Below are 55,847 nucleotides of genomic sequence, written 5' to 3'. Positions count from 1 at the left end.
CGTCGCACCACGAAGGATCATCTAACCGCACCACCGAGATCATTTATCAGACACGCCTTAGGCCATCGACCCACAGCCGGCCCTCATCATCGACAGCCACGGACCCTGCCGCAATCCAGCCGTAGCTGTCCTTGCACTCGGGGATGTCGGCGACCCGGGGCGGGCAGGGCCAGCCGGGCAGGTCGAAGGCACGGGCCTGCGGGGCGTCGTCGGCCATGGTCTCTCCCGGAGGGGTGCGTGTCTGGTCTCATTGTGGCGGGAGCGCCGCCGCGGCAGGCGGCTGATCGGCGGCGACCGTGAGCAGTGCAGCGGCCAGCGCCCGGGCCTGGGCGTCGGCGGCAGGCGGGTCGCCGAGCGGGATCGGACCGCCCTGGTGATAGAGCATCACGGCACCGCCGGGGTGCCGGGGACCGCATCAATCGCGGCCTGCTCGGGATCGCCTCCAGCGATCCGGGCTGTGGCGGCGCGGATAACCCGCTCCACCCGGGCCAGGTAGGTGGGCAGGTCCGCGATGCGGGCCTCGGCGTAGGCGCGGGCGTCGGCGGACAGCGCTGGTTCGGGTTCTGCGCCTGCGGTCTTGATGCCGCAGGCCCGCTTCTCCTCGCGCAGGCGCATGCGAGCGCGAACCAGCGCCGGATCGAGCTGTTCGATCTCAGTGCGTACCCGGCGCTGACGATATATTTGCCTGCCATCACCGATGATCGGAGAGAAAGATTTGTCGGGTCCGCATGCGAGACTCCGCACATGAACTTCCCCTTTACCGGCGGTCGGCGTGTCCTCGTTTGAGCGCTTCACCCTCGAGCCGACCCACGAGGAGTGGAGAAGCGCGAGCGTCGCTCGCGGAGAACTCCGCGACCAGCGGTTCCAGCTGCCTACTGGCGTGACCGACCTCATCTTTGACCGGGCCCGGCTGAAGAACGTGGACTTCACCGCAACCCGGTTCGACGGCTTCAACGCCTACGCCAGCGAGTTCGACGGCTGCAACTTCTCCGACACCTCCTTCGAACAGCTGCTGATGGGCAGCACCGGCACGGGCATCGACGGGCAGCAGTGGGACGACGCCAGGTGGCCACAGACCGTCTTTCGCGATTGCACCTTCCGCCGCACCCGGTTCCCCCAGCACACCTTCTTCGGCAACGTGCGGTTCGAGCGGTGCGTGTTCGATCGATCTCGGCTGAGACAGCAGACGGCCACCTTCGAGGCCGAGTTCGTCGATTGCGTCTTTCTCGGCCGCGTGCGGAGCACGAACTTCTGGGGCCGCCCGTCCGAACACGACCAGGCCACTCTGGGTAGAGAGCACAATGACTTCGCCGGCAACGACTTCACCGGAGCCCAGCTCGACGACGTCGCCTTCCGCCACATCGATCTGCGGGCCCAGCGATTTCCGGGCCTTCCCGGCTACGCCCTTCTCGACCGGATCACCGAACGGGTCAGGGCGGTGCTGCCGCTGGTCGATGACTGGCCGGAGAAGCGGCACCGCGAGGAGGCCCGCTTCGCGCTGGAGTTCCTCGCCGGCACGGCACGCGAAGACAACGACGACCACGCCCTGATAAGCCCGGCGGACATGGGCCGCAGGCTCCCGCCCGCCCAACGGGAGGAACTGTTCGCCGCCTTCACACGCACGACCAGCGATACATCCCGTGATTGAGCCGCACCGCCTCGCGCGCCAGGTCCCGAAGGGCAGCCATCCGCTCGACCTCGTAATCCTCGAGCAACGCGTCCTCGGCATATGCCCGAAACTGCGCATCGTCTACTTCGGCGAGCGCTGCAACGGCCTCCGGCGCCATCCGCTCCACCCCCGCCGCGTCCCCATCGTCCACGACAACCTCGCTGTCGCCGAACTCACTGAGATCACGCCCGCTGATCTCAGCCACCATCGTGGCGAGCTCGTCAATCCAGCCCTTGCAATCGACATACGGCAAGTTCACAGCTGCCGGCCCGGGTGACAGAGCCCGCCGGGCCGACAGCTCAGAGTCTGCGGTGAAGTAGTCGACCAAAACGCCCATGGCCGATCACCCTATCGATCAAGATCGAATCAGCACAGTGTCCCCAGGCCTGATCGAGGCTACGCGGCCCGGCAGCCGCCTGACAGTGTCCATATATGCTTCGACATCGTCTTCGGGCTGCTCACCCTCGCCGGGTTCGCCTACGCCTCGCAGCTCGCGGACTGCTGGCCTCCTGCACGAAACGCAGCCCCTTGTGGCCACTCCCCCACGCTGGCGTCCGGCCGATTTGTGCGCACAACTGGCCTCAGTATTTCTGATCACCGACCCGTAAGCGCTCACCCACCGTCGCACGGCTCGACGAAGCTCCCGACGCCCAGTCGCTCCCTCAGGCTGACCAAGCCAGCCGTCGAATCCTCCGCGATCTCCGCGCAGGCATCCCGGAGCGGATCGCCGCTGAGCCCCGCGACGTCCATGAACAGCGCCCCGCCTTCGGCGCTCACCGCCAGCACCGTCCCGCCGTCCCCGCTCACCATCGCTGATCCTGGCGATTCCTTGACGTCGTACATCGTGAGGTAGTCCAAGTCCAGTTCCCCCACTCCGGCGACTTCGGCGACCTTGACGGGCCGCGCCGGGTCCGTGATCCGCCACAGCGTCGCGCTCCCGGCGCCGTCTGTGGTCAGAGCGACTTGCCCGTCCGAGGAGAGCGAGACGCCATCCGCCTCCTTGGCCACGGGCTTCGCCAGCTTGGGCCGGGCCGGGTCCGATAGGTTCCAGAGTTGGCCACCGATCATGGCCGTCCGGCCGTCCGCACTGAGGTCGAGCCCCTCCCCGTCGGCTCCTGCCCGCGGGATGGCGCCGACCCGGACCGGACTCCTCCGATCGGCCAGATTCCAGATATATCCGCTGCCTCGGCTGATCGTGACCGCGATCCGTCCGTCGTCGCTCAAGGCCACCCCGCTGATCCACGAGCTGTGCCCCGTGAGCGTGGCCAGTTGTTTCCCGCTGGACAGATCCCACAAGAGCACGCTGCCACGCTCGTAGCCTGCCAGGACTGTCCTGCCGTCCGCAGCGAGCGCCACGCTCGCGACCATGAAGGAGTTCTGGCCCGGCACCTTGGCCACCCGCACCGGCCTGGAGGAGTCATCCAATTGCCACAGGCCGAGCGACCCGTCAAGAGCCCCGATGACCGCCTGTCGTCCGTCGGACGACACCTCCAGTGCGGCGGCTCCGGCCTCGCCCTCCAAGGGGATGCTCGCCACGAACGGGGCCTCCCGTTTCCGGCCCTCCTCTTCACTGGAGGCCTCCAGTGCCTCCTCATCAAGGCCAAGCTTCAGGGGGACCTCCTTCTGGATGGGAGAATCCAGGCTCCGCCAGGTGACCCCCTGGTCGACGATCGACATCAGGGCTGTCCGACCGTCGTCGTTCAACGCCATCGCTCGTATGGCTCCAGCCGGCGCGGCGACGCCACGGCGCCCGGACAGTAGGGTCTCCTCCAAGGCCGATCGGTTGAGCTTGTCCGGGTGGGCCGCCACCGCCGCCGCGCCCAGCACCACCGCAGAGGTCCGATCATCGCCCCTGACTGCCACACCGCGCAGCGCGAGCTCACGGGCCGAGGAAATGCCCCGCACGTTCCACCACTTGCTCACCCCGACCACCGCCACCGCCCCCACGGCGAGACAGGCCACTGCCACGCCTATGGCAACCAGGCGCGCACCTCGGCCAGGCCACCGCGATCGCACTTCGGGAGAATCGGTTTCCGACATCAGGACTCCAGCTCAGGGATGAAAGGTCCTATACATAGCGGATCGTCCTCTCCCCTGCCTACCGGATTCCCCGTGGCCCCTGGACCTATCGCCTGCCGACACGCCTATTGACGCGTGCCCCCACGACTGGGGTGCTTGGACCATCCGGCTGGAGCTGGCCGCCAAGAGGCTCTACCGCAGTAAGCGCGTAGACCTGATCTTGCCTTGTGCACGTTCCCGCAGGTGGGCATATCCACCACCGCAGCAAATCCGGGGATTACCGCGGCAAGGTCATTGAGAGCGCGGCAGCCGCCCTGACCGCCCTCGCGGCCGTGACCGTGGTAGCTCCCGCACCCGCGTCCGCCGCAGCCGTGACAATCAAGGTCGAGCGCGCCTACGCCGAGACGGTGCGGGAGTGGATCGACCCGTTCACCTGTCCGACGAACACGGTGCTCACCGGCCGCTCACACTACGGCGACGAGGACGCCCCTACCACCTACTACTGCAGCTTCGTCCACGCCGTAGTCCATGCAGCGCCAGAGACAGCCCTATGACCGCCAAGGCCGCATCGACTGGCGGCCAGATCGTTGGGATCAGCCACACCAGCACCCCGACGGCAACGCCCAAGAGAAGGCAGGCCGCTGCGATGATCACATACTGCGGCACGAAGATGCCGGGGCCGCGCTCCGCAGGCCGGCGGGGGCGAGGCTTGCGGAGCGCCGTCCTGTCCTCCACGGCGGTGCGGTAGACGGCGAAGAGGGCCATGGCGCCCAGGGCGAGGTAGGGCATCATCGGTGGGCATATTCCTTCCCGTGGTTGGGACGCCTCGCGGGCACTCCTGCGCCGTGCCCGGTGACAGAGGGCGGCGCGGGTGGGCCTCGCTGGCGTGGTCCTCGCAGTCGGGGACGTGTTCCCAGCATGGAGACGTAGCTAGGGGCGTTTCCGATTTCGGCCAAGGTCTTCCACCGCGAGCGCGCATCGTTCCATCTGGCTACGTTCGCTGACCGAAGTTGACGCTTCACACCAGGTGCGGGGCCACTTCCGCAAAGCGGGTTTTACGTTTTCTTCCACTCTGGGATGCTCGACGCATCATGAGCTCACCCGCCGTACCCGCAACCGTCCCCCCGGGCGCTGACGACGCTGCTGTCGCGGCCTTGGCTGCGTTGCGCGATCAGCTGGGCCATGCGCACCTGCACAGCGGCGCGCCGAGCTTTCGCGAGATCGAACGCCGTACCAGTAAGGCTTTGAGCCACACCACCGCCAGGGCGGTGCTGCGATGCGAGAAGCTCCCCCGTTGGGGGCAAGTCGAGCTCGTGGCAGAAGCGCTGGAAGCCGACCCGGAGGACTTCAAGCCGCTGTGGGTGACGGCCCGCGCCGCCGCACTTGCTCGCAGTTCTCCTCCGCGCCCTGATGGTGACTCTGCCAGGACACATCGCCAGCCACCGGCATCTGCCCAGCAGGTCGGTGCCCCCCTCACCGGCCACCAGGGATTCGTCTACGCGGTTGCCTTCCACCCCGACGGCCGTCTACTGGCCACCGGCGGCTACGACGGCACCGCACGGCTGTGGGATCGTCGCACCGGCCGGCAGGTCGGCGATGCCCTCACCGGCCACGCGGCAGGCGTCGGCGTGGTTGCCTTCCACCCCGACGGCCACCTGCTGGCCACCGCCGGTGATGACGGCACCGTCCGGCTGTGGGATCCCGACACCGGCCAGCCGGTCGGCGCCCCCCTCACCGGCCACCACGGATTCGTTACGGTCGCCTTCCACCCCGACGGCCACCTGCTGGCCAGCGCCGGTGATGACGGCACCGTCCGGCTGTGGGATCCCGACACCGGCCAGCCGGTCGGCTCCCCTCTCGCCGGCCACCAGGGACGCGTTGGCGCAATCGCCTTGCACCCCGATGGCCACCTGCTCGCCGCCGGTGGCGATGATGGCGCCGTCCGGCTGTGGGATTCTGGCACCGGCCAGCCGGTCGGCGCCCCCCTCACCGGCCACCACGGATTCGTTACGGTGGCCTTCCACCCCGATGGCCGCCTGCTGGCCACCGCCGGCTCCGATGGCACCGTCCGGCTGTGGGACCCCTCCACCGGCCGCCAGGTCGGCGAGCCCCTCACCGGCCACCAGGGACGGGTCTGTGCGGTGGCCTTCCACCCTGCCGGCCATCTGCTGGCCACCGCCGGTGAAGACGGCGCCGCTCGGCTGTGGGATCCCGGCACCGGCCAGCCGGTCGGCGACCTCCTCGCCGGTCACGCGGCAGGCGTCGGCGCGCTCGCCTTCCACCCCGACGGCAACCTGCTGGCCACCGCCGGTGACGACGGCACCGTCCGGCTGTGGGCGTTGGCGGCCGAAATGTGGCCCAGCCGGGGGTTCTTGTATGAGCGCATCCGCCGCTTGCAGGACCACCTGGCGAAATTTCGCGTGCGGGACCAACCGGCGGCAAACCCGCAGAGCATCCAGCGGGCACCTGCTCTCTTGCAGCACCTGCCAGCCGTACGCGCGCTCGCCTTCCATCCCGGCGGCCACCTGATCGCCACCGCCGGCGAAGACGGCACCACCCGGCTGTGGGACCCTTCCACCTGTCGGCCGATCGGCGACCCCCTCACCGGCCACCAGGGACACGTCCGCGCGGTCGCCTTCCACCCCGACGGCCACCTGATCGCCACCACCAGCGACGACAGCACTGTCCGGCTGTGGGACCCCTCCACCGGCCGACAGGTCGGCGAGCCCCTCACCGGCCACACCGGGCGCGTCTACGCGGTGGCCTTCCACCCCGACGGCCACCTGATCGCCACCACCGGGGCCGACAGCACCGTGCGACTGTGGAACCCTGCCACCGGCCAGCAGGCGTTGCGGCCCTTCACCGGCCATACCGGACGCGTCCGCGGGGTCGCCTTCCACCCCGATGGCCATCTGCTGGCCACCATCGGCTCCGATGGCACCGTGCGACTGTGGGATGTCGGCAGCGGCCAGCAAATCGGCGACCCCCTCACCAGCCACTGGCTAGCCGTCTACGCGATCGCCTTCCACCCCGACGGCCACCTGATCGCCACGGCTGGCGCCGACAGCACCGTGCGACTGTGGAGCCCCGATAGCGGCGAGCAGACCGGCGAGTCCATTACCGCGTACCATCCTGTCAACGGGGTCGCCTTCCACCCCGACGGCCACCTGATCGCCACCACCAGCGACGACAGCACTGTGCGACTGTGGAACGCCGTCACCGGACAGCCGATCGGCGAGCCCCTCACCGGCCATCGGGGACGTGTCCTCGCTGTGGCCTTCCACCCCGACGGACGCCTGCTCGCCACCGCTGGTGACGATGGCACGGCGCGACTGTGGCCGTCCGAGATGTAGTTGCTTACCCTTCCTGCTGCAATGGGACGACGAAGGGATGGAACGGCAGCCCGCCCTGGACCTGTTCGACGCCTTCGGCACCAGGGAGAAGACGCTGCACGACAATCTGGGCGGGCACGCCGGTACCCCGTGGTTCGAGGTGGACGACGCGGCCCGGTTCTTCGCCCGGCACCTGAAGTGGGGCCGGGCCCTCAGGCAGGCCGAACGCGACGCCGCGCGCGAGCAGGCCGACGCCCAGTGCGAACGCGCCGCGGCCGCCGATCAGCGTGCGCACGCCGCCGAAGCCGGCCAGCAAAGCAGCGCGCGAGGTGTCCTCGGCGTTCTACTGTGAGAAAGAAGAAGGGAAGGGGCGAACTCTGTTGGCCGACACTTCTTCGCGACGCAGGTTCCCGACCGGGCGTCTCTCCTTAAGGGACGAGGTCGACGGCGCTCCAGTGTGGAGCTATGGCACAGACGCGAGCGTGCCCTGGTTTCCAGACGCGCAGATACCGCGCATGCCGCACAAACCGACCAGCGGACATAGGCGACTTCAGCTCACGAGACGCACCAAAACGCCCTCTGAGGTGGCATCTGGGCTGGGATGGCCCATCTTGAATGATGGGCCACCGGTATGCCGTCCCAGTGATCATGGGCAAAGTTGATGCTCCGCCGAATGATCAGGCGGGTGCGCTCAAACGTCTCGGACGCGGGCGTGTAGGTGCATGTCGTGTCGGCCGTCGTCATGGACGGCGGCGCTGCGTTTGGTGCCTTCCAGGAGGTAGCCGGACTTTATGGCGACCCGGCAGGAGGCTGTGTTGCGCGTCGAGTGGTCCAATTCCAGGCGGTGAAAGCCGATCTCGTCCAGGGCCCAGGCGGTGAGTGCCGTGAGGGCGCGAGTGGCGACGCCGGCGACGCGGGCGGCCGGGAGCACCCAATAAGCGGCTCCGGCGACGCCGTCGTCGAAGTCGAGGCCGCGTAGGGCGATCCGGCCGAGCACCTCCCTTCCGTCGCGGGTGATCGCCCAGTGACCGCCCCTCTCTCGTTTCCAGTCCTGGTGGTAGGTGTCGAACCACTCCAGGACTTGGGCCTCGGTCACGGGCCGGCGTGTGTGCCATCGCCTGAGTTCTTCATCTTGGTAGGCGGCGAGGAAGATCGGTGCGTCGACCCGTTTCCAGGGGCGTAGCAGCAGGCCGCCGGCGGCGGGGAGAAGGGGTTGGGGTGAGTCAACGAGAGAGCCGGGGGCCACGGTGGGCGGTGTCGACAGGGCGCGAGTCACGCGCCATGATCGCTCGACGGTTGCAACGCATGTCAAGGCCGCAGATGCGGCGCATGGGCAACGGTGCCGCGCAAAACTCCTGACGAGGCGTCCTGATCAGCGCCGTTCGGACAGCCGTTACCGATGTCTGAATTGCCCCGAGGCTTGTAACGCCTACCCGTCGTGATCGCGGTTCCGCGCGGCTCAGGCACGCGGAGAACCGTTCGAGTGGTGAACGACTGCGCCGCTTCCGGATCGGTGCTGTTACCTGGTCAGATGGGTTCAAACACAGGCACTTAGCTTGATGTTTAACCCTTCCGTCGCCGGTGCTCGGTGAGGGTTTCGGCGCGTTTGGTGGTCTTGCCCACCTCGTGGTGCCGGGCCGGGGCCTGGTTCTTGGATCCCTTGGGGCGTCCAGGGCCGGGCCGGGTGGGTTTCGGTGCACTGGCGGGCAGGGGTAGTCGTGGGCGGAGGTTCCGAAACCCTCGGCGGACGCGGGCGGGGGTGAGCCGCTCGGGAGGGGCGGGACGCTCCCAGGGGCGGCGCAGGTCGGGCGCGAGAGGGCGGGCGAGCCGGAGTTGGGCGTAGCCGATAATGATCAGCCAGGTCCAGCGGTCGGCGGCGTGGGGGTCGCGGAGCTTGGGGATGGTCCAGCCCAGGGTCTGCTTCCACATCCGGAAGGTATGCTCAAGATCGAATCTGCGGAGGAACGCCTGCCAGAGCCGGTCCAGGTGATCCGGGATGATCCCGGTCGCCGAAGTCCACAGCCACACCGGCTTGGGGTCACGCTCTCCGGGCAGGTGCTCGACGGTCAGCCGGATCAGGGTGCCGTCGATGACGGGCAGGTCGCCGGGGTGGTCGAGCCAGGCGGCGCGGCGGGTCAGTCGGTGGTGCAGCCGGTCCCAGCACATCGCGGTGGCGATGCCGTACCGGCTGGTGGCGGTGGCCGTGACATGGGCCGCCTCGCCCCAGGTGGTCTCGTCCTTCATCCGGAATGCGGTGCCGTGCTGGGGCGGGCGGCCGCCACTGGGATGCGCCAGCGCGTGCTCGCGCCGGGAGGGGGCCGGGCGGCGTAGTACCCGATCCGAGCGCAGCCGGCCCAGCACCTGCACCGGCAGACCGTTCAGCAGGAAGGCCAGGCGGGCGGTGTCGTAGCCGGCATCGACCACGAGCAGGATGTCCGGGTCACCCGGATGGTGCTGCCCGGCCTGGATCAGGCGGCCGACCAGGTCACGGATCTGAGTCGCAGTGACGGCGGCCTCGTCATCGCCGGGACCGAGCCGTAGGGCGCAGTACCACGGTCCAGGACGTGCGACCGGTCTCCAGAGCGGCGATCACCGAGTACGGCCAGCCCGGGATCATCTGATGGTCGTCCTTGCGCCTGCCGTAGGTGTGGCAGAACAGCCGCTCGGGGCTGGTCGCGGCATCGGGACGCAGCCACGGGGTGATGTCTGCCGCCAGCACGATCCGCCCGCCCGCCGCCCGTGGGAGCGGCACCGTGGCCAGCGCCCGCCGCAGCCGGGCGATCTCGATCCGGCCGTGGTTGATCGCGTCGTACAGGGCGCCGTGCCCGCGCCGGTGCTCCGGCGCCAGCGCCAGCCCGACCAGGGTGCGCACCGGCCCATCGGCGCATAACACCGCCTCGGCCAGCTCGAACAGCTCATCACGCCGGGCCGTCAGACAGGCGAAGACCTCGTGTCGGAAGTCCGACAAGTCGGCCAGCGCCTCGATACGCGAGCCTTCCTGCAGCGGTGCTGGCATCCCCGCGGTCGCCCGCGCCAGGATGGACCTCACGGTCATCGCCTCCTCGTCGTAGTCTTCTCAACTCGAAGATGAGGCGATGGCCGCCCTGCACATAGAGGCCTGGGCATGCCCCGAGCGCCACAATCCGCTATGACCGATACGTCACCGATAGCGGCATATATGCAGCTCGGAGGTTAAACAACAAGCTTAGGGGTGGGGGTGCCGGGTGAGGTAGTCCTGGAGCTCGCGGTGGCGAAACTGGTAGGCGATGCCGGCGATGCGGATCAGTCCGGTGTCGGTATAGCACCAGTGCAGAAAACGAGCCAGCTTCCACGGCAGCCGCCGCGTCATGCAGAGCACCAGGAGCAGGTACCGCAATCCGGCGTTACCTGGACCGCCAATGGCCACCAGGTAGAGCCCGAAAATCAGCGCGGTGGGACCAGCTGTCGCGGCGGCTTCGATCCCGTCGAGGCCGCCCGGGCGTAGCTCACTGACGATGCCCGCCACCAGCCCTACAGACAGTCCAAGCAGGAGCAGGAACGCCGATCCGCTGGCGAGGTCGCCGCGGACGATGTCACGGGGGGTGGGGACGGGTTTGTGGCCGGGGATCATCAGCGAGCCCGCCAGGCTCAGGAGTAACCCGATCAGGAGTCCTGCCGTTAGGCCTGTGACAAGGCCGGCCACTCCGTTCCCGTTGGTGGCTCCGCCCCAGAGCCCGAACATGGGGCAGACCACGTATCCGGCGACGATTGCGGTGGGGGACTTCATCTGGGCCAGGTCGATGTGAGTGAGGCGCGGCCACACCTCCATCCAAGCGATGAGGCTGCCGCCACCCCCTAGGCCTATCGCCGCTACGGCGCCGATCGTGATGCCGTCGTGGCCGATCGCCAGCCCGAGCGTCAGCACCATGACCGCCGTGATGAGCGCGATGACACCAAGGCCGAGGACGCGCGAGCGGTTCCTGGCCAGTGGCCACAGTTCGTGCAGGACGAGGTCGGTGCTGGACAGGGTGCGGCCGTCCAACGGGGGCCGGGTCATGTTGGTGTCCAGATAGCGGGCCAGGATCGCCAGCCAGTTGTGGACGTGGCCAGGCCGGTAGCGGCTCTGCGCGCCTGGCGAGGTGGTGGCCACGATGGTGGCGGGAATGAACAGACTGAGCAGGTGATCGCGTATCTGATCAGGGCCTGTGGTGGTGCCGGCCTGGCCGGCGAGGCGCGCCAGTTCGGCGGGGTCGCGCAGGTAGGCCCCGGTGTCGGATCGTTGCTGGTAGACGGTGACGGCCAGGGTGAGTCGCCAGGGTGTGGCCAGTGCCTCGGCCAGCGGATGGCCGGGCTGGGTGAGAGCATCCAGCACCGGCTGCCAGCGCGTGCGTTGGTGCGCCCCGGCGACTGCCTCGATGAAGGTCCACGTCTGGTCCGCGGTGACTCCCGACAGGGTGACGCGGGCCGCGTCGTGCGCCCAGGTGTCGTCGGCGATGAGCGCGTCGTAGACGGTTGAACGGCAGGTCAGCACCAGCCGGGCCTTCCCGCGCCCGCGCTGGTAGGCGTTCAGCGCCCGCAGCGCCTCGCCCGCGCGTGAGCCGTAGCCGGGCTCGGGTTCGGTGTCCATCTCATCCAGGCCGTCGATGACCGGGAGCACCCGATCGGCCCGCAGCAGGGCCCGCGCGGTGGCCTTGGACAGGTTGAAGTTGCGTACCAGGTGCGCCGCCAGCCAGTCCTCCACGCTCGTCTGAGCATCCCAGGCCGCTGCGGACAAGCGGACCGGGATCGGATCGTCGGGTCTGCGATCGGCGTCGGTCAGCAGGCCCAGTATCAGCTCGATCGCGAGCACCGTCTTGCCGGACCCGGCGTCTCCGGTGATCACCAGCCGCTGCGGTCTCAGCTTCCGGAAGTACCCCGCCACGTTCGCCATCGTTGCCTCAGACGCGGCTTCGTCGGCATTGTGGCCGGGCACGGGGGTGAGGACGAAAGCAACATCGATCGTGCGGTCCTGCCGGCCCAGCAGTTGCCCCCGCTGTGCGGTCTCGGCGGTCACGACCGCTGCTTCGAGCTTCCGCGCCCACAGGTCCACATCGGTATCGGTAATCTGCTTGGCCCGGACCGTCTGCCATCCTGACCAGATTGACGCCATCAGCGACAGCGTCGACACCATGAGACTGGCAGGGTCGACATCACCCCACCCCGCATCCTTCAAACCCATCCAGGCGAATACGCCGGCCACCATGAACAGCAGCCCGCACGCCCACATCCGGCCAGCCCTGCGATCCTCACCCATAATCGACCATCATCGGCATGCGTGCGCCCCTGGCGCATCAAAGTCCGGCCAATCACCATCTGCCTTGCACCAGGGGCGGTCATCGGCTCTCCTGGTTGGCCCGGTGGTAAGAATCGCGTCACACGGCCCAAACGAGCCGCGTCGCCCCAGGTCACGGTGCGCGACTGTGCCATACGCCGAGGGCCGGTTTCGGTCCGGGCGTTCAGGGATGAGTCAGGCGCTCTGCGGCACGATAACGCCGGATCGGGCGTTTCCGCAGGTCACGTTGCTCGCTAAGGTCCGAGGGCTCCGCTTACATACCGTCGCTTTGAGCCGTGTGACGCGATTCTTACCGACACCCCTAGATGTGAGGCAGTCCCAGCAATCTGAGGTATCTGCCCATTCGTCTCACAGACCTGAGGCAGGATCGCTGAAGTGCAGCACCGACCCCATCGTGATCACCGAGGCCGACGGGCCCACACGCGCTGCCGCCTGGATGCCCTTGTCCTGCCTGGACGATGGGAAACTGTCCCCAGCAGCGATCGACGGCCTCCAGATGATCAATGCGTGAGCGACGAGCGGGCCGCCTATTCGACACGTTCGGCGTTGGCGTCGTAGCCGCCTCCGTCCGGGTAGACCCACGCTCCGGTGAGGCTACGGCCGTCCGGACTGAAGATGCCCTGGTAGTAGGCGGGGGAGCCCCGCTCGCCCGCCCAGATGGTGAGGGTGTCGTCCTCTATTTCATAGGTGTAGTCGAGGGTGCTGCCATCGTCGCCGTAATACTGCCCCGCCCCGCCAGCGCGGCCGACGTCGCCAAGGTGCTCGCGGTGATCTGCTCGCGGCGGCCGCGCAAGGACCTGCCGCTGGACCGGCTGCGCGACCGGGTGCTGTTCGAAACGGCCTACGCGTGCGGCGCCCGCGCCTCAGAAGTGTGCGGGCTGTACGTCGAAGACCTGGACCTGCGTCTGGACGACGAACACGTCCGCGTCCACGGCAAGGGCGGCAGCGTACGCACTGTCCTGCTGGACGACCGCGGCTACGTCACCCTGCTCAAGCTCTACCTGGCCCGCGCGGGCTACAGCGCCGGGCCGCTGTTTCGCGCCTCCATCAACGGCCGCGGCGGTCCGCTGTCCTACGACGCCGCCCACCACCGCTGGCAGATTTACTGCGCGCAGGCTGGCGTCGAGATCGACATTCACCAGCTGCGCCACGCGCACGCCACAGAGCTGATCAATGCCGGAGTGTCCATCGAGGCCGTCCGCCGCCGTCTCGGCCACGCCTCCACCGAAACCACCCAGCTCTACGCGTTGCTCGACGACAAGGTCGCCGACGCCGAGATCCGCGCCGCCCGCCGCCGCCGAGATCGGGCAGCCAGCCGTACCTGACCTCTACCGCTCGGGCAGTGGTCCTGGATCGGTGAGCTGCAAGATCAACGCCGTTTGGGGCTCATGACACGTTTCTTACTGGCACGTCCGCCGTGAGTTCAGCCAGACTGAAGGACATTCATCGGGAACACACGCGAGTTTGCTGGGTGAGATCTGAAAACGCGGGGAGTTCGTCGTTGACGCCGGCGTCATGACCCAAGGCATCACGGTTGGGGTGTCTGATCGAGCTCGTCGGCGAGTAGATGCTCGGCGACGGCGGAGTATCTGGCGGCGGTGCTGTGCGAGATCCCGAAGACCAGCGACAGGTGAAGCGGGTCCGCTCCTCCGGCGAGAGCTTCGTGGAGGATGCGGTCCTTGCGTATCCGGTCGACACTGCATCCGGTGCGGGTCATCCGCAACGTCACGAATTGTTGGCTGATCGGACCAGTGCCGTGGGCGGTCTTGTCGCTGATCAGGACGTGGGGGTTGGTGGTGTGCGGCCAGGTTGCGCGTCGGTGGCGGAGCCAGCGGCGGAGTACTCGATGACTGAGGTCACCGAGTCGCTGGCGGCGGCCGGCGAGGGTGATTCGCCGATTGGCCAGATCGACGTCGTCGAGTGTCAGGTGGCGGATGGCTCCGGTGCGAGCCGCGTTCTCGGCGGCCAGTGCGATGATGACTCGTCCGGCGAGGTCATCGGCCTGTTGCTCGATGGCCCGAATCTCCTCATCGGCCATCGGAAGCAGGGCGAAGTCCGCTGGTCGGCCCTTCAACCCGGTCGTCGGGTTGGAGAAGATCAGGCCGCGCTTCCTGGCGAATCCGAACAGCGATCGCATCGCGCTGGTCGCGGTGGCGCGTCGTGAACCGCTGAGCGGTCCAAGCGCTGTTCTGATGTCGGAGCGGGTGACCTCTCGCAAGTGGTCGTAGCCCGCCGCCCAGTCGTCGAGGAATGGCCGGATGCATCCGAAGTAGACATAGATGCTGGATGCGGACCGGGGTCGTGACCTGGTGTCGCCGTTGAGGAGGACCAGCAGCCACTGCCGGACGGGATTGATGAAGCCGGGTGCGAGATGGCTTGTGACGCGGTCGATCCAGGATCTGATCGCTGGAGCGGAGTCGTCGTGGAGCAGGTCCAGATCGGTGAGTACTTCGATGAGGCGAGGCCGCGACACCCAGCGCTGCGGCCGGGCTCGGACCTCGCTAAGCGGGACGCGCTCACCTGCCGGGAGGCTAGTCAGCACCGTGACGAGCCCATCCAGCACGCATCTGGTGGTCGAGGGGTTCCAGCCACCGACTTGGCCGAGTTCCTGAGCGTGACGTGCCGCTGCCCGCAGCACCGGATCGTCTGCCGTCAGCGCCGGGTGCCGCCAGCGAGGCGGGACGGGTTGGCCGTCCTTGCGCCGACGCTCTGATGCTCGCGCCGAGCACGCGTTGCTGCAGTAGACCTGGTCGCGGCGCCGCTTCTCGGGCAACGGGGTGCCGCAGTGTGCGCAGTTCATCGAGGCGGTAGCGACCGCCCGCCCCCGGTGCGCGGGGCGACCGGCCGATCTTGGCCGACCGCCGTGCTCTGGTCATCGTTGTGGTGCCGCGGCTGGGCGACAGCCTCGGGTTCGGGGATCAGCAGTTCGTCGACGCCGCAGCCCAGCACGGCGCAGATGACGTCGAGCTCGTCGAGCTTGACCACGTTGGGGCTTCCCGACCACAGTCCCGACATCTTGCCGGCACTGATGACCAGGCCACGTTCTGCGAGCATCCGCTGGAACTCGCTGGCCTTCCAGATGCCGCGGTTCGCGGCCGCCAGGCGCAGGTTCCATTTCATCGGGTGAGTCCTTTCCATCGGTCGGCGACGCGGCGCTGTCCGGTGACCCAAGCGTCTTCGACATGGGTGGCATGGACGTGGACGTATCTGGCCGTGGTGCCGGTCCAGGCGTGGCCGAGCAGCTCCTGGATCGCGAACAGGTTCATCCCGGCCAGGTAGAGCTGGGAGGCGCAAAAGTGCCGCAGCACATGCGGCGTTAGCCGCCCCGACCAGGTCGGCAGATACCGGTCGACAGCGTCGATCAAGGCGCGGCGAAACACGTCCGCCGTGGCGCGGGTGCACGTGCCCTCAGCGTTCTTCCGCTCGGAGGGGAACAAGGGCGTGCGGTGACTGGACAGGTCGAGCTCAAAGAGCCCGAGGACGTCTTCGATGAACCAGCGCAGGCTGCGATCGGCGCCGTTGATTAGGGGCACCAGCCGTGGCTTGGGCCCTTTGCGGCGAGATCCCTTCCCGTGGCGGACGTTCAGCTTGCCGAACCGGCCCAGCTCCCAGCGCACGTCATCTAGGTCGAGCATCCGGGCCTCGTTGATCCGTAACCCGACGTCGGCGACCAGCCGGGCCACGGCGTAGTTGCGGGCCGCCGGGGCGAACTTGCGGCAGCTCAGCAGCTCTTTGCGCCACCCGGCGAACAGCTGCTCGATCTCCTCGACGGTCGGTGGGACCCGCAGCTGCGGATCCACGGACAACCGCGGCCGGTTGACCTCATCGAGAGGGCACTCGACGACGCGGCCAGTGAGGTTGTGCAGCTCAACCCTGTGCCGAAGCTCCAAAAACCGGAAGAACACCGTCAGAGCAGCCGCTCGCCCGGTGCGAGTGGAGGGCTTGGCGTCTCGCAGCACCTTGCCGAAGTAGGCGTCGCCGTCTTCGGGTTGCATCTCCCACAGCGGCCGGCCGAACCAGTCCCGGATCAGCTCCAGATGATTGGCGTCGTTGCGGATGGTGCTGTCGGTCAGCCCTGCTGACGCGCGAGCCAGCACGAACCCCGCCAGGACGTCGGTCTCGAAGGCGGCAAGATCTTCTTCGCTGCCAGGGGCTCGATACTCGCGTAGATCTCGTACGACTCCCAGCGCCAACCCGCGCCTCCCGACTTCACCAGCGCCGCCATCTCATCACTCCTGTGACAGAAGCTTCACGGAGAGTGAAGCTACTTCAGGGCGTGCTGATCGATCTGGCAAACGGGAGAAGACGCAGTTCGCAGGCAGTGAGCGTGCAGGGTGAGGAGGGTTCGGCGCCCTTAACTCAAGAACTGTTGCTTACCCTAGGACTGAAGGGGTAAGGGGTGCCTCCTCGGTGTTCCCGGTAAGTGTTCATGGACGCGAACGTCGCAGCAGGCCGCGCAGGGGCGCCTCTGGCCGCACCTCATCGGTTGTACGGCCAAGCCCTCAACCGAGTCGACGCGGCGGTTACTGGATGTAGCTGATGAGGAAGGGAAGCTGCTGGTTTCCGTCCTCCATGGTGCCGATCGATCCGTTGGGGTGGAGCACGACGTTGCCCTCGCCGTAGCTGTCACCCCTCCAGGAGTAGATCCACGCCGGGCCGTCGAGGTATTTGGCAGCACTGGTGCGCCATGTGTCGGAGGGGATGTCGGCCAGCTGGTGCCCCTCTCCTCTGGAGGCGGCGAAGGCGTGGGCCTCGTTGCGCGTCTTCTTGTAGCTCTTTCCGTACCAGTACAGCCGGTAGGTGCCCTGGGCGGTCTCCTCGGCGCCGGTGGCGAGAATGGGAATCTGTGTCAGCTGTTCGGTCATCGCTGTTCCACCTCTCATTTGGGGGATGTGTGTGTGGAACACCATCCCCCCACTGCTACCCAGAGCTATATATCCGTTACTTAAAGTAATGAAACGGTGGAAGAGGTAGGCGATCTTCCTTCGGCAGGATCTCGGCCCGGTCCAAGGAGATGCTGGCCGCCTTGATGCCGCCTCGCCCGAGGTCAGCCGCTTGTAGGCGTGCCCGAGACGTCACAGGGGCTGGCGGGTGTGACGGCTTGGCGTAGCGGCTGCGCGGCCGAGGAGAGGCGTCGGCGGGCCCGCCAGGCCCCAGCTGAAGGTCACCTTGCGCGGGGTCCGCCCGCCCGTTGGCGGCGGCAGCGGGCCAAGGAGAAGGCAGCGGCCGCCGCGGCGGCGAAGGCCTCGCCTGCTCCGCCAGAACCCGAGGCCGGCGCTCCCGCAGACGGCCGGGCGGCGAACGAACCCCCGGCGTCGACGGCATCGCGTTGCGGGGTGTTGGGTAAGACTGCTGTCACCTGGTACATGGGATTGCGTTAGTGCACGTCAACGAGCGTCTTCCCTGGACTGACAGCGAATCTTTCGCCGATCCTCGACCCGCACGAACTTTCTCGAACATGGCCCCGTGCGGCGAGATCCAGCTGCGAACCGATCGCCGCCTGGAACTGACCAGTCTGCCGGGCGAAGCGGGACTTGATCAGCAACCGAACGGCCAGCGGCTTTAGCGAGCCGCGGGGTTCGGGTCCTCGCCACTGGCCGTTCCGGCGCAGGTAGGCCCTCTCGGGATGCGGATGCGGGTGTTCGCCCGCAAGGTGTCGGAGAGTGTGCCGGGGCCTCCGGGAGATCGGCAAGAAGGAACGCCCGGTTGTCCACATGCACTTCGGACAGTCAGTGGCTTGGGCTATCCGCACCGTCGTGTCCTCTGGGCTGGCGATTGTGGCCCGGTCACCGTTGTGCCAGCCAGTCGGCGACGTCGGTGACCACGGCCGCGTCGACGTGCTGGGGCTTGTCGTAGTCCGCGGGCGTGGACGGGCCTGAGCCGGGGAAGAACAGGTGGTCGTCGGCGTCGTAGACGCGGATGGTGACGTCCGTACGGTGGGCGAGGCCTGCCTGCCAGCCAGCGAGGTCGTCGGCGACGGTCACCTGGTAGTCGCGGCCGCCCTGGAGGATGAGCATCGGCTTGTCCAGCGCAGCCGCGGTCGCGACCGGGTCGTAGCCGCGCAAGTCCAGCCAGTACGCTCCCGGAAAGCCGAACGGCAGGTCCGCGGCGGGTGTCTCGGCCGACAGCTGAGGGCTGTCGACGAGTGCGGCCTGCCGCGTGATCGCCTCGACCGCGGCCTGCGCACCGGGATCGAGCGAGGCGAGATGGCGGACGACGCGAACGGCGGCCCGGTGCATGGGCTGGGTGTCACCGGCCAAGAGCACCAGCCCGGCCACAGACGGTTCGGCGGCGGCGACCCTTGGGGCCACCTTGCCGCCCATGCTGTGGCCTGCGACAAACACCCGCGCGGCGTCGACGGCAGGGTGGCGCTGGAGCAGGCGGATGGCCGCGACGGCGTGCGGGACGTACTCATCGCTCATCGTGAAGTCCGAGATTGCCGCCACCTGGGCGGCGTGGGTGTGGGTCACCTTGTCAAAGCGCAGCGCTGCCACGCCGCGGCCGGCCAGCCCCCAGGCCAGATCCTTGAGGGGCTTGTTGGGGCCGCTGGTGGCGTCCCGGTCGAACGGCCCGCCGCCGCTGAGCAGCACCACCGCGGGCCACGGTCCGCGCCCGCGCGGCAAGCTCAACGTGCCGGGTACGGCCAGCGCGCCGGAGCCCACGGTGACCTCATGCTCATGGAACCGTTTGCGGCGGACGTACGACGGCGGCGTCCACGGCTCGGTGAGCGGAGGCGTGAGCCGCAGATCCTGCAGCAGACCGGTCTCGTCGACCACTATGACCACCGTCAGCCCGCCATGTTCGTACGTCACCGGGACGCTCACCTTGACCAGCTCGGCCTTCCCCGATGCGGTCACCCAGCTCCCGGGGGCCGGCTCGCTGATCGGCGCCCCAACCGCGGAGATCGCCCCGATCCTGGAAAGCTGACTCTCCCAGGCGACCTGCAGCGTCTCAGCGGAGACCACCGCCCGCAGCGGTGGGGCGAACAATGTCTCAATGTCCGCAAAGCGTCCACTCCGCGCCATCTCGACGACCGCCGCGGCGATCGCCGCCGGATCCGTTCCCATAGTCATTCCGACACCATCCTTTCTACTATTTTGCGAACGGTAGCACATCATGAGAATATTGCATCGTGGACACTCTGGAGCTACTGGCGCATCCGGTGCGGCTGCGGATCGTGCATGCGATGCGCGGAGAGCGGGAACTCACCACCGGCCAGCTATGCGCACGGATCCCCGACACATCAAAGGCAATGGTCTATCGGCACGTCGACCTGCTCGCGGCCAGCGGAATCCTGGAAGTGGCGGGCGAGAGGCGGGTGCGGGGCGCGGTGGAGCGCCGCTACCGGCTACGCCACGACCGAGCCGTCCTCGACGCCGATGCACTCGCCGCCATGACGCCCGACGGCCACCGGCGCGCGTTCGCCACCGCGATGGCCGTCTTGGTAGCTGAATTCAACGCCTACCTCGACCGCGAGGATGCCGACCCGGTGGCGGACCTCATCGGCTACCGGCAGCACGCCGTCTGGCTCACCCGCGGCGAGCTGGAAGAAATGATCAGCGAGTTCCGTCGCGTGATCCTGCCCCTGTTGACCAACCAGCCAACGCCGGACCGCACACAGCACCTGCTCAGCCCGATCTTCTTCCCGGTCGAACAGCCACCCACCGACTCCGAATCGGGCCCAGATCGTCCTGACCCATGTACGTGATAACAGCGTATTATCGCGTACATGAGTGATCATGGTGGCACGACGACCAGGAGAACTCCTCCCCGGGACGGTGCGCGACTCCGGGACGTTATCCGGTACATCGCGATGGACGTTGCGCGGCGGCCGGCATGAGCGCCGCGCCGAAGATCACCGCCCTGCGCGGTGGCGGCGTCAGCCTCGTCGCGGCCGCCGACGCCTTCCTGGCCACCCCGCGCACCGCCAACCCCAACACCCACCGCGCCTACGCCTCGGCCATCGACCGCACCATCGAGCGACTCGGCCGCGACCGGCCGCTGGCCGAGGCCACTGACGCGGAGGTCGGCCATGCGCTTGCCGAGCTGTGGGGGGCGAGCGCGCCGGCGACCTGGAACCGCAACCGCGCCGCCGTCACCTCCTGGCTGACCTGGTGCCAGACCAAGAAGCACTGGGCCGCCCCGTCGGTCCCGGCCGAGGCCGAACGCCGCAAGGAGAACGCCGACGAGACCCGCGCGGTGGCCAAGACGACGATCCATCGGCTGCTGTCACGCCGCGACATCCCCCTTCGCGAGCGGGCGCTCTGGAGAATGCTCCTCGGCCATCGCCTCCGGGGTGGGTGGCGTCGTTCGCCGCGCCAGCCACCTCGTCGGGCTGTGATTCGGCGGGTGTGATCGCTTCCCGGACGCCGTCCAGGACGTCTCCGAACACGCCCAGCAGCCGCTCGGACTCCGCCCGATGAATCTCCCGCAGCGCCTCCAGCTGGTCGCGGCCCTTTTATGGATCGTTGCGATCCGCTTGCAGAACATCGTCACCACGTCGTCACGGACCCCGGTCCGCACCGTGTGGAGCAGGCTGACGATCAACGTGAGGGCGATGGCTTCGGCGCCGGGTTTGACGTAGCGCATGGCGGTGCGGGGGTTCTTGTGCCGGGTCTTGCCCATGATGAGCTGTAGGGGGACTTCGGCTTCGCCGAGGTGGGTGGCGGCGCTGTGGCGCAGCTGGTGCAGGTCGAGGCCGGCGTACTTGTCCAGTAGGACGCGGGCGCGGTCGTAGCCGAGGCGGGCGCGGCCGGTGTGTGGGCAGATGTCGCTGGCGGCGGGTCGGCGGGCGGGGACCGGGCGGCGTTCGGACAGGAACAGCGGGCCGTGCGTGCGCATGCTGCCGTCCGGTAGCCGCAGTAGCCGGGGCAGCAGGTGGGCGGTGCCGCTGTCCCAATACACCCACTCGGAGGCGCCAAGTTCGGGCGGAAGGTGCGCGGCGCGGGATCAGGCCGCCACGAGCCGGATGATCTCGCGGGGGCGTGACTCTCGCTCGTCGTAGGCCAGGTCCAGCCCTGCCGCCTGCACGGCCGTCAACGACGCGGCGAACGCCTCCTCGGACTCCCACCGCACAATCGAGATCACGGCGTCTTCGGACAGCCAGCATTCGGCCGAAAGGCATCCCGGTGTCCGCCGGAATTCCTCGGCGACCTGGTGGACGCGCGAGACGAACTCCTCGCGGTACGAGGCGTGCGGGTAGTGGCTGGCGACCATTCCTACCTTCATGGTGCTCTCCTTGCGTTTCTCTGTGCCTGGATCGCGGATCGCCGGCGGGCGCCTGAGCCGTACCAGCCGGCGACGGCGCCCTCCGTTGAAGCCCCGGAACTGCGGCGCTGTGGAGCAATGTAACCTACATACATGTCTGTAGGTAAAGTGGGGCGACGATGACGGCGAAACCGCACAACACCCGCCAGAAACAGGCAGACCGGCGCGCCAGGACCAGAAACGCTCTGCTGGAAGCGGCAGCGCGCGGGCTGTCCACCTACGGATACGGCAACCTGGTACTGGAACGCGTCGCCGCCGAAGCCGGCTACACCCGGGGCGCCCTGTACCACCTGTTCGCCAACAAGGAGGACCTCGCCCTCGCAGTCGTCCAATGGGTCGAGGAGACCTGGGACGCCGAGGTCGGCCGGCCCGCGGCCCTCGAAAGCGACCCCGTCGTCGCGCTGCTGGCCATGGCCCGCGGCCACGCCGTCTACTGCCGCCGCGACGTGGCCCGCGTCATGCGAACCCTGCGTGTCGAATTCACCGGGCAGGACCATCCGGTCGGCCGCGCGCTCACCCGCGTCTTCGACCGGCTCCTCACCGACTGCGCCGACCGGATCGCCGCCGGACGCCACAACGGCACGATCCCGCCCGGCCCCCCACCCCACCAGACGGCACTCGCCTACCTCGGCACCATGGAAGGACTCGTCAGCAATCTCGCAGGCCATGCCCCCTACGACGTCGAACTCGCCGACAGGGCCGTGCGAGGCGTGCTCGGGCTACCACCCGCCCCCACCCCGAGCGGCCCCACGACCCGCCCGGGCTGAAGATCGGCGCGCTGTTCGGGGGAGGTTCCGGGCGGGCTTGCTCGTATTGCCAACTGCCTAGCGTTATCCCGAAGCGGCACTGGGCGAGCCGCGCGGCTGTGACGCACGGTCCGGCGCTGGGCGGCTTCCTGCGTCCTGCAGGATGATCACATGACAGTGGAGAACGGCAAGCGGTGGAACCACAACATCCACTACCACCCCCGCATCCTGGGCGCGGTCCCCGATGGCGCCCGGCATGCCCTCGATGTCGGCTGTGGCGAGGGCATGCTCACCCGCGAACTTCGGCAGGCCGTACCGCACGTCACCGGCATAGACCTCGACGCGCTCAGCATCGACCAAGCTCGCGAATATCCGGACGAGGTCGAATACGTCCTCGGCGATTTCCTCACCCACCCCTTCGAACCCGCCTCGTTCGACCTCGTCGCGTCGGTGGCCACCCTGCACCACATGGACGCCGCCGCCGGCTTGGCCCGCATGCGTGATCTGCTGCGTCCCGGCGGCGTCCTGGCCATCGTCGGCTTGGCCCGTAGCGCGATGCCCAACGACCTCCCGCACGACCTGGCCGGCGTCGTCGTCGGTACCGTCCATCGCGCCGTGAAGGGCCACTGGGAGCATCCGTCCCCCACGGTGTGGCCGCCGCCAGTGACGTACCCGCAGATGCGGGGGTTGGCCGCCGAGATCCTGCCCGGCTCCGAGTACCGTCGTCACCTCCTGTTCCGTTACAGCATCACCTGGCGCAAACCGCAGGACTGAGCAGGCCGGCCGGCCCCGTCCAGGAAACGGCCGGGGCGCCTCAGACGGCTTTACCTGTGCCGCAGGCCTACTGAGGCCGGACGTTGTGGTTGCGGGCGAACAGATTGCCGGGGTCGTACCGACGCTTGACCGCCGCGAGCCGCTCATACGTCTCGGTTGGATAGATCGCGGCGACATCCTCCTCGGTGGCAGAAGCGAGGAAGTTCGCGTAGGCGCCGTTGACGTGAGGTGCGAGCCTCCCCCACAGTGCTTCCAGAGCAGGACGGGCGGCCTCGACGACCGGCTTCGGACCCGCGGTGGTGGTCACGAACATCAACTCCGCCTGGCGATGCGCGTAGGCGGTGGCGTCGTCGGGGATCAGGGATACCGCACCGCCGACGCTGCGAACGGCGATGAACGGCGACCCCTCCGACGCCCCGGCCTCAGCCAGGATCCGAAGGACTTCGGGCACCGATTCCTTGTCGACGAACGCGCTTCGGGTCAGCAACTGGATGCCAGGCGGCGGAGTCGCGCCATCCACGAGCGTGTCCGCATACGGCTTCAGCGCGACATCGTCGTCGATCACCGTGCCGAGCCGGCGGATCGGGTCGATTGCCCGGGCCGCGAACTCCGGGTCATCGCCGTCAAAGGTGACGTAGATCTCGACCGGCGCTTCGGGCCCGCCGGCGAACGGATTGGCGAAGGACGCGATGGATGTGAGCTCGTCGGGGGCGGCGCGGAGGTAGTCCGCCCACCCCTGGAGAACGGTGGCCGCCTCCGACGCCGGGAAGGCGATCTTGCCGTAGAAGACGTCAGTCGTCGGGTGTGCCACGAACTCGAATGCGGTCACGATCCCGAAATTGCCGCCGCCACCGCGAATCGCCCAGAACAGCTCCGGGTTCTCCTCCGCGCTCGCCCGCACGACCTCTCCGTCGGCGGTGACCACCTCTGCGGCCACCACGTTGTCCAGGGCAAGGCCGTACTTCCTGACCTTCCAGCCGATGCCACCGGTCAAGGTCAGCCCACCGACACCGACGCTCTTGGTGTCGCCCGAGGAGATCGCCAGGCCATGCGGGGCCAGGGCGGCCGCGACCTGACCCCAGGTGGCGCCGCCGCCGATCCGCACGAGGTGACGTTCCTTGTCGATGACCTCCACGTTCGCGAGCTTGCAGAGGTCGATCACGACGCCGTCGTCGTTGGTGCCGAAGCCAGGAAAGCCATGGCCGCCGCCTCGCACGGACAGCACCAGCCCTGCGCCGGCGGCGAATCCGACACCCGCTCGCACGTCCCCGACGCTGATGGGCCGCAGAACGCAGGCCGGACTGCCCGAAGCCAACAGCGAGCGACTGGCTGATTCGTACTCCGCTCCGCCGGGTTCGATGATGTCGCCGCCGAAGTCACGGCGAAGGGTTTCAAGCGCTGAACTCATGATGTTCCTTCCATACAGGAGAATTGGCGTCATCCGAACTGGCCGGGCTGGTAGTCGCCGCCGGGCAGCCGGGTGATGACGCCCAGGCGATTGTTGGCGTTGATCAGGGCGATGAGCAGCACCAGCGCGGCCAGTTGCTCCTCGTCGTAGTAGTTGGCGGCATTCGCCCATGCCTCGTCCGTGACGCCACCGGCCGCATCAGCGATCCGCGTGCCCTGCTCCGTCAGCTCCAGAGCGGCGCGCTCGGCGTCGGTGAACACGGTGGACTCCCGCCATGCCGCGACCAGGTTGACGCGCACGGAGGGCTCCCCGGCGTGCGCGAGGTCCTTGCTGTGGGCGTCGGTGCAGAAGCCGCAGCCGTTGATCTGACTGGCGCGGAGCAGCACCAGGTCCTGGGTCGCGGCCGGCAGCGTCGACTCCTTGATGATCACCCTGCTCGCCGAGGCGATGTACTTCATGGACTTGGCTGCGAGCGGGCTGCCCGAGAGGTTCAAACGGGGCTCCACGATGCATCCCCCTCGTGTTGTTGCGTGTGCTGAACGAACACAAGATGCCGGCGACCCGATCCTTGTGACAGCACGGTTGTGTGACGTGTGCCACACCGTCGGCTCCGCCGGTGATATCCGACGCACCGCTGCTGACGACGCTCCCTCGGCGTCACGGGACGACAAGGTTCGGCCACCGTCTCGGTGTCACAAAACGGCGGGGCCCGGTGTCTGATGGGTGACACAGTCGAGAGTGAACAGGAGCCACCCATGGCCGGCACGTCGCAGACCCCACCCGAAGAGCTCGGCGGGGGCCTGAACAGGGACGACCGCGCGGACTCCGCGACCGAGACGTTCGTCGCCCACCGCAACCTGCTGTTCACCGTCGCCTACGAGCTGCTCGGCTCGGCCGCCGACGCCGAGGACGTCCTGCAGGAGACCTGGTTGCGGTGGGTGGGCGTCGATCTCGACAGCGTGCGGGATCAGCGTGCGTACCTGGTCCGGATCACCACGCGGCAGGCGCTGGGCCGGCTGCGGACGCTGGGCCGGCGCAAGGAGTCCTACGTCGGCCCCTGGTTGCCCGAGCCGCTGCTGACCGCGCCGGACGTGGCCGAGGACGTCGAGCTGGCCGACAGTGTCTCGATGGCGATGCTGGTGGTGCTGGAGACGCTCACACCGACCGAGCGGGCGGTGTTCGTGCTGCGCGAGGTGTTCGATCTGGACTACGACGAGATCGCGGAAGCCGTCGACAAGAGCCCGGCCGCGGTACGCCAGATCGCCCACCGGGCGCGGGCACACGTCGCCGCGCGCCGACCGCGCGGGGTCGTCTCCCCCGCCGAGACCCGCGGCGCGCTGGAGGCGTTCCAACGGGCGGTCGAGACAGGCGATCTGCAACGGCTGCTCGACATGCTCGCGCCCGACGTCGTCCTCCTGGGGGACGGTGGCGGAATCAAGCAGGCCGCGCTGGCACCCGTCGTGGGGGCCGACAGGGTGGTCGAGGTACTGGGCAGGATCGCCGCCACGGCGTCGCTGGAGCCGGCACAGGTCAATGGCCATCCGGCGCTGATCGTCCGGTTCGACGGCGAGATCGACGGCGTCATGGCGGTGCGCATCGACGACGGCCTCATCACCGGGCTCTACGCCGTACGCAATCCAGAGAAGCTGTCGCGCATGGAGCAGGAGACCGCCCTGCGCCGCTGAGTCCGGGCCCCTCGGAAACCGAGGTCCGAGGCCGAGCCCTCTTCAGGTTCCGAGTGCTCCTGCACCCGGTCGGCGCAGCATGGAGACGTCGATCGGGTGCTCCAGCCACCGCCCGTCCTCGGCCCGTCACAGCGGAGCGGTCCACCATTCCGACGCGATGGAAAGCCCGGCCAGGCGGAGCGCCTCGCGTTTCGCCTTGTCGGCGTGGCCGCACACCACCACGACCTGGGCCGCGCCGTGTCTGCGTGCCTCATCCGCGACCTCGCGCAGCAGATCGATGCCGATCGTGGCCCAATCCTGGTCATCGACGACCGCGAAGTCGTCGAGCGTGCACGTCGGTCCGCCTGGGTCGTACACCGGAGGCGAGGGCACGAGCGAGCCGATCGCGAATCCGGCGAAGCCGTCGTCTCGTTCGGCCACCTGGCAGATCACCTTCGGGTCGCCCACCATCGTGGCGAGGAAGGTGGCGTGGCGGGTTCGGGCATCCGCCGCGCGGCGCCAGAAGACCGGCTGGTGCTGTTCGTACCGTTCGCGGCGCCGGGCCATCAGCGCGGCGATCGCCGTCACGTCGCCGGACGAGGCACGCCTGATATCGACCATGATCCCTATCCTAGGGAGGGCAGATCCGCCATCCACGACGCGCCGAACAAAGCATGGCCGGCGTCCAGCCGATCTACCGCCGCCGCGCGCCACCTCGGCGTTGTTCGTGAATACCGGTGGCGATTCCGCCACCGGTATTCATCGCAGGGTGAGCGGGGTCTCGGATGCGATGCGGGTCAGCTTCTGCGGGTTGCGGACGTAGTAGAGGCCGGTGATGCGGGCGTCCTCGACCCGGATCGTCATGACGCCGTCGATCTCGCCGTCCACGTGGAGGAGGAGTGCCGGGTTGCCGTTGACCACGGTGGGCTCGCCGGTGAGCGCGACCTGGGCCTTGACGATGCCGCCGAGGATGAAGCGGGCCACCTTGCCGGCGCCGGTGATGGGCCGCGGCGCGGCCTGCTTGACGCCGCCGCCGTCGCTGATGAGGACGATCTCAGGGGCGAGCACGTCGAGCAGGCCCTGCAGGTCCCCAGCGTCGAGGGCGCGCTGGAACGACTCCAGGGCCGCCCGGGTCTGGCCGGAGGAGACCGTCTCGCGAGGGCGGCGGGCTTCGACGTGCCGGCGGGCGCGGTGGGCGATCTGGCGCACGGTCGCCGGGGTCTTGCCGACGGCGGCCGCGATCTCGTCGTAGCCGACGTCGAAGACCTCGCGCAGCACGAAGACGGCGCGCTCGGTCGGCGACAGCGTCTCCAGCACGAGCATCAGCGCCATCGACACGCTCTCGGCGAGTTCGACGTCCTCGGCCACGTCCGGCGTGGTGAGCAGCGGCTCGGGCAGCCAGGGGCCGACGTAGGCCTCCTTGCGGCGTTTCATGGTGCGCAGCCGGTCGAGCGAGCGCCGAGTGGTGATCCGGACCAGGTAGGCGCGCTGGTCGCGCACCTGCTCCACGTCGACCTTGACCCAGCGCAGCCAGGTCTCTTGCAGGACGTCCTCGGCGTCGGCCGCCGAGCCGAGCATCTCGTAGGCGACGGTGAACAGCAGGGTGCGGTGGGCGAGGAAAGTCTCGGTCGCCTCGTCGGTGGCATGGTCGCTCATATCTCGCCCCTTCTCCTTCGTGGCCGGCACCTGGCTGCCGAAGGCATTCAAGCGTGCATCCACAGCAAGGTTCGTTTTCGTTCGCAGCCGTTCGATCTGACCCACCCGGGACACCGCCCGGCGCACGGCCGTTGTTCAAAGGGCCGCGGATGAACGCGTGTCGTACTTCGGCGCCCCGAATCCCAGCCATGCGGCAGAGCGTCATGCAAAGTGGCCCTGACCGCTGCCGGCTTCGCCGATCTTCCCCTCATCGGTGAACCGCCCGCCCCGCGACGGCGGGTTGACGGCGGGGCGGTCACCAGGCAACAGGGCCAAGGCGATCGACGAAGATCCCGGTCGGCCCGTCGGCGTCGATCATCGCGAGCCTGAGGATCGAGTCGGTGCCCTCGGTGACCGTCAGCTCGCCGGTGTGATGGTTCATGTCAGTGGCGGCGAACTTGCGGTTGGCGACTTCCCCGGGAGTGGCGATGTTGAACTTGATCTCCGGGAGCGCCTGGGCGTACCGGACGGTGATCATGTTCAGCGCCGCTTTCGACGAGCTGTAGGCGAGCTCGTGGAATTTCGAGGAGGGCTGCTCTGGATCGGTCACGACCGTGAAGGAACCGACCGCGCTGGACACCATCACGACCCGCGGATGGTCTGCCGCCTGCAGCAAGGGAAGGAACGCGTGCGTGACCCTGATCGGTCCGTACACGTTGGTGTCGTAGACGGAATGGATCTCGTCGACCGTCGCGTCTGCGGGCGCAACACCCCTTCCCGGCGCGCCGGCGTTGTTGATCAGCACGTCCAGCCGGTCGGTGTGTTCCCGGACGAGCCGTACGGCCTCGGTCACCGACTCGTCCGAGGTCACGTCCAGCGGGACCATGACCACGTTCGCGCCACCGTCGGCCAGCTTGTCGGCAGCCGCCCGTCCTCGACCTTCGTCACGCGAGCCGAGGAAGATCGTCCAACCCTCTTCGCCGAGCCGCCGGGCCGCCTCAAGGCCGAGTCCTTTGTTGCCTCCGGTGATCAACACCGAGGTCTGTTCCGAGTTCTTCATGGGGTTCTCCTTCGCGGCGGGTTTCCAGTGCAGCCCTCGCAGCGTAGCGCACAAACGTGCATTTACTGCACTGGCGTGCAATTACTGCACCAAGGTATACTCATGCCGCGAGCGGCCGTCAAGACGCTCGCCGGCCAACCCGACCGACCAGCGCAAGGGCGCGATGACCAGTGACGATCCAGTCCGTCGCGGCGGACGCGAAGCGCAGCGCCGCCGCACCCGAAAAGCGATCGTCGACGCCGCGGTCCGACTGAGCGCCCGCCCTCATCCAGACCCTGCTGGCATGCTCACCGCAATCGCTTCCCCCGGGTCGCCGACTGATCCGTCTGACCGTCGGTCCGCCGGTCGGCGACACTCCGGAGCCGGCCGCCCGCGCCGTGGCCACCGCCGGATGGAATGGCTGGAACAGGCCTGCGAACGCTTCGCACCACACTGAGCGAGGAGTCTTTTCAGACTCGTCTCTTCAGCGCCTGATCTCGGCCCTCGACCGGATCGGCCGCAACCTGCGCGAGGTCCTCAACCTCGTGCACGAGTTGTCCGAGCGGGGCGTCGGCGTCCGGTCGCTGGCCGACCCGCTGCCCATCAACACCGCCGACGAGGGTATGGGCCGCATCGCCTTCCTCCTCCTGGCCCTGTTCGCCGAGATGGAAAGCACCTTCACCGCCGAACGCGCCGCCCACGCCCGCACCGTCGCCGAAGCCGCCGGACGACAGATCGGCCGCCCGATCGGCCACCCCGAAGACAAGATCGAGTACGCGCGGTTGCTGAAGGCCCAAGGGGACTCCCTCGGCCAGATCGCCGCCAAGACCGGCATCCCCAAGACCTCGCTGCACCGCTACCTTGCCGCTGGGCGGACCGCGTGACCCCGGCGCCGCCGGCCACCGACCCCGACCTGCGCAGAAGGCTCGCGGCGAGCCCACCCGGGTCACGTTCGGCTGGAGCGGCGTTTCCACCTCGACGCGTCCCTGGCACCCTCTCTGACGCAGGTGGGTGCGAGGGCACCGGCGGGAAGACTCCTACCGGTGACCCTCATACATGGAGAGGTCCTCGGTGGTGCCAACCAGCCGGAACACTTGTCCTCCTGGAGCTTGAAAGTACAGGTGCGGATCAGGCACCTCGAGTACCTTGACGCCGAAGTCGACGATTTCCTGCCGCATCTCCTCGACGTCTTCCGCCTTCAACTCCAGGAAGATCGCCTTCAAGAAGTCGTCATCGCTCAGGGCGTGCTCCGCAGCGTAGGTCACACCTTTGTCCGCCTCCTGCCCGTCACCGCTTCCGTAGAGAAACGAAATATGGAAGCCGCCTCCCATTCGAAAGTCGTCCTTGTCGTCCAACTCCCTGGCGAGTTCGCAGCCCAGGACGTCGCGGTAAAACTGCCGGATTCTGTCCCGTTCTGTCCGGCACACTCGAAGCGCCGAATGGTTCCCAAAGATGACCTTTGGCACCATCATGCACGCTCCTGCAGGCGGCGGGCGTTGTCCGCGCTGCCGCCGAACGGCATCCCGCGGCCGGCCTCGACGTACTGACGCAAGCTCTCGAGGAAGTGATCCCAGCCGCGCGTGCACAGCTCGATGCACTCCAGCTCCTGGGTCAGGCCCTGGTGGCGGAACCGGAGTTCGGACGCGCCGCCGCCGACCGGGGTGATGGTGAAGGTCGGACGCGTGCCAACCCAGTCGGGGAGAAAGTCGCAGGAGGTGACGGTCCATTGCACCGAAAACGGCCGCGTCACCTGATCGACATGCATCACGCACGGTTCGGGAGGATCGAAGGAGAACCGGAGTTCGCCGCCAGTGTCGCCAGATCCCATGACGTCTGTCCACCAGGCGGCCAGGCCGGAGGGGGTCGTGAGGGCGTCGAACAGCTTGTCAGGGTGTGCCCGCACATGGATCGTCTTCTGATAGTCCCCGTTGGCCTTGGCGTGCGTTCCGGGGGATGGTTCGGTGTTCGTCATTGGATCGGCTCCTTTCATTCCGCCCCGTTTCACTCGTGGTGATCGGGCTACTCGGTTTTCGGTCGCAGTGCCTGGATCGACTCGGCGATCGTCTTGATGCGACGCAGGCGTGCGTCCCATGCCGCGCCGACCGAGGCCAGTTGCTCGACGGCGCGGGCGAACTGCGCTTCGTTGACGACGTAATGCACCTCGCGGCCGTCCTTGCGGGGCACGACCAGCTCGACGCGCTCCAGGACACCAAGGTGCTTTGCGACCGCTTGGCGCGTCACCGGCAGGAGGCCACTAAGACTCGTCGCCGTGCCGGAGCCGTCGACGAGCAGCAGGTCCAGCAGGCGACGCCGGGTCGGGTCGCCGATGGCCGCCCACAGCCCGTCGTCGATCGTCGGGGTCACGCCCGCACCAAGCCCGCCGCGTACGCCGCCAGGTTCGGCAGGTGCTGGTCCCAGCCGGCACAGTGGCTGCGGTAATGCGCCTCGAGTTGTGCGGCCTCCCAGCCGATCTCCCGGAAGCCGGCCTCGGTCAAGCGCAACAGCGTCCCACGGTCGGCAGGCGCCAGCTCGAACGTCACGAGCAACGAGTTCTGCGAGGTCGCCGGCCGGTCCTGTGGATGAACCCAGCGGAAGACGAACCGTCGCGGCGCGTCCGCCTCGACGACGTGGATCGGCACGACGAGCGTGCCGATCCCGTCCCGCCGCTGCTTGGTCATCCGCCCGGCACCGCCCGACACTGCCGGGAACGACGCGTCAAAGCCCCACCATTGCGCGATGTGCTCAGGCTTCGTGATGACCTCGTAGACCACCTCGGGGGCGGCGTCGATGTGGATCTCACGCGCGATGGTGCCGTACTCCATGAGCCCCTCCTCCGATCAGCAACCATTAGTTGCACTTTAGGCTCGGCGCCCCTGACGTGCAACCATCGGTTGCAGGATTGGGGATTTCATGTCGGCAGACACGGCTGCCTAGCCGGAACCGGACTCATCCGCGCCCCACCATGACGGCATCACGCCTTCAAGGTCAGTCATCGGGCCGAAGCGACCCGTGCCGTGCCTTCCGCGTGGAGGCCAGTGCTCCGGCCAGGCCGCTCATGGCACAGACCAGCACCAGCCCTGCGTACTGTGGCACGGAGTAGGCGAACCACGGCTGGCCGGTTGCGGCCTTGCCGAGCGCGGTGAGCGACGCGGCGGCTATGCCTGTTCCGAGCAGCGTCCCGGCGCACGTCACGGTCAACGTCTCCCAGCACACCATCCTGGTGAGCTGCTGCGGCTTGGTCCCCAAGGTGCGCAGCAGCCGGATCTCCTCGGTCCGCTCGGCCATCGTCATGGCCGTCGCGTTGAGCACCGAGATCACGGTGTAGGCCACCGCCGATCCCACCAGCATCGGGGCCGCCCACGCCGACGGCCCTGTGCGGGTGACGCCCGTCGCCGCGTCGGTAGTCGCCACGGCGAACAAGAAGGTGCAGGCGAGCGCGACGGTCAGCATCACCGGGGACGCGGCCGCCATCGCCCGGCGCGGCTGGGTGACCAGCGAGGACCTGGCCAGCATCCCGGCGCCTGGGTCGAGCCGGGCCACTGCGGCTCCGAGCAGCCAGCCCATCCCTCGCAGCGCGACGGGGCCCAGCGCGGATGCGCCCACGCAGAGCGCCATCGTCGCCCCCAGCCCGGTCGGCACCGCGGCCGTCGCGTTCACCTGCGGCACCAGGAACAACAGCACGAACCCCCCGGCCAGCGCCACCCCTCCGGAGACTGCCCTGGGCCAGGGCAGCAGCCGCCGCTGCGCCGCGCTCTCCCGCAGCACCTCCAGTGGCCCGACGCCTACCGCCTTGCGTGCCGCGGCCCGGGCCGCCAGCAGCGTCACCGCCAACCCGACCACCAGCGCCAGGATGAACGGCCCCATCGTGACCTTCACCGGGACGCCCGTCGGCGCCAACCCGGTCATCCGCATGAACGCCGCCATCGCCGTGGCGTACGGGACGGCCAGCACGCAGCCCGCCGCGCTCGCCAGCACGGCCACCACCAGCGCCTCCGCCGTGATGAGCCGGCTCACCTGCCGCGGCGTCATGCCGATCGACCGCAGCAGCGCCCAGGTCCTGCGCTGGCGCAGCACGTGCAGGCTCAGCATGCCCGCGACCACGAAGACCGACACGAACCCCGACACCGCGGCCGACAGCACCAGCAACCCCATGACGCCGTTCAGCTCGTCGCGCGCTCCGGCGCCGGCGACCACCATGCCGCTGCCGCCCACCAGCATCACAGCCAGGAGCACCGCCGCGAACGAGGCGGCAAAGCCCATCCGATTGGTCCGGACGTTGTTCCAGGCGAGTACGACTGTCACCGGCGGCCGCCCAGCCGCGTACCGATCTGGTCGGCCGAGGGCTTGTCCAGGACGTCGATGATCCGCCCGTCGGTCAGGAACAGCACGCTGTCGGCCCGCGCCGCCGCCTCCGGATCGTGCGTGACCATCACCACCGTCTGGCCGAATTCATCGACCGCCTCCCGCAGCAATGCCAGCACCTCCTGCCCGGTGCGGCGGTCCAGCGCCCCCGTCGGCTCGTCGGCGAACAGCACCTCCGGCCTGCCCAGCAGGGCGCGGGCGATCGCCACCCGCTGCTGCTGGCCACCGGACAGCTGCGCAGGGCGATGCCCGTCCCGCCCGGCCAGCCCGACCCGGTGCAGCAACTCCCGCACGCGTGACGGGTCGGGCCGCCGTCTGGCCAGCCTGCTGGGAAGGATCACGTTCTGCCAGGCGGTCAGCGACGGCACCAGGTTGAAGGCCTGGAAGATGACGCCGATCCGGTCGCGGCGCAGCACCGCCAGTTCCTTCTCCCCCAGGCGGGTGATGTCCTGCCCGGCGATGCGAACCGCGCCCGAATCCGGCCTGTCCAGCCCCGACGCGCACTGCAGCAGTGTGCTCTTCCCCGATCCCGACGGGCCCATCACGGCCGTGAAGCTGCCGCGCGGGAACCCGACACTGACCTGGCCGAGCGCCGCCACCTCGGTAGCACCTTTCCCATATGTCCTGGTCACTCCCTCAAGGACGACCGCATGATCACTCATGATCAGCAGCGTGCCGGAAGAGGTCCGTCATCGCCCATCAGGCATCACCCCGATTGGTCCCTGAGGCACTGCGCGTCGTTGACGCCTCAACCCTGACCCCGACACCCGATCACAAGACCGGCGTACTGCCGAAGATCTGTCGCCCGCACACCATCACCCTGCACCCCGCCGACCTCGGGCACCTCGACAAGTTCCGCCAGGACGTGACCTATCTCAGCCCCGCCTGGGCGGGGGTGCTCAAAGCTGCTCGTGCCATGACAGAGGGGTTGAACGGCCGTCTCAAGGGCCACGACCTCGACCTGAGCGACCCGAAGATACGCGGTACGGCGATAGCGGGTAGCGGGCACGGAAGGCCTCGGCGTCCGGGGCCGCGGCGGGCCGGGGCGCTGCTCGAGGTGGCAGACTCCGACGACCCGTCGCTGCGGGTGTTCTTCGGCACCGAAGGGCTGCGGATGACCCAGCAGACCTACGCCGAGCGGCTCAGGACCTGGGCCGACTGGGAGGAGCTGTCAGCGGCGGCTCACTGACTGCTTGGCCTGCTGACTGTTCGGCCCGGACGTCCCTCGGCGTCCGGGCCGCGGTCAGCCACAGGCCGGTGAATACGGCGCAGGCCATCGTCACGGCACCCGCCGCGAGGAAGGCGCTGTTGAGGCCGGACTCGAAGGAGGCGCCGCCGGACTCCCGCGTGTGGACGATCGCCCCGAGCACCGCCACGCCGAGCACCGCGCCGATCTGCCGGGTGGTGCTGCTGACGCCCGAGGCGAGGCCGCCCTCCTGCGGGCTGACCGCCTGGATGGCGGCCCCGGTCAGCGGCGACATGGTGAGGGCGAACCCGATGCCGACGACCGTCAGCCGCCACCACACGTTGCCGTAGCCGGTATCGGCGTGGACGAAGCCCAGCGCCAGCAGCCCCAGCCCGGCCAGCGCCAGGCCGATGCTGACGACGACGCGGAAGCCGTACCTGGCCGCGAACCGGCCCGCGTACGGGCTGACGATCACCATGGCCAGCGAGACGGGCAGGGTCCGCAGCCCGGCGACCAGGATCGAAGTGCCCTGGACGTAGACGAAGAACTGGGAGAAGAAGAACGACGACCCCATCAGCGCGAACCCGACCACGACCATCGCCGTGTTGGACACCGTGAACAGCCGCTGACGGAACAGCCGGAGCGGCAGCATCGGCGTCGACACACGACCCTCGACCACGACGAACGCGGCCAGGAGCACCAGCCCGGCGGCGAAGCTGCCCAGGATCACCGGCGAGGTCCAGCCTCGGGAACCGCCCTCGATCAGGCCGTAGGTCACAGCGCCCACGCCCGCGACGGACAGGACTGTGCCGGGGACGTCGATCGGCGGCGCGCTCGGGTTGCGGGACTCCCCCAGCACGCGCAGCCCGGCCAGCAGCAGGACCGCCCCGATGGGCACGTTGACCAGGAAGATGGCGGGCCAGCCGAAGGCCTCCACCAGGATCCCGCCCGCCAGCGGTCCGGCGGCCAGGCCGATGCCGCTGAACCCGGCCCACAACCCGATCGCTCTGACGCGCTCCCTCGGGGCGGGATACGCGGCGGCGAGCAGCGCTAGCGAGGCGGGGCTCAGCGCCGCGGCCCCGACGCCCTGCAGCACCCGCCCGGCGATCAGCCAGCCGATCGAGGGCGCGAGCGAGCACACCACCGACGCGGCCGTGAACACCACCACCCCGGCCAGGAACACCCGCCTGCGGCCGAACCGGTCGGCGAAGACGCCGCCCGACAGCAGCAGCATGGCCACCAGCAGCACGTAGGCGTCGACGATCCACTGCAGGCCGGTCAGCCCGGTGTGGAGTCGCTGCTGCATGTCGGGCAGGGCGGCGCCGACGATCGTGTTGTCGAGCAGCACCATGAACTGACCTGCGCAGGCCAGAGCGAGCAACGCTTTCACGCAAATCCCTCCTAAAAGCAGTTAATGACTGCATTAAGGGAGACTCTAACGCAAGTCTCGACTGCGTTAAGGTGGGGGTATGGATGAGCAGGGGCGGGCCAGGCGGCCCGGCGGGCGCAGCGCCCGGGTCCGCGCGGCGGTGCACCAGGCCGTTACCGACCTGGTCAGCGAGCGCGGCTACGGGAACTTCACCGTCGGCGAGGTCGCGGCCCGCGCGGGCGTGGCCGACACCAGCCTCTACCGCCGGTGGGGCAACCTCGAAGCCCTGCTCAGCGATGTGCTGCTGACCCGGCTCAACGCGCAGGCGCCGATGCCTGACACCGGGAGCCTGGTCGGCGACCTGCGCACCTACGCCGCCAACGTGGCCCGCGAGGTCACCGGACCCGACGGCCTGGCGGTGGTGCGGCTGAGCATCGCGCTGTCAGGCGAGGGTCAGCAGGGTCTTCAGGCGCGCGACGAGTTCCTGGCCGACCGCGCCAGGCAGTTGCAGGCCATGCTCGACCGCGCCCGCGACCGCGGCGAGGACCCGCCCGACGCGCTGGGGGTGCTGGACCATCTCCTGGCGCCGATCTACATGCGCGTCCTGTTCGGCGCGGGCCCGCTCACCCCTGACTACCTCGACGGGTTGGTCGACCGGTTGCTCGCCTGATCCAGTCCGGCGCGGGCGCGTGACTGCTCTGCGCGGTTGCCCACCTTGAGGACCGCCTGGTCAAACAGCGCGATGACCTCGTCCAGTTGGTCCACCGCCGACTGGGCGACCACCGCCAGCAGGATCGGGAACCGGCGCTCGCCGCGCCGCTGAAGCGCCTGCACCGTTGAACGGCAGCCCACCGTGGCCAGGAACCGGCGCCGCTCACGCGGCAGCATCGACGAGTCCAGCAGATGTGCGTCCATGGCGCGCAAGAACAGCAGGTTCTCGATCGCCAGCTTCACCGCGGACGCGGTCACCTTTGCGGGCCGTTGTGTCCAGCTGGGGCTGGAGTCCCTGCTCCCCCAACTGGCCATGAGTGAGAACGGGGCCGGGTGAGGGGTTACCAGCTCTCGCGGGCGAGCGTCTCCCGCGCGCGTGCCATCAGCTCCGTCCTCTCGACACCGGCCAGGGCGAGCGCGCGAGGTACGGCGGTGCCGATCTCGGTGTCCAGGACGCCGAGCAGCAGATGCGCGGGACGCAGGTCCTTCTTGCCGGTGGAGGCGGCGAAGCCGCGTTCGAGCGCGAGCCGGGCCGAGGTGCCGATCTTCGGCGGGTCGGGGGCGGGGCTCGGCCTCGGGAGGTCGAAGGCGGCGAGGTTCACTCCGACCGCGGGCGGCGGGCCTGCTCTCGTCGGGACACGTCGCCCGGCCCGTTTCCCCGCTGGTGGGCAACCATCTGTCATCGCCACCGTAGGGCGTCCCCCTCCGCTGTTCTGCGGACAAATGCACATACTGGCGAAGCGGTGAGCAGACCCTCGGGCGACGTGCTGCGAAAGAACGACTATCTCCAGCGTCAACCACGTCCGGAAGACCGCAATGACAGTTTCACTGACCTGGGAGAACCCACGCAGGGAATCGGGTTCCAGCGTGGCCGCACGCCGCGAGAAAGCCCTGCAGCGGATCAGTTAGGGCCGGTCAACGGGCCGGGCAAGGCTGTCCTGCCGGTGCCTGAACGCGCTCAGCCCTGTCGGCGTCCGCATCGACCTGGACCCGCGGGACGTGCTGGAGCGGATGCGCCTGGTCATCTACGCCTACGGCACCGGTGCCGGCATCCGGTCGGTGGCCGCCGCCCGCTCCGCCGACACCGCCCCGGCCGGCGCCGTCGCGCGGCCATCCCTGTCGCCGCTGATCGGCAGGAGACAAATTCGCTTGTGGCGCCGGCTGATGAACCAATAATGTGCGGCAGCACTATCGGATTCGTCGTGGGGACTGTCGCGTGACGCCGCCTGCTCTCGCTGCCTGACATCTTCTTCTGCGCTTGCTCACCGACCTCGTGGTCGGTCTCGCCGGGCTGCTCCGAATCACTGAGTCGCCCTGGCTGCTCAGCGTTTTGTGTCAGGTCTTAGAGAGATCATGTCTTCACAATCCCATAGAGATCATTTCGTGCTGCCCTGGACCGTGCGCAGGACTCGGCTGCCGCTGCTCGCCATGCGTTGCCTGGACTGCCAGGCGAAGGCGGCCACCGTCGGCGAGGGCAGGTTCCGGATCAACGCCAACGGCAAGCTGCTTGATGTGTGGCTGCTCGTCCGTTGTGTCCGCTGTGATCGGACCTCGAAGATCACAGTCCATGAGCGGGTGCCGGTCCGATCGCTGGATCCGGCCAGGCTCTGCGCCTTCGAGAACAACGATCAGACGCTCGTCGCTCACGCGCTCCTGGACCCCGCGGTCGCACGGCGCAACCGGTTCACCCTCGAGTGGCGTGGCGCGTGGCAGCTGGAGTCATCGGCCGTCGAGGCGGCTTGGCCGTACCGGGTAGACGTCAGTTTCCTCGATCCCGTGCCCGTCCGCCCGGAGCTGCTGATCGCGCAGGGGCTCGGGATCAGCAGGGCCGAGGTCGAGCGCCGGATCAAGTGCGAGCTCCCCCTCAACCGCACAACAAGCACGGGTTTCTCGTTCGTCGTCATGCCCGCTGTATACGGGCATGACGAACATCCGACCGAGAAGTCCCGGTTGCGGGGTGGCCTCGACGAGGCCACGTGATCCATGTGTGATCAATCCACGCTGGGCCTCCCGCCATGCCGGCGGGAGGCCTTCCCGTGTCGGCAGGAGAGAGAGTGGAGGCTCGTCCCGCGACGAGGCGGGTCCGTGACGCCGAGGAACGGACTCTCGTCGGCGAGCAGGCGGGACGTCTGCCATCACGCAGCCCTCCGCCAGGCACAGCCTGGCCTGGGAGATCAACCCTTTCTTCGAGTGCGGTAGGCGCTTTGTCGGCATGCCCGTGAGCAGTATTGGCGGGGCCGTCCGGTGGCGGTTTCGGGGATGGCCTTGCCGCACACAGTGCAGCCGGGGGCCCGTGTGAGATCGTCCAGACTTTCGTCACGGTCGGCCGCCGTGACGTGGGTTTCGTCACAAGAGGCGTTGGGCCGGTCGGGCTGCGCTTCCTGGGGGCGGTCGCGCAAGATGACCTCTGCCGCAGGCTCGGCCGTTGACGGGAGGGCCGCGGCGATGCAGTCGAGGACGCGCTGGAGCCCGTACCTGAACTGGTCGTCGCGGCTCAGGTGCGGCTGGCGCGCCTCCATCACGATCTTGGTGAAGATCGGGTACTCCCCGCTCTTCACCAGCCGGTCGACGTACGGGTAGCTCCGCGCCATCCACTCCGACTCGCTGAGCCCGCTGCGACGGAATTCCTTGGCCGAGCTGATCTCCTCGCGGACGGTGCCCTCGATGTAGCCGTTCAGCACGGCCATGAGGCCGAGGTTCTCGTCGATGGAGACGAAGGCGTCGAGCACTCCCATCAGCCGTTCGATCAAGAGCAGCTGGTTGGGGCCGAGGCTGGGCAGTGACCGCTGCACGGTGGCGATCCACGGGTGCCTCAGCCACATGGCCCGCAGCCCGTCGGCGTAGCGGGTCAGGTCGGCGCGCCAGTCGCCCGAGGGCATGCCCGTGACGTCGATCTCGCCCGTCAACCGGTCGGCCATGAGCTCGACCAGGTTGTCGCGGCTCGGGACGTACCGGTAGAGGGACATCGCGCCGGCGCCGATCTCGGCGGCGATCCGCCGCATGGTGGCGGCCTCCAGCCCTTCGGCGTCGGCGATCCGGATCGCCGCCTCGGTGATCTGCGCGCGGCTGTAGACCGGCTTCGGCCCGCGGGCGGGGCGCTCGGGTCGCATCCAGATGTTCACGTACTCGGCGTCGGTCACCGGCTCCCACCCCCCTAGTTGCGTACATAGTACTCGGTGGCTTAGCCTGGCCGCCATGACCGCGTACAACGTACCCAGTGGAGGGATCATGCCTGATCCGATCGTGGCCGCCGAGGGGCTGCACAAGTCCTTCGGCGGCACCCATGCGCTACGGGGCCTGGACCTGAGCGTCCCGAGAGGAACGGTCTGCGGCGTGCTCGGTCCGAACGGCGCAGGGAAGACGACCGCGGTGCGCATCCTGGCGACCCTGTCCGATCCCGATGCCGGGCACGCCCGCATCGCCGGATACGACGTCGTCCGCGAGGCCGGCAAAGTGCGCGAGCAGATCGGGCTCGCGGGCCAGTACGCCGCCGTGGACGAGAAACTCACCGGCCGTGGCAACCTGCGCATGTTCGGGCGCCTCTACCACCTACCCCGCCGCCAGGCGCACCGGCGGGCCGACGAACTGCTGGAGCGCTTCGGCCTGATGGACGCAGCCGACCGCCCGGTTCTCGGCTACTCCGGCGGCATGCGCCGCCGACTCGACCTGATCGCCAGCCTCATCCTGCGCCCCCAGGTGCTCTTCCTGGACGAGCCGACCACCGGCCTGGACCCACGCAGCCGCAGCGAAATCTGGGACAGCGTCCGCGAGCTGGTGGCCGATGGCACCACGGTGCTGCTCACCACGCAGTACCTGGACGAGGCCGACCACCTGGCCGACGACATCGCCGTCATCGACCACGGGCAGGTGATCGCCACCGGCACGCCCGACGAGCTGAAGGCCACGATCGGGGACCGCCTCGACGTCACCCTCGAAGACCCCGCCGAACTGCCTGCGGCGATGACCGTCCTGAACACCCTCGCCGGCACCGATCCCACGCCGACGGGCGCCGACGGGCTCAGCGTCGTCCTGCCCGTCGGCGGCCTCCGGCTCGCCGACATCGTGCGCGAGCTTGACCACGCAGGAGTCGCCGCCGCCGACGTGCGGCTGCGCCGCCCCACCCTCGACGAGGTGTTCCTGCGCCTCACCGACCGCAAGGAGCCCGTCCGATGAACGACCTCACCTCACCACTGCGTCGCCTGGGCTGGACGCTCACCGACGGGCTGACCCTGGTCGGCCGCGAGTTGGGACGGCTGCGGCAAGAACCTGGGCAGATCGTCGCCGCGCTGGTCTTCCCGGCCGTCATGGTGGTGCTGTTCGGGTACGTCTTCGGCAGCGCGATCCAGGTGCCGGACGGCGGCGACTACCGCGAGTACCTCATGCCAGGCCTGTTCGCGATGGTGACCTTCTCCGCGTGGTTGGGGGTCATGACGCGGATGGCCACCGACGCCTCCCGCGGTGTGATGGACCGGTTCCGCTCCATGCCGATGGCGCGCTTGGCGGTGCCGTTCGGGCAGACCGGCGCCGACCTGCTGACCGGCTTGCTGATGCTGGCCATCATGGTGGGCGCGGGCCTGCTGGTGGGCTGGCAGCCGCACCGCGGCCTGATCCCCACGGCCCAGGCGTTCCTGCTGATGATCGTGCTGCGGTACGCGCTGAGCTGGGTGGGCGTCTATGTGGGCCTGGCGGTGAAGAACGACCAGGTCGCCGACGCGATGGTGCCACTGGGCCTGCCGTTCACGATGCTGTCGAACGCGTTCGTCCCTACCGACGGCATGCCGGGCTGGCTGCGCTTCCTGGCCGACTGGAACCCGGTGAGCGCGCTCACCGCCGCCTCACGGGAGCTGTTCGGCAACCCGGGCGCCCCGTCCGGAGACGTGGCCTGGCCGCTCGCGCACCCGGTCGCCACCGTCGTGCTCTGGTCGGCCGCACTGCTGGTCGTGTTCGTCCCGCTGTCGATCCGCGCCTACATGCGCAGGGGACGGTGAACGCCCAGGCCGGCGGGCCTGAAAACCCGCCGCCACTGGTCAGCGAACACGACCGCGACACGGCCGTGACGCGCCTGCAGGAGGCATACGCCGAAGGGCGCATCTCACACGAGGCGATGGACCAACGCCTCCACCAGGCGCTCACCGCCAAGTCGCACAGCGACCTCGTGCGGGCTCTGGCCTCCCTTCCGGTCGAGAACGCGGGCACCACGTCCACGATCGCCGCCGCCGGCGGACGAATCCGGCGGCGCGGTGCATGGCGGGTACCACGGATCCTCAAGATCGAATCCGCGCTCGGACGGGTGCACCTGGACCTGTCCCGGGCGGTCATCGAGCACCCGGTCATCGACATCGAGGTGCAACTCGGCACCGGCAGGGCCAGCATCACGGTGCCTCGCGACGCCATCGTCGACATCGAGCATCTGCGCACCGGATGGAAGGACACGCGCTACAAGCCCCGGCGGCGCCCCCACCCCGGCGGGCCGACGATCCGCATCTCCGGGACCATGGGAATGGGACGGCTGAGGATCCGCCACGCGTGGCGTTGAGACCCCGGTGGCGAGCCGGCCCGCCACCGAAACCGGTCTCGCAGAGTACGACAGCGTCGCAAACGGCAGGCCTGCCGCGGCCGGCAATGCTGGAAAGTCACGGCACGATGTTCCACGACCTCCCACCGGCGCCTCTCGGCACATCCTGACGTCGCGATGTCTGCCCTGGTCAGGTGGGGTTATCCCTACCCCATGTCGACGTGCTGGCATGATCCCTCCAGCAAAGGCGGACATCTAGTTTCATAACGTCTCAATCTTCCACTGAAGGGTTCCTCCCTCGTGTTTGGCAAGAAGTCGTTCCGCCGCGCCATGTACCGTTCCGCCGTCGTCGCCCTGGCCGGCGCGGCCTGCCTCGCGGCGACGGCCGGCAGCGCCGGAGCGATCATCAACGGCACCAAGCCCACCGAGTCCTACGGCTTCATGGCCTCCATCCCCACCACGGCGCCTGCCCTGGGCCTCGAGGACGGCAACTGCGGTGCGGCGCTGATCAACCCCCAGTGGGTGGTCACCGCCGCGCACTGCCTCGACATGGAGATCGGCTCGATCGTGAAGGGCACCGTCCGCATCGGCAGCGACCAGCGCACCTCCGGCGGCACCGTCCGCAAGATCGCCCAAGCGATCACCCACCCCGGCTACGCCCAGGGCACGGACAAGACGCCGTACAACACCGTCGACCTCGCGCTGATCCGCCTGGACAAGCCCGTCTCCGTCAAGCCCGTCCCGATCGCCCAGCAGGCCGGCAAGCCCGGCACCCCCACCCGCATCATCGGCTTCGGCATCACCAAGTTCAGCAAGAACCCGAACGAGTGGAAGATGGCCGAGAACCTGCGCCAGTTGGAGACCCGTCGCGGCGCGATCTCCGCATGCGGGCCCGGCTACGCCTCCGGCACCCGCCTGTGCACCGTCAGCCGTAAGCACAAGGCCATGGCCTGCAACGGCGACTCCGGCGGCCCGCAGATCCAGCGCGGCCGGGGCGGTCGCTGGGAGCTCATCGGCGTCACCTCCGGCCCCGGCGCCCCGAGCCCCTCCTGCGCCGAAGGCCCCGGCCTGTACACCAACGTGACCGCCTACACCGACTGGATCAACCAGACCATCCGCGCAAACAGCTGATCGCGGTGCTGGAGGAGGCTCCCGGCGTTCCGGGTCTCGACCTGCCAGGGCTGGACATCGCCTCCGTAGCCCATGGCTTCGGAGGCCGCGCGGTCAACGTCGAGACCACCCAGGACCTGGAGCGGGAGTTCAAGGCGGCCCTGGCCACCGGTAGCACCACTGTCATCGTGGTGCCCACGCAACCCCAGAAGGCGATGTTGTAGATCGGCGGACACCTGGCCGCCGAGGCTCGCGGAGGCGTTCACCGCTGTGTCCCGCGGCCGGTCGCGGCGTACCTGACGATCCACTCGTCGAACGTCACATCAGCCCGCGTTTGGATTTTCGCCCATTGCCAATTGAGGGCGGCTCAGTGCAATTCGCGGGTCTTGAACGGCGTGCCGTCGAAAGTGCCGGACAGCACGGGCCGCTCGTGCGCGGTGAACGCCTCCCATGCCAGCTCCACCCGGTACGCCCGCCCGTCCGGGGAACCGGGTGCCAGGACGCTGAGCGAGGCCGTGGCTCTGCCCTCCGGCGTGAGCGCGATCTGCCCGCTCACCGCCACCCCGGGCACGAAGGCGGCCTCGTCCAGCGTGACGGACCCGTCCCCGAAGGCGACGCGACCGCCCCGCAAACCCGGCTGGTCCGTCAACCGGCCGTGGAAGAGGCTGTAGGGGTTGCGGCGGGCGACCGCGTCGGCGGCGGTGGCGAAGGCGGCCGCGAGCACCCGCCGCCGCCCTGCGTCCAGCCCTGCGGCGGGCACCGGCGCGACCTCGTCCAGCGACCGGGGGAACGCCCCGAGCGCGCGATAGTTCTCCGCGGTGCACCGCGCCTGGGGCACCCGATGAGCGGTCACGAACGACCGCAACGCGGCGCGCACGCATTCGCCGGCCTCGCCGACTCCCCAGGCGAGGCTGTGCGTGCCGAAGGGGACCCGCACGAACGTCGCATCGGGGAAGACCCGCATCGCAGCGCTCACTTCCGCGGGTGTGTGCGTGTCGAAGTCGCCGCCGACCACCATGACCGGCACGTCGGGCAGGTCCGCGCCTGGTGACAGCACTGGACTGTGCCGCGGTGTCGGCCAGTTCACGCAGAATTCCACGCTCGTGCGCACGTCCAGCCCCAGGTCGGCAGGCGTGTACGGCGCCAGCGGCCGCTCGCGCAGGTAGTACCGCTCGAGCTGGTCCAGCCGTTCGGCAGGGTCCGCGTCCCGGTCGAAGGAGAAGCTGCCGTCGCCGCACCGGTAGGCCAGGTACCCGGCCCACTCCGCGCCCTCGATCGGCTGGCTGGGAGCGCCGGCCAGCACGCGGGCCAGCCGCCGCAGCGGCTCGGGATCACCGGCGAGGTACGAGGTGGCGGCGGCGTTCACCTCCCGGCCGAACACCGGCTCGTTCACCCTCGCCACGCTCCAGAGCGCGACGAGGGGCACCTCGGGGTCGGGACGCTCGCGCAGATGAGCCACCAGCCGCGCGTAGGTGCGGCGCGCGTCACCCGGCAGCGCGCGGCAGGCCCGGGACCGGTCGCAGACGAGGTCGAGCAGGTCGGGGCGGAACCGCATCGGCCACAGTGCGTACCCGTCCGTCGAGGTGACCATTGTGCTGTCCAGGAACGCCGCGGCCAGACCGTCCGGGTGGCGGGCGGCGTACGCCTGGGCGTAGGCGGTGCCGTACGAGTTGCCGTAGAAGGTGACCGGGCCCGCGCCGAGAGCCCGGCGTACCGCCTCCATGTCGTGCACCGCCTGGTCGGCCGTGAAGAAGCGGGTGCGCGAACCGAGACGAGCTGAGCAGGCCGCGATCGTGTCCGGCTCGGTGAGCTTCAGACCCGGGCAGAGCAGCGGGGAGGACTTGCCCAGCCCGCGCGGATCGACGACGAGGAGGTTCTGGTGGTCGAGCACGGGGCCGAGCACCTGCTGGAGGTGCGGCAGGTCGGGCAGGGCGGGCAGGGGGCCGCCGGGGTTGGCGAGGATCGTGCCGGTCGCGTGTTCGGCGGCCGGGATCCAGGCGAAGGCGACCTCGATGCGCTCGGAGGAGGGGTCGTCCCAGTCCAGTGGCACCGCCAGCGTGCCGTCGCACCGGGCCACGGCCTGGGCGCACTCATGCGGTTCCTCCAGTAAGGATCGGGTCTGAACGCTTTCCGGCGAAGATCGGCTCTGGGCGGGCGCGGCGGCGGGCAGGAGCGTCGCGGACAGGGCGAGACTCGCGACCACGCCTGTGAGAGTGGTGAAGATCATGTCTCTACTCTCGCCCGCGAAATCCGGCGGATCTTCCGGCGGAGGGAGGAATTCGCCCTGGGAGCAGGGTCCTGCTCTGCCAGTGTTCTCCGGCCGGGTGAGCAGGTCGCGGGCGTGCCGGATCTGCTCGGGGGTCATCGCCGGCGAGCGCCCCCAGGCGCCGGCCGCGGTCGAGCGGCCGGCGCCTGGGATCGCGAGGCATGGTCACGCGACCAGGCGCAACCAGGCTGCCGCGAGTGCGGCGTGGCCGGCCGGCGTCGGGTGCACGCCGTCCGCAGCCCAGTACTCCGGTCCGGTCGTCGCGGCGAGCTCGGCGAACATGCCGTCGGCGGCGAGCAGGTGCGCGCCGTACTTGAGGGCGAGCTCGCGCACGACCTGGATCTTCGGGTCCAGGTCGGCGCGCCACTTCTTCCGGTCCTCTACGCCGAGGTGCGCGTCGCCGACCTCGACACGGCCGCGAATCGGAAGGAGGAACGGCTCGATGAGGATCAGGTCGGCGCCGGCCTCGGCGAGGGGCGCGAGCAGGCGGTCGTAACCTGCCGCGTAGTCCTCCGCGGGGATCACGTAGCCGTCCGGGGCGTACGTGTGCCAGCCGACGTCATTGACGCCGACGAGGATCGACACCACGTCGGGGCGCGCGTCGAGCACGTCCGCCTGCCATCGGGATTCGAGGTCCATCACCTTGTCTCCCGCGATGCCGGAGTTCAGCCAGGTCACGGACCGGTCCGGGTGCCGGAGTCCCCACTCGCCCGCGATGCGCAGCGGGTAGCCGAAGCCGAGGCCCTGTTCGCTCTCCAGCCGTTGGCAGTCGGTGATCGAATCGCCGGTGAACATCACGGTGCTTCCCGGTCGGAGTGTGATCGTCATGTGCGCTCCTCAAACTCGCTCAAATGGTGTCAACGTTGCCCATGGCAGCGATGGGTGGTGGGTAGCTGCTTCAGCTGGCCGGACTGCCGAACCAACGGCGGGCGGCCTGCTCGAACGCTTCACGATCAGGGACGCGATCACCTGCCCAGGCGACCATGCCGTCAGGCCGGACAAGCACGGCACCCAGTCCGAGGTCGTTTCTCGCCGGCCCGGCTGCGTACCGCATCCGCCCCTCCCAGCTCATCGCTGAGCGGTGGAGGCGTCGGCCGCTGCTGAAATCGAGCGCGACGCCTCGTCCGTCCTGCATCAGTTCGCCGAGGCGAGTGCCGTCCTCAAGACGAAGGTCCGGGGCGTTACGGCCGACCAGCGGCTGCTCGCTGCCGAGGTCATAGCGGATCGACGATCCCGACATCTTGTCGAACACGTAGGTCGTTGCGTCACGGGTTCCGATCAGGTCGCGGATCACTCCCTGGATCGCCTGGGCATGCGGGTCCGGTCTCATGGCCACCGCCTGGGCGCGCGTCCAGTCGAGCACCCATGCGCCGATCGGATGGCGCTCGCGGGTGTAGGTGTCGACAAGCCCGTCCGGCGCGTAGCCGTGCACGGTCGCCGCGAGCTTCCATCCCAGGTTCATGGCGTCGCCGATGCCGAGGTTGAGTCCCTGTGCTCCGAGGGGAGAGTGGATGTGAGCGGCGTCGCCCGCGAGCAGGACGCGGCCCTGCCGATAGGTCGTCGTCTGCATCGCCCGATCGGTGAAGCTCGAGGCGAGATGGACGTCGCTCAGCGTCACGTCGGTGCCGGACACACGGCGCAGAACCGCCTGGAGATGGTCGCGGGTCGGCCGCTGCGAGCGATCGAACGCGCCGCCGTCGAACTCCATCATGCCGATGTGCCCTGGCGCGGGCATCTGGAGGTACATCCCTGTCGGCGTCAGATTGAACCCGGGGCGCAGCTTGCCGGGTTCGGCGATGGTGGAGAGCACGACGTAGCCGGTGAACTGCGGCTCGGTGCCGACGAAGTCGAAGCCCGCGAGCCTACGCACCGCGCTGCGTCCGCCATCGCAGCCGACGAGCCAGCGCGCCGCGTACTCGTGCTCGCCGGCTCGCGCGACCACCGTCTCATCGTCCTGCGCGATGGCTGAGACCGTGACACCGCGCCTGACCTCCACGCCGAGCATGGATGCCCGCTCGGACAGCACCGTCTCGACGGCTTCGAGGTTCGTCATCACGCCCTCCATTGCCGGGCTGGGAAGCCGGAACGGCAGGGCGGCGACGTCGACCTTGGCCGGATCGAGCATCATGCCGGCGAAGTGGCCCACGCCACGAGGAGGTGACGGCTCGTCCGCGTCGGGGTTCGCGCCCGGATCGTCGTCGACGCCCGACGCCTTCAACAGCGGGTGCAGCATCCCGCGGCGGTAGAACGCCTCGACCGACGCGGCGGACAGGCCCCGCATCCCGAGCGGGTCCGCCTTCCATGGGGAGCGGGGCTCCGGCTCCCGCTCAAGCACCAGGACAGAGCAGCCTGCGAGGCCAAGCTCGCAGGCCAGGAACAGACCAACCGGGCCGGCGCCCACGATCACTACGTCATGCACGAGAACTCCCCTTCCGAATCTCGCTCTTCAGGCATGCAAAGACTGAAGCGGGCCGCTCACACGGGGCGCACACGGCGCTGACAGGGGCGCACATGGCGCTGACACTCCCGTCCTGCGACGCGTCAGCGCTGCGTTCGAGCACCCGGCGTGCTTCGCCTGGTGGCGTGACGGGGAGGGCGACAGGGCCCGTGAGCAAAGGGAGCCAGAGCCCTGTCATGATTTGGGGACTCGAGAGTGCGTGCGCGAAGATCGGGAGATGGACGGGGATACGCGGCTTCGCGTCAGGCTGCTCGGCGCCTTCCAGGCGTCTCGCGGTGGCGCCGCGGTGCCCGTTCCTGGTGCGCGGCTGCAGGGTCTGCTCGTACGGCTGGCGCTCGCCGGCGGGCGCGCGGTCGAGCAGGGCGTCCTCGTCGACGCGATCTGGGCCGAGGACCCGCCGGCCGGCCCCGCCCACGCCCTGCAGGCCCTCGTCTCGCGGTTGCGCCGGACTCTCGGCTCGGCCGGCGACGTCACGCAGGTCGCGGGTGGCTATCGGCTGGACGTGGACGCGGCCGACGTGGACGCGCTGCGGTTCGAGCAGCTCGCCGCCGCCGGGCATGACCGCCTGCGCGCCCACGACCCGCATGCCGCGGCGGCCATGCTCGGCGAGGCCGTGGCGCTGTGGGGCGACCGTCCCGGCGCCGAGCCTACGGTCGTCGCCGCGGTGGCGCCCGCCGCGGCGACCCGGCTGGCCCACGCCTCGGTCGAGGCCGTCGGCGACCTCGCCGACGCCGAGCTGTCCCTGGACCGTGCCGACGCGGCCGCCGCCCGCCTGACCGTCCTGCTCGCCGAGCACCCCGTCCATGAGCGGGCGGCCGCGCTGCTCATGGACGCGCTCGCCGCCCAGGGGCGTCAGGCCGAGGCCCTGGCCCTGTACGAGCGGGTCCGCGAAACCCTGGCCGACGTCCTCGGCACCGACCCTGGCGACGCCCTGCGCGAGCGCCACCTGCGCCTGCTGCGCGCCGAGCGGCCCGTTCCGGCGGCCGACGCCGGGCAGCCCAGGCCGAGTAACCTGCCCGTGCCGCTGACCAGCTTCATCGGGCGCGACGACGACCTCGCCCGGATCGACACGCTGCTCTCCGCCGGGCGCCTGGTCACCGTGCTCGGTCCCGGCGGCGCCGGCAAGACCCGGCTCGCCGTCGAGGCCGCCCGCCGCCATCACCACGAGTACCACGACGGCGCCTGGCTGATCGACCTCGCCTCGGTCACCGAGCCGGCCAAGGTCGGCGCGGCCGTCCTCACTGGGATCGGGCTGCGCGGCGGCGCGACGTTCGAGGCCCGGATGCGGGTCGAGGGCGACGGGCTGGACGTACTCGTCGACCGGCTCAGCGGCCGGGAGAGCCTGCTGCTGGTCGACAACTGTGAGCACCTGATCGACGCCGTGGCCCACCTGGTCGCGGCACTGCTGTCCCGATGCGCCGGGCTGCGCGTGCTCGCCACCAGCCGCGAACCCCTCGCAGTCGACGGCGAGGCGCTGGTGCCGCTCGGCCCGCTCTCGCTGCCCGGGCCGGACGACGGCGTCGAGCAGGCCCGGCGGGCGGCGTCGGTACGCCTGTTCACCGAGCGGGCCGCGGCCGTGCGCCCGGACTTCGACGTGGACGAGACGACGCTGCCCGCGGTCCGGCGGGTGGTCCGCAGTCTGGACGGGATGCCGCTGGCGCTGGAGCTGGCCGCGGCCCGGCTGCGGACGCTGTCGCTGCCCGAGCTGGCCGACGGGCTGTCCGACCGGTTCCGGCTGCTCACCACCGGCAGCCGCACCGCGCTGCCCCGGCACCGCACGCTGCGCGCGGTCATCGCCTGGAGCTGGGAGCTGCTGAGCGAGCACGAGCGTACGGTCGCCGAACGCGTCTCGATCCTGTCCGGCGGCGTCACGCCGGCCTCGGCCGCCGCGGTCTGCGCCGGCACCGCAGTGCCGGCCGCCGAGATCCCCGAGCTGCTCGCGGGCCTGGTCGACCGGTCGCTGCTGCAGCTCGCGCCCGACCCTGGCCGCTACCGCATGCTGGAGACGCTGCGCGAGTACGGCACCGACCGCCTGGCCGAGACGGGCGACCTCGGCACCGTCCGCGACCTGGCCGCCGGCTACTTCGCCGAGCTGATGGCCCGATACGACCCGCAGCTGCGCGGGCCCGGCCAGCTGGGGGCCATACGAGTCATCAGCGCCGAGTACGACAACACGCTGGCCGCCCTGCGCCGGCGGTGCGACACCGGCGACGCCCCCGGCGCGCTCGCTCTCGCCCTGAACCTGACCTGGTACTGGCAGATGTTCGGCCGGCACTCCGACGCGGCCTACTGGCTGGGCGAGGCACTGGTGGCGCCCGGCGGCGAGCCGACGCCCGACCGCGACTGCGCCCACACGATCTACCTGATCAACCGGATCGTCACCCGGCCGGCGATGACCGCCGAGGAGGCCGCGGACGCCCAGGCGCAGATGCGCGAGCTGGCCGACCGGCTGCTCGCCTATCCGGAGCTGCCCGGCCCGTACGGCGCGCTCACCGCGCTCCCGCTCGCATTCCTCCAGGAGGAGGAGACCACGCTCGCGATCATCGAGCACCTGGCCGACGGCGACGACGTGTGGCTGTCCGGGCTTGCCCGCTTGTTCCGGGCTCAGCTCGCCGAGAACGCGGGCGAGCTCGACAAGGTGCGCACCGGCGTGGAGGCGGCCCTGGCCTGCTTCCGGCAGGTCGGCGACCGCTGGGGCCAGGCCACCGCGCTGCCGATACGCGCCCAGCTGCGGCAGTACGACGGCGACCTCGACGGCGCGCTCGCCGACCTGCGCGAGGCCCGGTCGCTGGCCGGCGAGTTCGACTCGCCCAGCCTCGGCGACGAGGTGTTCAAAGACCTGCGCTGGATCGACCTGCACCTGCGGCGCGGCGAGACCGACCTGGCGATCACGATGATCGACTCGGCCCGGGAGCGGGCGCTGCGCGCGAAATCGCCGGAGATGCTGGTCCTGGTCGACGCGTGGGAGGCCGCCCTCCGGGTGCGGCTCGGCGACCTGGAGCGGGCGCGGCACCTGCTCGACGACGCCGAACGGGGCCCGCACGGCGACACCACGTTCCCCGGCGACCACGCGCGGACGCTGGTCGGCAGCGTACGGGCCTCGCTCTGCCTGGAGACGGGTGACCTGGCCGGCGCGGAGAAGGAGCTGGAGAAGGCGTACGCGGCGGCGCTGGAGACACGGGACCTGCCGATCCTGTCGCTGGTGGCGGTGAACGCGGCCGCGCTCGCCGAGGCGCACGGGCGGCATCACGAGTCGGCCGTCCTGCTCGGCGCCGCCTCCCGGCTGCGCGGCACTCACGACCGCACCGATCGCCAGGTTCGCGAGCTCATCCAACGAGGGCGGGCCGCGCTCGGCGAGGAAGCCTTCGCCGCGGCGTACAGGAACGGTTGGGAGCTGGACGGGAGGACGGCCGTGACCGAAGTCGACCCGGCCCGGCTGCGCCGGGAACACAGGACGGCTCACCAGCCCGAGTGATCCGGCCGGGCGTGTCAAAGCGCGCCGGCAGCACGTGGCTCAGTGGGTTCGCTGTCCGCCCAGTTCGTCGCCGGTTGCACCGGCTTCGACGCCGAACGCCGGGGCCGCCACGTCGAGCAGCGTCGCTTCGGTCCGTGGGACCCAGCCGAGGAACACGGCCCCGGGGCTGGGCGTCGCCGCCGCGATCTGCGTCGTCGGGCAGCGCGAGGCGGTGCTCGTCCGGCCGGTCGTAGAGGGACCGTCGAGTCGCGCCGACGGGTACCTGCGTACTCCAGCCACGACCGCCGCGTCGCCCGTATCTGACAGGGACTGCCATCCTCCCGGTCACCTCCCCCGAGAGCATCCGCCACCCGTCGGACATCTCGCCCGAGGTACGCATCGATCGGCGCGAATCCTCTGGCCGAGGAGGCCCTATCCTCCTGCCATGGAGGCACTGGCCGTACGGCTGTCGGGACTGGATTCGCACGTCGACGGCGCGATCCGCATCGTCGCGTTCTGCGACAGGCTGATGCGCCGACGGGTGGATCTCCCCGCGCTCGCCCGGGCCTCGGCGGACCCGGCCGCGTGCGCGACCGGGATTCGGCTCCACGGCAGGGGCCGGGCGATCCGCACGGCTCCTGACGGCGGACATGCCGGCGGCCCGCCGCCACCCGCGTCCACCGCTGCGCCGATCACCCTCGATGAGGAGGCAACCGGCGCGGTGCGGCTGGACCGGCTCGTCATCGCCGCCGCGGCCGTCGTCGAGAGGTACGGCCCGGCCCGCACCACCATGGCCGGCCCCGCCCTCGTCGAGCTGGTGGAGGCGGCCGAGCCGCCGCGGCCCGGAGCGGGTGGCACGTACCCTGCCGCCGAGTCCGCGTCGCTCACACGCTCGACCAGCACTGACGGCGCACGGTGGCCGCTCTGACGGCGCACGCGGCCCCAGGGTGGCAGGGCACGACCACCCTGCGACCAGGACGACTCACCTTCACCGGCGCGGCGGGCAGCACCGGCGCGCACGCCCATGCCGCGGTGCAGATCCTCCTGGTGCACTCCGCCCAGGTGGAACTGAGCGACGCCCGCGGCAGCCGCTGCCCCGTGCAGGCCGCGATCATCCCCACCCGGGCCCGGCACGCGCTGCACGCCCACCCTGGCGCCACCGCCACCATGATCTATCTCGATCCGGCCGGCGCCGCCGCCCGGCACCTGACCACCCAGCTCGACGGCGGCGACCACGACCGCGTGGAGGGGTGGGTGGCCGCCGCGCGCTCCGCCCTGCCATCGACCGCCCTTACCGAGCAAGGATCGGGCACGCTGGCCGCACTCCTCGACGGCTGGGCCGTACCGGCGCCGGCGCGGCACCCGGTGCTGCAGGCGGCCGCGGACCTGGTGCCGCAGCTGCTGGTCGGCCCGGTCCGGCTCACGGCGCTGGCTGATGCGGTCGGCTTGTCGGCCAGCCGCCTCGGGCACCTGTTCACCGCCGAGCTGGGGCTGCCTTTTCCCGCCTACCTGCGCTGGGCGCGGCTGCGCCGCGCGGCCGAGCTGGCCCAGCGCGGTGCCAGCCTCACCCAGGCCGCACACTGCGCCGGGTTTGCTGACAGCTCCCACCTGACCCGCACTTGCCGGGAGATGTTCGGCCTGGCACCCTCGCGCCTGCTGCACGCCATCCGCCCAGGCACCGCCTGAACCCCCTGCCCATGGCGCGGTCCGCGGCCACGTTCACGGGCCGAGCTCCGGAGACCGGATTCGCGGGGCGAGGTCAGCGGATCCGTCCAAGCCCCGGGCATCCGGCGGTCGCGACGCTGGATCGCATGTACCGCACCCTGATCCGTTACGGCTACGTGCCGTTCATGCTGCTCGGCGTCAACGGCGCCGCCATCGCCTTGGCCGCCTCCGGCGCCCCCAAACTCTGGCTGATCGGCCTGCTGTCGGCCGCGATCGGCTGCTCGTTCGCCGCCGAGCGTGCCCTGCCGTACGAGCAGGAATGGAACAGCCCGGCCGGCGACGGCGGCCGAGACGTCGCCCACGCCGGTGTCAACGAGCTGCTGCTGCTCGTCAGCGTGGGGATCATCCCGCTGCTGGCCGCCTCCGTCACCGTCGCCGACCTGTGGCCGCACTCCTGGCCCTTCGTCCTGCAGGTCCTGGCCGCCATTCTGATCGCCGACCTCGGCATAACGCTGACCCACTACGCCAGCCACAAGATCGGCGTGCTGTGGCGCTTCCACGCCGTCCACCACTCCATCAAGCGCTTCTACGGCTTCAACGGACTGATGAAGCACCCTCTGCACCAGACCCTGGAGATGAGCGCCGGCGTCGCCCCGCTCATCCTCATCGGACTGCCCCTCGACGTCGCCTCGGCGCTGGCCGTCACCGTCGCCGTCCAGCTGCTGCTCCAGCACTCCAACGCCGACTACCGCGTCGGCGCCCTCAAGTACGTGCTCGCCCTCAACGAGGGCCACCGCTTCCACCACCTCAAGTGGGCCGGCATCGGCGACGTCAACTTCGGCCTGTTCACCCTGATCTGGGACCACCTGCTCGGCACCTTCTCCTACGACCCCACCCGCCGATTCACCTCCGACCAACTCGGCATGGCCGCGAAACCGAACTACCCCACCCGCTACCTGGCCCAGCTCGCCGAGCCCTTCCGCGCCACCGGCGCCTGCCACACCTCCGACACGTCCACTGACGGCGACCCCCTGAGCACGGCCCGCGCCTGACGAGTCGGGCCCTTCGGCCGCGGCGCGGGTGCGGTCCTCCGCCGAGGGTCCGCGGGCGTCGTTCGACCGGGTGGTGGTGCACGTGCTGAAGGCCGGGACTCTGCTCCCGGCCGGGTCCTGGTGCGGCGGCAAGCGGCGCACAGCATGTCTCGGTTTGTCGACGGCTGCCACCGTCGGTTGCGGCCGTGACGCGACCATGACACGGCGCGGACGAGGCGGGGACACGGCTGGCCGATAGTGGTCGGGGTCGGCCGACGGGCGAGTTGCGGAGCGCGCTGCGAAGCGATCCGGCCGCCCGCGTCAGGACGACGCTGTACGGCCCGGGTGGCCTCGGCACCACGGCGTCGCCCTCATCAAGCAGGGCGAGACGAACCGGCCGGAGGCGTTGTGCCCGTCTGACGGACAGAAAGTCACGGCGAAGGTGATCACGAAAAGGAGAAGGCGTGGCTGATGACAGGCAATGGAACCGGCGTTCGCTGCTGCGGGGCGCCGCCGTGCTGGCCGGTGCCGCCGCGGCCGTGCCGCTGCTGGGCGGCGCGGCCACCGCGCTGGCCGGCAGCGGTGACGCGGACGCGCTGTTCAAGGCCGGCAAGTTCGAGGAGGCCGGCCGCGCGTACGAGGAGATCCTCAAGAAGGACCCCAAGAACCTGCACGCGGCCCGCCAGCGCGGCTATGTAGCGCTGCTGGCCAACCGGTTCGCCGACGCCGAGAAATACCTCAAGATGGCCCTCGCCCTGGTGCCCGACGACAAGGACGCCAACCACTTCCTGGCCGACTGCTACATCCGGCAGGACAAATTCGGCCCGTCCGCACCCCACTGGAAAGCGGCCGGCGAGGACAGCTACGCCAAGTGGTTCGCGGCAGTCCGCGGCGAGGCGTATCGGGTCCACGGCGAGACCGCGCGGGTGCCATGGAAGCAGATGGACCCGATGCCGCTGGTCGAGGCCTCGGTCAACGGCGGACCGACGAAGCGCTTCACGTTCTACACCGGCGCCCCGAACCTGAGCATGCGCGCGTCGGTAGCCAAGGAGGCCGGGCTGAGCCCCGTCGCCAGTCAGAAGATCGATTTCGAGGGCGGCACCATATGGGCGTACTACGGGATACTGGACTCCTTCAAGCTGGGCGGCATCGAACTGCGCAACGTCCCGGTGGGCTGGTCGGCGACGGAGTCGGGCGAAGATGTCGACACCGACAGCGACGGCCTGATCGGCACGTGGGTCTTCTACCACTTGCTGACCACCTTCGACTACGCGGGCCGGCAACTGATCCTGCGCCGCCGCACCCCCGAAACGGCCAGGAAGGCACGCGCCGCCGCCACGCGGGCGGGCGCCGAACCCCTGCCGCTGTGGCTGGCCCGTGAGCAGTACCTGCACAGCACGGGCAGCTTCGCCGGCGTCGCCGGCTCCCGCACCGGGGTGGTGGGCGTGAACTTCGGCGGAGGCAGCGAGATCGCCGCGGGCATGCGCGGGACAACGGCCCAGCAGTTGGGGATCCGCACCGACTACGACCGCCAGATCGGGACTTTTGCCCAAAGCCACCCGGCCGTCGTCTACCCCTGCTACCCGAAGGAGATCCGCCTCGGCAACGCCGGCGCCAAGGCCGTCTACTGCTACACGAACCCAAACCAGCCGGTCAACGTGCCGTGGCCCTATGGGACAGGGTTCGACACGATGGGCTGGTTCTCCCACTGCTTCTGGAAGCCCTACAACATCACCGTCGACTTCACCGACATGAACCTCTACATCGCCCGCGGCGCGGCCGCCTGATCACCGCGACTGCACGGGCGTCACGCGAGCTGCCTGGAACTGCCGGCTCCTACGGTCGCGGGGGGGGGG

At 69.5% G+C, this 55,847-nt stretch carries 56 protein-coding genes and 2 pseudogenes; 25 read left to right on the top strand and 33 right to left on the bottom strand.

Annotated features, from left to right (window positions below; translation table 11 throughout):
• Positions 1-46 precede the first annotated feature (46 nt).
• The 3 genes from ACFSKW_RS07425 to ACFSKW_RS07415 are packed head-to-tail and all read right to left on the bottom strand — an operon-like array spanning position 47 to position 795.
• Entirely contained in the window at positions 47-217 is a 171-nt protein-coding gene (locus ACFSKW_RS07425) for a hypothetical protein (RefSeq protein WP_379570535.1), read from the bottom strand.
• 30 nt (positions 218-247) lie between these two features.
• A complete protein-coding gene (locus ACFSKW_RS07420) occupies positions 248-385 on the bottom strand; it encodes a hypothetical protein (protein WP_379570533.1) in 138 nt (45 codons plus the stop codon).
• On the bottom strand, positions 385-795 hold the full coding sequence (locus ACFSKW_RS07415; protein ID WP_379570531.1) for a hypothetical protein: 411 nt from the start codon (positions 793-795) through the stop codon (positions 385-387). Before ACFSKW_RS07415 ends, ACFSKW_RS07420 begins: the two co-directional genes overlap by 1 nt.
• A gap of 85 nt (positions 796-880) precedes the next feature.
• Here ACFSKW_RS07415 and ACFSKW_RS07410 point away from each other — a divergent pair, with 85 nt between their 5' ends.
• Complete coding sequence (locus ACFSKW_RS07410) at positions 881-1,648, top strand: pentapeptide repeat-containing protein (RefSeq protein WP_379570529.1); 768 nt, start codon at positions 881-883, stop codon at positions 1,646-1,648.
• Here the strand turns inward: ACFSKW_RS07410 and ACFSKW_RS07405 are convergent.
• Together ACFSKW_RS07405 and ACFSKW_RS07400 are read right to left on the bottom strand one after the other, a co-directional pair.
• The gene (locus ACFSKW_RS07405; RefSeq protein ID WP_379570527.1) at positions 1,614-2,006 is read right to left on the bottom strand and encodes a hypothetical protein; all 393 of its coding nucleotides are present in this window, start codon (positions 2,004-2,006) and stop codon (positions 1,614-1,616) included. The two genes, ACFSKW_RS07410 and ACFSKW_RS07405, sit on opposite strands and share 35 nt — an antisense overlap.
• A gap of 275 nt (positions 2,007-2,281) precedes the next feature.
• A complete protein-coding gene (locus ACFSKW_RS07400; protein WP_379570525.1) occupies positions 2,282-3,592 on the bottom strand; it encodes a WD40 repeat domain-containing protein in 1,311 nt (436 codons plus the stop codon).
• A gap of 323 nt (positions 3,593-3,915) precedes the next feature.
• On the opposite strand from ACFSKW_RS07400, the gene ACFSKW_RS07395 reads away from it, so the two are divergent.
• The 3 genes from ACFSKW_RS07395 to ACFSKW_RS07385 all read left to right on the top strand — a co-directional run bounded on the left by ACFSKW_RS07395 (position 3,916) and on the right by ACFSKW_RS07385 (position 7,372).
• A complete protein-coding gene (locus ACFSKW_RS07395) occupies positions 3,916-4,242 on the top strand; it encodes a hypothetical protein (RefSeq protein WP_379570523.1) in 327 nt (108 codons plus the stop codon).
• 537 nt (positions 4,243-4,779) lie between these two features.
• Positions 4,780-7,041, top strand: coding sequence for a WD40 repeat domain-containing protein (locus ACFSKW_RS07390; protein WP_379570521.1), 2,262 nt, complete (start codon positions 4,780-4,782; stop codon positions 7,039-7,041).
• 37 nt (positions 7,042-7,078) lie between these two features.
• Positions 7,079-7,372 carry a hypothetical protein gene (locus ACFSKW_RS07385; protein WP_379570519.1) on the top strand — a complete coding sequence of 98 codons (294 nt, stop codon included), beginning with the start codon at positions 7,079-7,081 and terminating at the stop codon, positions 7,370-7,372.
• A 339-nt stretch (positions 7,373-7,711) separates the two neighbouring features.
• Here the strand turns inward: ACFSKW_RS07385 and ACFSKW_RS07380 are convergent, their stop codons facing one another.
• From ACFSKW_RS07380 to ACFSKW_RS07370, 3 genes and pseudogenes are all read right to left on the bottom strand, one after another.
• Positions 7,712-8,266 carry a GNAT family N-acetyltransferase gene (locus ACFSKW_RS07380; protein ID WP_379570539.1) on the bottom strand — a complete coding sequence of 185 codons (555 nt, stop codon included), beginning with the start codon at positions 8,264-8,266 and terminating at the stop codon, positions 7,712-7,714.
• A 317-nt stretch (positions 8,267-8,583) separates the two neighbouring features.
• Positions 8,584-10,036: pseudogene (locus tag ACFSKW_RS07375) on the bottom strand (NF041680 family putative transposase).
• A gap of 189 nt (positions 10,037-10,225) precedes the next feature.
• Complete coding sequence (locus ACFSKW_RS07370; protein ID WP_379570517.1) at positions 10,226-12,292, bottom strand: NACHT domain-containing protein; 2,067 nt, start codon at positions 12,290-12,292, stop codon at positions 10,226-10,228.
• Positions 12,293-13,089: 797 nt separating this feature from the next.
• Between ACFSKW_RS07370 and ACFSKW_RS07365 the strand changes: the two genes are divergently transcribed.
• Positions 13,090-13,656, top strand: coding sequence for a tyrosine-type recombinase/integrase (locus ACFSKW_RS07365; RefSeq protein ID WP_379570515.1), 567 nt, complete (start codon positions 13,090-13,092; stop codon positions 13,654-13,656).
• 203 nt (positions 13,657-13,859) lie between these two features.
• Here the strand turns inward: ACFSKW_RS07365 and ACFSKW_RS07360 are convergent, their stop codons facing one another.
• From ACFSKW_RS07360 to ACFSKW_RS07340, 5 genes are all read right to left on the bottom strand, one after another.
• The gene (locus ACFSKW_RS07360) at positions 13,860-15,104 is read right to left on the bottom strand and encodes a tyrosine-type recombinase/integrase (RefSeq protein ID WP_379570513.1); all 1,245 of its coding nucleotides are present in this window, start codon (positions 15,102-15,104) and stop codon (positions 13,860-13,862) included.
• 23 nt (positions 15,105-15,127) lie between these two features.
• Positions 15,128-15,451 (bottom strand): helix-turn-helix domain-containing protein, encoded by a 324-nt coding sequence (locus ACFSKW_RS07355; protein WP_379570511.1) that lies wholly within the window; start codon positions 15,449-15,451, stop codon positions 15,128-15,130.
• Positions 15,448-16,524, bottom strand: a complete 1,077-nt coding sequence (locus ACFSKW_RS07350; RefSeq protein ID WP_379570509.1) for a tyrosine-type recombinase/integrase — start codon at positions 16,522-16,524, stop codon at positions 15,448-15,450. The genes ACFSKW_RS07355 and ACFSKW_RS07350 overlap by 4 nt, the downstream gene beginning before the upstream one ends.
• Positions 16,525-16,854: 330 nt before the next feature.
• Positions 16,855-17,196 carry a hypothetical protein gene (locus tag ACFSKW_RS07345; RefSeq protein WP_379570507.1) on the bottom strand — a complete coding sequence of 114 codons (342 nt, stop codon included), beginning with the start codon at positions 17,194-17,196 and terminating at the stop codon, positions 16,855-16,857.
• A gap of 921 nt (positions 17,197-18,117) precedes the next feature.
• Positions 18,118-19,449 (bottom strand): alpha/beta hydrolase, encoded by a 1,332-nt coding sequence (locus tag ACFSKW_RS07340; protein ID WP_379570505.1) that lies wholly within the window; start codon positions 19,447-19,449, stop codon positions 18,118-18,120.
• A 14-nt stretch (positions 19,450-19,463) separates the two neighbouring features.
• On the opposite strand from ACFSKW_RS07340, the gene ACFSKW_RS07335 reads away from it, so the two are divergent.
• Positions 19,464-20,039 carry a helix-turn-helix domain-containing protein gene (locus ACFSKW_RS07335; protein WP_379570503.1) on the top strand — a complete coding sequence of 192 codons (576 nt, stop codon included), beginning with the start codon at positions 19,464-19,466 and terminating at the stop codon, positions 20,037-20,039.
• 128 nt (positions 20,040-20,167) lie between these two features.
• Positions 20,168-20,686, top strand: a complete 519-nt coding sequence (locus tag ACFSKW_RS07330; protein WP_379570501.1) for a hypothetical protein — start codon at positions 20,168-20,170, stop codon at positions 20,684-20,686.
• Between the two features lie 231 nt (positions 20,687-20,917).
• Here ACFSKW_RS07330 and ACFSKW_RS07325 read toward each other — a convergent pair.
• Both ACFSKW_RS07325 and ACFSKW_RS07320 read right to left on the bottom strand, forming a co-directional pair.
• Positions 20,918-21,172 (bottom strand): annotated as a pseudogene (locus tag ACFSKW_RS07325) (tyrosine-type recombinase/integrase); the annotation flags it as partial.
• Positions 21,173-21,280: 108 nt separating this feature from the next.
• Positions 21,281-21,559 carry an antibiotic biosynthesis monooxygenase family protein gene (locus tag ACFSKW_RS07320; RefSeq protein WP_379570499.1) on the bottom strand — a complete coding sequence of 93 codons (279 nt, stop codon included), beginning with the start codon at positions 21,557-21,559 and terminating at the stop codon, positions 21,281-21,283.
• Positions 21,560-21,717: 158 nt separating this feature from the next.
• Between ACFSKW_RS07320 and ACFSKW_RS07315 the strand changes: the two genes are divergently transcribed.
• Together ACFSKW_RS07315 and ACFSKW_RS07310 are read left to right on the top strand one after the other, a co-directional pair.
• Positions 21,718-22,365 carry a TetR/AcrR family transcriptional regulator gene (locus tag ACFSKW_RS07315; protein WP_379570497.1) on the top strand — a complete coding sequence of 216 codons (648 nt, stop codon included), beginning with the start codon at positions 21,718-21,720 and terminating at the stop codon, positions 22,363-22,365.
• 150 nt (positions 22,366-22,515) lie between these two features.
• Entirely contained in the window at positions 22,516-23,118 is a 603-nt protein-coding gene (locus ACFSKW_RS07310) for a class I SAM-dependent methyltransferase (protein ID WP_379570495.1), read from the top strand.
• A 67-nt stretch (positions 23,119-23,185) separates the two neighbouring features.
• Here the strand turns inward: ACFSKW_RS07310 and ACFSKW_RS07305 are convergent, their stop codons facing one another.
• Positions 23,186-24,526 carry an FAD-binding oxidoreductase gene (locus ACFSKW_RS07305; RefSeq protein WP_379570493.1) on the bottom strand — a complete coding sequence of 447 codons (1,341 nt, stop codon included), beginning with the start codon at positions 24,524-24,526 and terminating at the stop codon, positions 23,186-23,188.
• A gap of 29 nt (positions 24,527-24,555) precedes the next feature.
• Complete coding sequence (locus ACFSKW_RS07300) at positions 24,556-25,032, bottom strand: carboxymuconolactone decarboxylase family protein (RefSeq protein ID WP_379570491.1); 477 nt, start codon at positions 25,030-25,032, stop codon at positions 24,556-24,558.
• Positions 25,033-25,281: 249 nt separating this feature from the next.
• On the opposite strand from ACFSKW_RS07300, the gene ACFSKW_RS07295 reads away from it, so the two are divergent.
• Positions 25,282-26,211 (top strand): RNA polymerase sigma-70 factor, encoded by a 930-nt coding sequence (locus ACFSKW_RS07295; protein WP_379570489.1) that lies wholly within the window; start codon positions 25,282-25,284, stop codon positions 26,209-26,211.
• A gap of 126 nt (positions 26,212-26,337) precedes the next feature.
• On the opposite strand, the gene ACFSKW_RS07290 is transcribed toward ACFSKW_RS07295, so the two are convergent.
• The 3 genes from ACFSKW_RS07290 to ACFSKW_RS07280 form a co-directional block, all read right to left on the bottom strand.
• Entirely contained in the window at positions 26,338-26,811 is a 474-nt protein-coding gene (locus ACFSKW_RS07290) for a GNAT family N-acetyltransferase (RefSeq protein WP_379570487.1), read from the bottom strand.
• Positions 26,812-26,949: 138 nt separating this feature from the next.
• Positions 26,950-27,846, bottom strand: coding sequence for an RNA polymerase sigma-70 factor (locus ACFSKW_RS07285; RefSeq protein WP_379570485.1), 897 nt, complete (start codon positions 27,844-27,846; stop codon positions 26,950-26,952).
• Between the two features lie 295 nt (positions 27,847-28,141).
• Entirely contained in the window at positions 28,142-28,966 is an 825-nt protein-coding gene (locus ACFSKW_RS07280; RefSeq protein WP_379570483.1) for an SDR family oxidoreductase, read from the bottom strand.
• Positions 28,967-29,262: 296 nt separating this feature from the next.
• Here ACFSKW_RS07280 and ACFSKW_RS07275 point away from each other — a divergent pair, with 296 nt between their 5' ends.
• Positions 29,263-29,748, top strand: a complete 486-nt coding sequence (locus tag ACFSKW_RS07275) for a recombinase family protein (protein WP_379570481.1) — start codon at positions 29,263-29,265, stop codon at positions 29,746-29,748.
• Between the two features lie 153 nt (positions 29,749-29,901).
• On the opposite strand, the gene ACFSKW_RS07270 is transcribed toward ACFSKW_RS07275, so the two are convergent.
• From ACFSKW_RS07270 to ACFSKW_RS07245, 6 genes are all read right to left on the bottom strand, one after another.
• Entirely contained in the window at positions 29,902-30,336 is a 435-nt protein-coding gene (locus tag ACFSKW_RS07270; protein WP_379570479.1) for a VOC family protein, read from the bottom strand.
• On the bottom strand, positions 30,333-30,836 hold the full coding sequence (locus ACFSKW_RS07265) for an SRPBCC family protein (protein ID WP_379570477.1): 504 nt from the start codon (positions 30,834-30,836) through the stop codon (positions 30,333-30,335). Before ACFSKW_RS07265 ends, ACFSKW_RS07270 begins: the two co-directional genes overlap by 4 nt.
• Positions 30,837-30,883: 47 nt before the next feature.
• Positions 30,884-31,228: an ArsR/SmtB family transcription factor gene (locus tag ACFSKW_RS07260; RefSeq protein WP_379570475.1), complete on the bottom strand. Its 345-nt coding sequence runs from the start codon at positions 31,226-31,228 to the stop codon at positions 30,884-30,886.
• Positions 31,225-31,686 (bottom strand): SRPBCC family protein, encoded by a 462-nt coding sequence (locus ACFSKW_RS07255; protein WP_379570473.1) that lies wholly within the window; start codon positions 31,684-31,686, stop codon positions 31,225-31,227. The genes ACFSKW_RS07260 and ACFSKW_RS07255 overlap by 4 nt, the downstream gene beginning before the upstream one ends.
• Positions 31,687-31,849: 163 nt before the next feature.
• A complete protein-coding gene (locus ACFSKW_RS07250) occupies positions 31,850-33,166 on the bottom strand; it encodes an FtsX-like permease family protein (RefSeq protein WP_379570471.1) in 1,317 nt (438 codons plus the stop codon).
• Entirely contained in the window at positions 33,163-33,888 is a 726-nt protein-coding gene (locus tag ACFSKW_RS07245) for an ABC transporter ATP-binding protein (protein ID WP_379570469.1), read from the bottom strand. Before ACFSKW_RS07245 ends, ACFSKW_RS07250 begins: the two co-directional genes overlap by 4 nt.
• 53 nt (positions 33,889-33,941) lie before the next feature.
• On the opposite strand from ACFSKW_RS07245, the gene ACFSKW_RS07240 reads away from it, so the two are divergent.
• A complete protein-coding gene (locus ACFSKW_RS07240) occupies positions 33,942-34,415 on the top strand; it encodes a hypothetical protein (RefSeq protein WP_379570467.1) in 474 nt (157 codons plus the stop codon).
• Here the strand turns inward: ACFSKW_RS07240 and ACFSKW_RS07235 are convergent.
• On the bottom strand, positions 34,369-35,802 hold the full coding sequence (locus ACFSKW_RS07235) for a DHA2 family efflux MFS transporter permease subunit (protein ID WP_379570465.1): 1,434 nt from the start codon (positions 35,800-35,802) through the stop codon (positions 34,369-34,371). The two genes, ACFSKW_RS07240 and ACFSKW_RS07235, sit on opposite strands and share 47 nt — an antisense overlap.
• A gap of 79 nt (positions 35,803-35,881) precedes the next feature.
• On the opposite strand from ACFSKW_RS07235, the gene ACFSKW_RS07230 reads away from it, so the two are divergent.
• Positions 35,882-36,451 carry a TetR/AcrR family transcriptional regulator gene (locus tag ACFSKW_RS07230; RefSeq protein ID WP_379570463.1) on the top strand — a complete coding sequence of 190 codons (570 nt, stop codon included), beginning with the start codon at positions 35,882-35,884 and terminating at the stop codon, positions 36,449-36,451.
• On the opposite strand, the gene ACFSKW_RS07225 is transcribed toward ACFSKW_RS07230, so the two are convergent.
• Complete coding sequence (locus ACFSKW_RS07225) at positions 36,415-36,735, bottom strand: hypothetical protein (RefSeq protein ID WP_379570461.1); 321 nt, start codon at positions 36,733-36,735, stop codon at positions 36,415-36,417. The two genes, ACFSKW_RS07230 and ACFSKW_RS07225, sit on opposite strands and share 37 nt — an antisense overlap.
• A 98-nt stretch (positions 36,736-36,833) precedes the next feature.
• Complete coding sequence (locus tag ACFSKW_RS07220; RefSeq protein WP_379570459.1) at positions 36,834-37,094, bottom strand: hypothetical protein; 261 nt, start codon at positions 37,092-37,094, stop codon at positions 36,834-36,836.
• 397 nt (positions 37,095-37,491) lie between these two features.
• Between ACFSKW_RS07220 and ACFSKW_RS07215 the strand changes: the two genes are divergently transcribed.
• Both ACFSKW_RS07215 and ACFSKW_RS07210 read left to right on the top strand, forming a co-directional pair.
• Positions 37,492-37,668 carry a hypothetical protein gene (locus tag ACFSKW_RS07215; RefSeq protein ID WP_379570457.1) on the top strand — a complete coding sequence of 59 codons (177 nt, stop codon included), beginning with the start codon at positions 37,492-37,494 and terminating at the stop codon, positions 37,666-37,668.
• A 207-nt stretch (positions 37,669-37,875) separates the two neighbouring features.
• Positions 37,876-38,472: a DUF1062 domain-containing protein gene (locus tag ACFSKW_RS07210; RefSeq protein ID WP_379570455.1), complete on the top strand. Its 597-nt coding sequence runs from the start codon at positions 37,876-37,878 to the stop codon at positions 38,470-38,472.
• A 194-nt stretch (positions 38,473-38,666) separates the two neighbouring features.
• Here ACFSKW_RS07210 and ACFSKW_RS07205 read toward each other — a convergent pair whose 3' ends face one another.
• Positions 38,667-39,632 (bottom strand): TetR/AcrR family transcriptional regulator C-terminal domain-containing protein, encoded by a 966-nt coding sequence (locus tag ACFSKW_RS07205; protein ID WP_379570453.1) that lies wholly within the window; start codon positions 39,630-39,632, stop codon positions 38,667-38,669.
• Positions 39,633-39,720: 88 nt separating this feature from the next.
• On the opposite strand from ACFSKW_RS07205, the gene ACFSKW_RS07200 reads away from it, so the two are divergent.
• From ACFSKW_RS07200 to ACFSKW_RS07180, 5 genes are all read left to right on the top strand, one after another.
• Complete coding sequence (locus ACFSKW_RS07200) at positions 39,721-40,665, top strand: ATP-binding cassette domain-containing protein (protein ID WP_379570452.1); 945 nt, start codon at positions 39,721-39,723, stop codon at positions 40,663-40,665.
• Positions 40,662-41,480: an ABC transporter permease gene (locus tag ACFSKW_RS07195; RefSeq protein ID WP_379570450.1), complete on the top strand. Its 819-nt coding sequence runs from the start codon at positions 40,662-40,664 to the stop codon at positions 41,478-41,480. The genes ACFSKW_RS07200 and ACFSKW_RS07195 overlap by 4 nt, the downstream gene beginning before the upstream one ends.
• A complete protein-coding gene (locus tag ACFSKW_RS07190; protein WP_379570448.1) occupies positions 41,477-42,028 on the top strand; it encodes a DUF1707 SHOCT-like domain-containing protein in 552 nt (183 codons plus the stop codon). Before ACFSKW_RS07195 ends, ACFSKW_RS07190 begins: the two co-directional genes overlap by 4 nt.
• Before the next feature lie 279 nt (positions 42,029-42,307).
• Positions 42,308-43,138: a S1 family peptidase gene (locus ACFSKW_RS07185; protein ID WP_379570446.1), complete on the top strand. Its 831-nt coding sequence runs from the start codon at positions 42,308-42,310 to the stop codon at positions 43,136-43,138.
• Positions 43,139-43,143: 5 nt separating this feature from the next.
• Positions 43,144-43,341, top strand: coding sequence for a thiamine pyrophosphate-dependent enzyme (locus ACFSKW_RS07180; protein ID WP_379570444.1), 198 nt, complete (start codon positions 43,144-43,146; stop codon positions 43,339-43,341).
• A 143-nt stretch (positions 43,342-43,484) separates the two neighbouring features.
• On the opposite strand, the gene ACFSKW_RS07175 is transcribed toward ACFSKW_RS07180, so the two are convergent.
• From ACFSKW_RS07175 to ACFSKW_RS07165, 3 genes are all read right to left on the bottom strand, one after another.
• Positions 43,485-45,344 (bottom strand): alpha/beta hydrolase, encoded by a 1,860-nt coding sequence (locus ACFSKW_RS07175; RefSeq protein WP_379570442.1) that lies wholly within the window; start codon positions 45,342-45,344, stop codon positions 43,485-43,487.
• A gap of 204 nt (positions 45,345-45,548) precedes the next feature.
• Positions 45,549-46,211 (bottom strand): SGNH/GDSL hydrolase family protein, encoded by a 663-nt coding sequence (locus tag ACFSKW_RS07170; protein ID WP_379570440.1) that lies wholly within the window; start codon positions 46,209-46,211, stop codon positions 45,549-45,551.
• A gap of 70 nt (positions 46,212-46,281) precedes the next feature.
• On the bottom strand, positions 46,282-47,790 hold the full coding sequence (locus ACFSKW_RS07165; protein WP_379570438.1) for an FAD-dependent monooxygenase: 1,509 nt from the start codon (positions 47,788-47,790) through the stop codon (positions 46,282-46,284).
• A 268-nt stretch (positions 47,791-48,058) separates the two neighbouring features.
• Between ACFSKW_RS07165 and ACFSKW_RS07160 the strand changes: the two genes are divergently transcribed.
• The 5 genes from ACFSKW_RS07160 (at position 48,059) to ACFSKW_RS07140 (ending at position 55,778) form a co-directional block, all read left to right on the top strand.
• Positions 48,059-51,316 carry a BTAD domain-containing putative transcriptional regulator gene (locus ACFSKW_RS07160; protein WP_379570436.1) on the top strand — a complete coding sequence of 1,086 codons (3,258 nt, stop codon included), beginning with the start codon at positions 48,059-48,061 and terminating at the stop codon, positions 51,314-51,316.
• 424 nt (positions 51,317-51,740) lie between these two features.
• Entirely contained in the window at positions 51,741-52,223 is a 483-nt protein-coding gene (locus tag ACFSKW_RS07155) for a hypothetical protein (protein ID WP_379570434.1), read from the top strand.
• Complete coding sequence (locus ACFSKW_RS07150) at positions 52,211-52,981, top strand: helix-turn-helix transcriptional regulator (RefSeq protein ID WP_379570432.1); 771 nt, start codon at positions 52,211-52,213, stop codon at positions 52,979-52,981. The genes ACFSKW_RS07155 and ACFSKW_RS07150 overlap by 13 nt, the downstream gene beginning before the upstream one ends.
• A gap of 125 nt (positions 52,982-53,106) precedes the next feature.
• Positions 53,107-54,012 (top strand): sterol desaturase family protein, encoded by a 906-nt coding sequence (locus ACFSKW_RS07145; protein WP_379570430.1) that lies wholly within the window; start codon positions 53,107-53,109, stop codon positions 54,010-54,012.
• Between the two features lie 443 nt (positions 54,013-54,455).
• A complete protein-coding gene (locus tag ACFSKW_RS07140) occupies positions 54,456-55,778 on the top strand; it encodes a tetratricopeptide repeat protein (RefSeq protein WP_379570428.1) in 1,323 nt (440 codons plus the stop codon).
• The last annotated feature ends 69 nt before the right edge of the window (positions 55,779-55,847 follow it).

It is taken from the genome of Nonomuraea mangrovi (genome assembly GCF_042681425.1).
GTDB lineage: Bacteria > Actinomycetota > Actinomycetes > Streptosporangiales > Streptosporangiaceae > Nonomuraea > Nonomuraea mangrovi.
The sequence above is the reverse complement of the archived record's forward strand: the minus strand, read 5'-3'. Positions and strand labels throughout refer to the sequence as shown.

Bases quoted from the DNA above. Each gene is read 5' to 3' on its own strand.
- ACFSKW_RS07345 (WP_379570507.1), bottom strand. From the start codon at position 17,196: ATGACCGAACAGCTGACACAGATTCCCATTCTCGCCACCGGCGCCGAG.
- ACFSKW_RS07155 (WP_379570434.1), top strand. From the start codon at position 51,741: ATGGAGGCACTGGCCGTACGGCTGTCGGGACTGGATTCGCACGTCGAC.
- ACFSKW_RS07310 (WP_379570495.1), top strand. From the start codon at position 22,516: ATGACAGTGGAGAACGGCAAGCGGTGGAACCACAACATCCACTACCAC.
- ACFSKW_RS07425 (WP_379570535.1), bottom strand. From the start codon at position 217: ATGGCCGACGACGCCCCGCAGGCCCGTGCCTTCGACCTGCCCGGCTGG.
- ACFSKW_RS07145 (WP_379570430.1), top strand. From the start codon at position 53,107: ATGTACCGCACCCTGATCCGTTACGGCTACGTGCCGTTCATGCTGCTC.
- ACFSKW_RS07270 (WP_379570479.1), bottom strand. From the start codon at position 30,336: ATGATGGTGCCAAAGGTCATCTTTGGGAACCATTCGGCGCTTCGAGTG.
- ACFSKW_RS07245 (WP_379570469.1), bottom strand. From the start codon at position 33,888: ATGAGTGATCATGCGGTCGTCCTTGAGGGAGTGACCAGGACATATGGG.
- ACFSKW_RS07320 (WP_379570499.1), bottom strand. From the start codon at position 21,559: ATGAAGGTAGGAATGGTCGCCAGCCACTACCCGCACGCCTCGTACCGC.
- ACFSKW_RS07295 (WP_379570489.1), top strand. From the start codon at position 25,282: ATGGCCGGCACGTCGCAGACCCCACCCGAAGAGCTCGGCGGGGGCCTG.
- ACFSKW_RS07305 (WP_379570493.1), bottom strand. From the start codon at position 24,526: ATGAGTTCAGCGCTTGAAACCCTTCGCCGTGACTTCGGCGGCGACATC.
- ACFSKW_RS07405 (WP_379570527.1), bottom strand. From the start codon at position 2,006: ATGGGCGTTTTGGTCGACTACTTCACCGCAGACTCTGAGCTGTCGGCC.
- ACFSKW_RS07170 (WP_379570440.1), bottom strand. From the start codon at position 46,211: ATGACGATCACACTCCGACCGGGAAGCACCGTGATGTTCACCGGCGAT.
- ACFSKW_RS07175 (WP_379570442.1), bottom strand. From the start codon at position 45,344: ATGATCTTCACCACTCTCACAGGCGTGGTCGCGAGTCTCGCCCTGTCC.
- ACFSKW_RS07330 (WP_379570501.1), top strand. From the start codon at position 20,168: ATGAGCGCCGCGCCGAAGATCACCGCCCTGCGCGGTGGCGGCGTCAGC.
- ACFSKW_RS07160 (WP_379570436.1), top strand. From the start codon at position 48,059: ATGGACGGGGATACGCGGCTTCGCGTCAGGCTGCTCGGCGCCTTCCAG.
- ACFSKW_RS07255 (WP_379570473.1), bottom strand. From the start codon at position 31,686: ATGGAGTACGGCACCATCGCGCGTGAGATCCACATCGACGCCGCCCCC.
- ACFSKW_RS07195 (WP_379570450.1), top strand. From the start codon at position 40,662: ATGAACGACCTCACCTCACCACTGCGTCGCCTGGGCTGGACGCTCACC.
- ACFSKW_RS07200 (WP_379570452.1), top strand. From the start codon at position 39,721: ATGCCTGATCCGATCGTGGCCGCCGAGGGGCTGCACAAGTCCTTCGGC.
- ACFSKW_RS07385 (WP_379570519.1), top strand. From the start codon at position 7,079: ATGGAACGGCAGCCCGCCCTGGACCTGTTCGACGCCTTCGGCACCAGG.
- ACFSKW_RS07390 (WP_379570521.1), top strand. From the start codon at position 4,780: ATGAGCTCACCCGCCGTACCCGCAACCGTCCCCCCGGGCGCTGACGAC.
- ACFSKW_RS07315 (WP_379570497.1), top strand. From the start codon at position 21,718: ATGACGGCGAAACCGCACAACACCCGCCAGAAACAGGCAGACCGGCGC.
- ACFSKW_RS07285 (WP_379570485.1), bottom strand. From the start codon at position 27,846: ATGAGCGACCATGCCACCGACGAGGCGACCGAGACTTTCCTCGCCCAC.
- ACFSKW_RS07340 (WP_379570505.1), bottom strand. From the start codon at position 19,449: ATGATGTGCTACCGTTCGCAAAATAGTAGAAAGGATGGTGTCGGAATG.
- ACFSKW_RS07355 (WP_379570511.1), bottom strand. From the start codon at position 15,451: ATGAAATGGAACCTGCGCCTGGCGGCCGCGAACCGCGGCATCTGGAAG.
- ACFSKW_RS07290 (WP_379570487.1), bottom strand. From the start codon at position 26,811: ATGGTCGATATCAGGCGTGCCTCGTCCGGCGACGTGACGGCGATCGCC.
- ACFSKW_RS07420 (WP_379570533.1), bottom strand. From the start codon at position 385: ATGCTCTATCACCAGGGCGGTCCGATCCCGCTCGGCGACCCGCCTGCC.
- ACFSKW_RS07230 (WP_379570463.1), top strand. From the start codon at position 35,882: ATGGATGAGCAGGGGCGGGCCAGGCGGCCCGGCGGGCGCAGCGCCCGG.
- ACFSKW_RS07370 (WP_379570517.1), bottom strand. From the start codon at position 12,292: ATGGGTGAGGATCGCAGGGCTGGCCGGATGTGGGCGTGCGGGCTGCTG.
- ACFSKW_RS07265 (WP_379570477.1), bottom strand. From the start codon at position 30,836: ATGACGAACACCGAACCATCCCCCGGAACGCACGCCAAGGCCAACGGG.